Origin of the sequence: Nocardia sp. NPDC004604 (assembly GCF_040609795.1) — a bacterium.
Lineage (GTDB): Bacteria > Actinomycetota > Actinomycetes > Mycobacteriales > Mycobacteriaceae > Nocardia.
Window position 1 is genome coordinate 1 of the sequence record NZ_JBEXLC010000040.1, and the last position, 57,671, is coordinate 57,671.

Annotated in this window: 51 protein-coding genes and 4 pseudogenes (1 of these 55 running past the window's edge); 26 read left to right on the forward strand and 29 right to left on the reverse strand. The window is 65.5% G+C overall.

The features are described 5' to 3' along the window. Window positions 1-215: 215 nt before the first annotated feature. Window positions 216-827 (reverse strand): dihydrofolate reductase family protein, encoded by a 612-nt coding sequence (locus ABZW16_RS16555; RefSeq protein ID WP_354956632.1) that lies wholly within the window; start codon window positions 825-827, stop codon window positions 216-218. Window positions 828-1,116: 289 nt separating this feature from the next. Beyond that, a complete protein-coding gene (locus ABZW16_RS16560; RefSeq protein ID WP_354956634.1) occupies window positions 1,117-1,431 on the reverse strand; it encodes a hypothetical protein in 315 nt (104 codons plus the stop codon). A gap of 734 nt (window positions 1,432-2,165) precedes the next feature. Here ABZW16_RS16560 and ABZW16_RS16565 point away from each other — a divergent pair. Continuing rightward, entirely contained in the window at window positions 2,166-3,116 is a 951-nt protein-coding gene (locus tag ABZW16_RS16565; protein ID WP_354956636.1) for a hypothetical protein, read from the forward strand. A gap of 258 nt (window positions 3,117-3,374) precedes the next feature. On the opposite strand, the gene ABZW16_RS16570 is transcribed toward ABZW16_RS16565, so the two are convergent. After that, the gene (locus ABZW16_RS16570; RefSeq protein ID WP_354956737.1) at window positions 3,375-3,602 is read right to left on the reverse strand and encodes a hypothetical protein; all 228 of its coding nucleotides are present in this window, start codon (window positions 3,600-3,602) and stop codon (window positions 3,375-3,377) included. Here ABZW16_RS16570 and ABZW16_RS16575 point away from each other — a divergent pair. Further along, window positions 3,555-3,659, forward strand: a pseudogene (locus ABZW16_RS16575) (hypothetical protein); the annotation flags it as partial. The gene ABZW16_RS16570 and the pseudogene ABZW16_RS16575 overlap by 48 nt on opposite strands. Window positions 3,660-3,676: 17 nt before the next feature. Then, window positions 3,677-4,192 (forward strand): annotated as a pseudogene (locus ABZW16_RS16580) (recombinase family protein); the annotation flags it as partial. 199 nt (window positions 4,193-4,391) lie between these two features. Here ABZW16_RS16580 and ABZW16_RS16585 read toward each other — a convergent pair. After that, a complete protein-coding gene (locus ABZW16_RS16585; protein ID WP_354956638.1) occupies window positions 4,392-5,321 on the reverse strand; it encodes an NADP-dependent oxidoreductase in 930 nt (309 codons plus the stop codon). 168 nt (window positions 5,322-5,489) lie between these two features. Between ABZW16_RS16585 and ABZW16_RS16590 the strand changes: the two genes are divergently transcribed. Beyond that, the gene (locus tag ABZW16_RS16590; RefSeq protein WP_354956640.1) at window positions 5,490-6,068 is read left to right on the forward strand and encodes a TetR/AcrR family transcriptional regulator; all 579 of its coding nucleotides are present in this window, start codon (window positions 5,490-5,492) and stop codon (window positions 6,066-6,068) included. A gap of 184 nt (window positions 6,069-6,252) precedes the next feature. On the opposite strand, the gene ABZW16_RS16595 is transcribed toward ABZW16_RS16590, so the two are convergent. Then, window positions 6,253-7,260 carry an acyl-CoA desaturase gene (locus ABZW16_RS16595; protein ID WP_354956642.1) on the reverse strand — a complete coding sequence of 336 codons (1,008 nt, stop codon included), beginning with the start codon at window positions 7,258-7,260 and terminating at the stop codon, window positions 6,253-6,255. A gap of 179 nt (window positions 7,261-7,439) precedes the next feature. Between ABZW16_RS16595 and ABZW16_RS16600 the strand changes: the two genes are divergently transcribed. Both ABZW16_RS16600 and ABZW16_RS16605 read left to right on the forward strand, forming a co-directional pair. Next, a complete protein-coding gene (locus tag ABZW16_RS16600) occupies window positions 7,440-8,102 on the forward strand; it encodes a DUF4158 domain-containing protein (protein ID WP_354956726.1) in 663 nt (220 codons plus the stop codon). After that, window positions 8,102-8,589, forward strand: a pseudogene (locus ABZW16_RS16605) (Tn3 family transposase). The gene ABZW16_RS16600 and the pseudogene ABZW16_RS16605 overlap by 1 nt, the downstream one beginning before the upstream one ends. Window positions 8,590-8,684: 95 nt before the next feature. Here ABZW16_RS16605 and ABZW16_RS16610 read toward each other — a convergent pair. Then, entirely contained in the window at window positions 8,685-9,587 is a 903-nt protein-coding gene (locus tag ABZW16_RS16610; RefSeq protein WP_354956644.1) for a LysR family transcriptional regulator, read from the reverse strand. A gap of 188 nt (window positions 9,588-9,775) precedes the next feature. Here ABZW16_RS16610 and ABZW16_RS16615 point away from each other — a divergent pair, with 188 nt between their 5' ends. The 4 genes from ABZW16_RS16615 to ABZW16_RS16630 all read left to right on the forward strand — a co-directional run bounded on the left by ABZW16_RS16615 (window position 9,776) and on the right by ABZW16_RS16630 (window position 13,573). Then, window positions 9,776-10,069, forward strand: a complete 294-nt coding sequence (locus ABZW16_RS16615; protein WP_354956646.1) for a DUF1330 domain-containing protein — start codon at window positions 9,776-9,778, stop codon at window positions 10,067-10,069. Between the two features lie 702 nt (window positions 10,070-10,771). Continuing rightward, window positions 10,772-11,407, forward strand: coding sequence for a 1,4-alpha-glucan branching protein (locus ABZW16_RS16620; RefSeq protein WP_354956648.1), 636 nt, complete (start codon window positions 10,772-10,774; stop codon window positions 11,405-11,407). An 88-nt stretch (window positions 11,408-11,495) separates the two neighbouring features. Beyond that, complete coding sequence (locus tag ABZW16_RS16625; protein WP_354956650.1) at window positions 11,496-12,092, forward strand: DUF308 domain-containing protein; 597 nt, start codon at window positions 11,496-11,498, stop codon at window positions 12,090-12,092. A gap of 62 nt (window positions 12,093-12,154) precedes the next feature. Then, window positions 12,155-13,573: a S8 family serine peptidase gene (locus ABZW16_RS16630; RefSeq protein WP_354956652.1), complete on the forward strand. Its 1,419-nt coding sequence runs from the start codon at window positions 12,155-12,157 to the stop codon at window positions 13,571-13,573. 270 nt (window positions 13,574-13,843) lie between these two features. On the opposite strand, the gene ABZW16_RS16635 is transcribed toward ABZW16_RS16630, so the two are convergent. Next, entirely contained in the window at window positions 13,844-14,530 is a 687-nt protein-coding gene (locus ABZW16_RS16635; RefSeq protein WP_354956655.1) for an AraC family transcriptional regulator, read from the reverse strand. Between the two features lie 177 nt (window positions 14,531-14,707). Here ABZW16_RS16635 and ABZW16_RS16640 point away from each other — a divergent pair, with 177 nt between their 5' ends. The 5 genes from ABZW16_RS16640 (at window position 14,708) to ABZW16_RS16660 (ending at window position 20,532) form a co-directional block, all read left to right on the forward strand. Beyond that, on the forward strand, window positions 14,708-15,709 hold the full coding sequence (locus tag ABZW16_RS16640) for a zinc-binding dehydrogenase (RefSeq protein WP_354956657.1): 1,002 nt from the start codon (window positions 14,708-14,710) through the stop codon (window positions 15,707-15,709). 457 nt (window positions 15,710-16,166) lie between these two features. Continuing rightward, window positions 16,167-17,573 (forward strand): three-helix bundle dimerization domain-containing protein, encoded by a 1,407-nt coding sequence (locus ABZW16_RS16645; protein ID WP_354956659.1) that lies wholly within the window; start codon window positions 16,167-16,169, stop codon window positions 17,571-17,573. Window positions 17,574-17,801: 228 nt separating this feature from the next. Beyond that, window positions 17,802-18,569: a hypothetical protein gene (locus ABZW16_RS16650; protein ID WP_354956661.1), complete on the forward strand. Its 768-nt coding sequence runs from the start codon at window positions 17,802-17,804 to the stop codon at window positions 18,567-18,569. 101 nt (window positions 18,570-18,670) lie between these two features. Then, window positions 18,671-19,879, forward strand: a complete 1,209-nt coding sequence (locus ABZW16_RS16655) for a DUF418 domain-containing protein (RefSeq protein ID WP_354956663.1) — start codon at window positions 18,671-18,673, stop codon at window positions 19,877-19,879. Between the two features lie 134 nt (window positions 19,880-20,013). After that, entirely contained in the window at window positions 20,014-20,532 is a 519-nt protein-coding gene (locus tag ABZW16_RS16660; protein WP_354956665.1) for a GNAT family N-acetyltransferase, read from the forward strand. Between the two features lie 169 nt (window positions 20,533-20,701). Here ABZW16_RS16660 and ABZW16_RS16665 read toward each other — a convergent pair whose 3' ends face one another. Both ABZW16_RS16665 and ABZW16_RS16670 read right to left on the reverse strand, forming a co-directional pair. Beyond that, window positions 20,702-21,544 (reverse strand): alpha/beta hydrolase, encoded by an 843-nt coding sequence (locus ABZW16_RS16665; RefSeq protein ID WP_354956667.1) that lies wholly within the window; start codon window positions 21,542-21,544, stop codon window positions 20,702-20,704. Next, window positions 21,541-22,134 carry a WHG domain-containing protein gene (locus ABZW16_RS16670; RefSeq protein WP_354956669.1) on the reverse strand — a complete coding sequence of 198 codons (594 nt, stop codon included), beginning with the start codon at window positions 22,132-22,134 and terminating at the stop codon, window positions 21,541-21,543. The genes ABZW16_RS16665 and ABZW16_RS16670 overlap by 4 nt, the downstream gene beginning before the upstream one ends. Window positions 22,135-22,441: 307 nt before the next feature. On the opposite strand from ABZW16_RS16670, the gene ABZW16_RS16675 reads away from it, so the two are divergent. The 3 genes from ABZW16_RS16675 to ileS all read left to right on the forward strand — a co-directional run bounded on the left by ABZW16_RS16675 (window position 22,442) and on the right by ileS (window position 27,771). Then, a complete protein-coding gene (locus tag ABZW16_RS16675; RefSeq protein ID WP_354956671.1) occupies window positions 22,442-23,272 on the forward strand; it encodes an alpha/beta hydrolase in 831 nt (276 codons plus the stop codon). Between the two features lie 99 nt (window positions 23,273-23,371). Beyond that, window positions 23,372-24,316 (forward strand): serine/threonine-protein kinase, encoded by a 945-nt coding sequence (locus ABZW16_RS16680; RefSeq protein WP_354956673.1) that lies wholly within the window; start codon window positions 23,372-23,374, stop codon window positions 24,314-24,316. Window positions 24,317-24,624: 308 nt separating this feature from the next. Beyond that, entirely contained in the window at window positions 24,625-27,771 is a 3,147-nt protein-coding gene (gene ileS / locus ABZW16_RS16685) for an isoleucine--tRNA ligase (protein WP_354956675.1), read from the forward strand. Between the two features lie 94 nt (window positions 27,772-27,865). Here the strand turns inward: ileS and nuoN are convergent, their stop codons facing one another. The 16 genes and pseudogenes from nuoN to ABZW16_RS16765 form a co-directional block, all read right to left on the reverse strand. Further along, complete coding sequence (nuoN, locus tag ABZW16_RS16690) at window positions 27,866-29,476, reverse strand: NADH-quinone oxidoreductase subunit NuoN (protein ID WP_354956677.1); 1,611 nt, start codon at window positions 29,474-29,476, stop codon at window positions 27,866-27,868. Further along, on the reverse strand, window positions 29,473-31,101 hold the full coding sequence (locus tag ABZW16_RS16695; protein WP_354956679.1) for an NADH-quinone oxidoreductase subunit M: 1,629 nt from the start codon (window positions 31,099-31,101) through the stop codon (window positions 29,473-29,475). The genes nuoN and ABZW16_RS16695 overlap by 4 nt, the downstream gene beginning before the upstream one ends. Continuing rightward, window positions 31,098-31,220 carry a hypothetical protein gene (locus tag ABZW16_RS16700; RefSeq protein WP_354956681.1) on the reverse strand — a complete coding sequence of 41 codons (123 nt, stop codon included), beginning with the start codon at window positions 31,218-31,220 and terminating at the stop codon, window positions 31,098-31,100. The genes ABZW16_RS16695 and ABZW16_RS16700 overlap by 4 nt, the downstream gene beginning before the upstream one ends. Then, window positions 31,217-33,103: an NADH-quinone oxidoreductase subunit L gene (gene nuoL / locus ABZW16_RS16705; RefSeq protein WP_354956683.1), complete on the reverse strand. Its 1,887-nt coding sequence runs from the start codon at window positions 33,101-33,103 to the stop codon at window positions 31,217-31,219. The genes ABZW16_RS16700 and nuoL overlap by 4 nt, the downstream gene beginning before the upstream one ends. Window position 33,104: 1 nt before the next feature. Beyond that, window positions 33,105-33,404, reverse strand: coding sequence for an NADH-quinone oxidoreductase subunit NuoK (gene nuoK, locus ABZW16_RS16710; protein WP_062982135.1), 300 nt, complete (start codon window positions 33,402-33,404; stop codon window positions 33,105-33,107). Beyond that, window positions 33,401-34,279: an NADH-quinone oxidoreductase subunit J gene (locus ABZW16_RS16715; protein WP_354956728.1), complete on the reverse strand. Its 879-nt coding sequence runs from the start codon at window positions 34,277-34,279 to the stop codon at window positions 33,401-33,403. The genes nuoK and ABZW16_RS16715 overlap by 4 nt, the downstream gene beginning before the upstream one ends. Window positions 34,280-34,284: 5 nt before the next feature. Next, entirely contained in the window at window positions 34,285-34,860 is a 576-nt protein-coding gene (nuoI, locus tag ABZW16_RS16720) for an NADH-quinone oxidoreductase subunit NuoI (protein WP_354956730.1), read from the reverse strand. Between the two features lie 66 nt (window positions 34,861-34,926). After that, window positions 34,927-36,117: pseudogene (nuoH, locus tag ABZW16_RS16725) on the reverse strand (NADH-quinone oxidoreductase subunit NuoH); the annotation flags it as partial. Continuing rightward, window positions 36,110-38,638 carry an NADH-quinone oxidoreductase subunit G gene (locus tag ABZW16_RS16730; RefSeq protein WP_354956685.1) on the reverse strand — a complete coding sequence of 843 codons (2,529 nt, stop codon included), beginning with the start codon at window positions 38,636-38,638 and terminating at the stop codon, window positions 36,110-36,112. The pseudogene nuoH and the gene ABZW16_RS16730, both read right to left, overlap by 8 nt. Further along, window positions 38,635-39,948, reverse strand: coding sequence for an NADH-quinone oxidoreductase subunit NuoF (nuoF, locus tag ABZW16_RS16735; RefSeq protein WP_354956687.1), 1,314 nt, complete (start codon window positions 39,946-39,948; stop codon window positions 38,635-38,637). The genes ABZW16_RS16730 and nuoF overlap by 4 nt, the downstream gene beginning before the upstream one ends. Further along, window positions 39,948-40,655: an NADH-quinone oxidoreductase subunit NuoE gene (nuoE, locus tag ABZW16_RS16740; RefSeq protein WP_354956689.1), complete on the reverse strand. Its 708-nt coding sequence runs from the start codon at window positions 40,653-40,655 to the stop codon at window positions 39,948-39,950. The genes nuoF and nuoE overlap by 1 nt, the downstream gene beginning before the upstream one ends. Beyond that, a complete protein-coding gene (gene nuoD, locus ABZW16_RS16745) occupies window positions 40,652-41,941 on the reverse strand; it encodes an NADH dehydrogenase (quinone) subunit D (RefSeq protein WP_354956732.1) in 1,290 nt (429 codons plus the stop codon). The genes nuoE and nuoD overlap by 4 nt, the downstream gene beginning before the upstream one ends. Window positions 41,942-42,009: 68 nt before the next feature. Beyond that, entirely contained in the window at window positions 42,010-42,780 is a 771-nt protein-coding gene (locus ABZW16_RS16750) for an NADH-quinone oxidoreductase subunit C (protein ID WP_354956691.1), read from the reverse strand. Further along, window positions 42,777-43,331, reverse strand: coding sequence for an NADH-quinone oxidoreductase subunit B family protein (locus tag ABZW16_RS16755; protein WP_354956693.1), 555 nt, complete (start codon window positions 43,329-43,331; stop codon window positions 42,777-42,779). Before ABZW16_RS16755 ends, ABZW16_RS16750 begins: the two co-directional genes overlap by 4 nt. 77 nt (window positions 43,332-43,408) lie before the next feature. Next, the gene (locus tag ABZW16_RS16760) at window positions 43,409-43,789 is read right to left on the reverse strand and encodes an NADH-quinone oxidoreductase subunit A (RefSeq protein WP_354956695.1); all 381 of its coding nucleotides are present in this window, start codon (window positions 43,787-43,789) and stop codon (window positions 43,409-43,411) included. 403 nt (window positions 43,790-44,192) lie between these two features. Further along, window positions 44,193-44,528, reverse strand: a complete 336-nt coding sequence (locus tag ABZW16_RS16765) for a hypothetical protein (protein WP_354956734.1) — start codon at window positions 44,526-44,528, stop codon at window positions 44,193-44,195. A gap of 192 nt (window positions 44,529-44,720) precedes the next feature. On the opposite strand from ABZW16_RS16765, the gene ABZW16_RS16770 reads away from it, so the two are divergent. Genes ABZW16_RS16770 through ABZW16_RS16780 form a run of 3 tightly spaced genes read left to right on the forward strand, consistent with a single transcriptional unit; the run spans window position 44,721 to window position 47,993 of the window. Further along, window positions 44,721-46,262 (forward strand): hypothetical protein, encoded by a 1,542-nt coding sequence (locus tag ABZW16_RS16770; RefSeq protein ID WP_354956697.1) that lies wholly within the window; start codon window positions 44,721-44,723, stop codon window positions 46,260-46,262. A gap of 4 nt (window positions 46,263-46,266) precedes the next feature. After that, on the forward strand, window positions 46,267-46,710 hold the full coding sequence (locus ABZW16_RS16775) for a hypothetical protein (protein ID WP_354956699.1): 444 nt from the start codon (window positions 46,267-46,269) through the stop codon (window positions 46,708-46,710). Continuing rightward, window positions 46,707-47,993 carry an FHA domain-containing protein gene (locus ABZW16_RS16780; RefSeq protein ID WP_354956701.1) on the forward strand — a complete coding sequence of 429 codons (1,287 nt, stop codon included), beginning with the start codon at window positions 46,707-46,709 and terminating at the stop codon, window positions 47,991-47,993. Before ABZW16_RS16775 ends, ABZW16_RS16780 begins: the two co-directional genes overlap by 4 nt. A gap of 8 nt (window positions 47,994-48,001) precedes the next feature. On the opposite strand, the gene ABZW16_RS16785 is transcribed toward ABZW16_RS16780, so the two are convergent. From ABZW16_RS16785 to ABZW16_RS16800, 4 genes are all read right to left on the reverse strand, one after another. Next, on the reverse strand, window positions 48,002-48,859 hold the full coding sequence (locus ABZW16_RS16785) for an SAM-dependent methyltransferase (protein ID WP_354956703.1): 858 nt from the start codon (window positions 48,857-48,859) through the stop codon (window positions 48,002-48,004). A 362-nt stretch (window positions 48,860-49,221) separates the two neighbouring features. After that, complete coding sequence (locus tag ABZW16_RS16790) at window positions 49,222-50,385, reverse strand: cytochrome P450 (RefSeq protein WP_354956705.1); 1,164 nt, start codon at window positions 50,383-50,385, stop codon at window positions 49,222-49,224. A 253-nt stretch (window positions 50,386-50,638) separates the two neighbouring features. Beyond that, on the reverse strand, window positions 50,639-51,811 hold the full coding sequence (locus ABZW16_RS16795; RefSeq protein WP_354956707.1) for an aminoglycoside phosphotransferase family protein: 1,173 nt from the start codon (window positions 51,809-51,811) through the stop codon (window positions 50,639-50,641). A gap of 193 nt (window positions 51,812-52,004) precedes the next feature. Then, complete coding sequence (locus tag ABZW16_RS16800) at window positions 52,005-52,871, reverse strand: LysR family transcriptional regulator (protein ID WP_354956736.1); 867 nt, start codon at window positions 52,869-52,871, stop codon at window positions 52,005-52,007. A gap of 126 nt (window positions 52,872-52,997) precedes the next feature. On the opposite strand from ABZW16_RS16800, the gene ABZW16_RS16805 reads away from it, so the two are divergent. The 5 genes in view from ABZW16_RS16805 to ABZW16_RS16825 are tightly spaced (at most 41 nt apart) and all read left to right on the forward strand, a layout consistent with a single transcriptional unit that may run on beyond the window. Continuing rightward, window positions 52,998-54,440 (forward strand): form I ribulose bisphosphate carboxylase large subunit, encoded by a 1,443-nt coding sequence (locus ABZW16_RS16805; protein WP_354956709.1) that lies wholly within the window; start codon window positions 52,998-53,000, stop codon window positions 54,438-54,440. Between the two features lie 16 nt (window positions 54,441-54,456). After that, complete coding sequence (locus ABZW16_RS16810) at window positions 54,457-54,879, forward strand: ribulose bisphosphate carboxylase small subunit (protein WP_354956711.1); 423 nt, start codon at window positions 54,457-54,459, stop codon at window positions 54,877-54,879. Further along, window positions 54,869-55,969, forward strand: coding sequence for an AAA family ATPase (locus ABZW16_RS16815; protein ID WP_354956713.1), 1,101 nt, complete (start codon window positions 54,869-54,871; stop codon window positions 55,967-55,969). Before ABZW16_RS16810 ends, ABZW16_RS16815 begins: the two co-directional genes overlap by 11 nt. Before the next feature lie 15 nt (window positions 55,970-55,984). Continuing rightward, entirely contained in the window at window positions 55,985-57,049 is a 1,065-nt protein-coding gene (locus tag ABZW16_RS16820) for a class 1 fructose-bisphosphatase (protein ID WP_354956715.1), read from the forward strand. A gap of 41 nt (window positions 57,050-57,090) precedes the next feature. Continuing rightward, a protein-coding gene (locus ABZW16_RS16825) for a phosphoribulokinase (RefSeq protein WP_354956717.1) crosses the window boundary here: on the forward strand, window positions 57,091-57,671 show its 5' portion. The gene runs 298 nt beyond the window's last position; only the first 581 of its 879 coding nucleotides appear in the window; its start codon is at window positions 57,091-57,093; the stop codon falls past the right edge of the window.

Below are 57,671 nucleotides of genomic sequence, written 5' to 3' on the forward strand. Positions count from 1 at the left end.
GTCGGGCACCAGCAGCGTCGAGTAGCCGCTGTCGGCGATGCGGCGCACGCGATCTCGCCACGTCGGCAGGTCGGTCCTGAGCGGGGCAACGACCCCGAATCGAAATGGCTTCGGCGTGCCGGGATTGCTCTTGTCATCGATCACGGAAACCAGGTACTGCATCTGAAGATCCTCTTCTGTGGTGTCAAGACAGCGTGGTTCGGTGGTCAGGGACTTCAAGCCGTTGGCGCATACTGCGGGCGCCCGGCCGGCCGGTATACCTGGATCGTCACGCCCTTCGAGTCGACTCGCGACTCGACCAGGTCGAGCGCAAGATCCGGGCCGGTCTCCGGGAACAGTCTCGCGCCCTGGCCGAGGATCACCGGGATCACGATCAGAGTCATCTCGTCGACCAGATCGTTCTCCAGCAGCCACCGGGTCAGGACGCCACTGCCGTGCACCTGCAGCTCGCCCCCGGGCTTGGCCTTCAGCTCAATGATGGCCGCCGCGAGGTCACCGCGGAGAACGGTCGTGTCTTCCCAACCCGGCGCGGTGAGCGTGGTCGAGGCAACGTACTTGGGGGCCTCGTTCAAGGCCACGCCGATGGGATGTGCGCGCATCTGGTCGATTGATCCCCAGGAGCCGGCGAACAGCTCGTAGGTGTGCCGGCCGAACAGGAACGCCTCTGCGCGCTGGTAGGTCTGCGTGATGAACGTCCTGGTCTCGTCGTCGCCCTTCCTCCGGGCCCATCCACCGCGCTCGAATCCGTTCCTGCGGTCATCCGGCGCGGCGCCGTTTCCCTGCATCACTCCATCGATGGTGACCTGAGTCATGGTCGTCAGCTTCATGATCGCGGTTCCTTTGCCTTGGCGGCGCCCCTTGTGGGCAGCCTCACCCCTGCTACGAACACCACCGCCCCAACCCGACACCGCCTCCCGGATTTCTTTGAAGAATTTTCGGGACGCCGGTCGTCAGCAATCCGGCAGCACGACAGTGTCGTGGCAACCGCGCTCCACTTCCTCGAGCGCGCCCAGTGCGGACAAGCTCGTGGACCAGATCGATCGCGGAGATCCTGACCAGTGGTGGCCGGCGTCGAACGCGGGGTGAAAGCCGAGCTTAGGGGCGGTAAGGATCGCGTCATCTACCGCTATGGACCAGTGGTAGCTGATGGCGGCGGACCCTGTCCCAGTATTGGTTGCGTGTCTGCTTGTGCCGACCGCAGTGCGCCATAACCCATCTCCTGAGCGGATCGCCATCGCGGTTCCAGGCGATCGAGCGTGCGAACATTCTGGGCTGCCCGAGTCGGTGGGCGACGTGGTCGTAGAACTGGGTCAGGTCGAAATTGAGCTCGACCATGGCGACGTAGCGCCGCCAGTCCAGATCGCAGAGCGCTTCAGCGAGGCAGACCGCTTCGGGCAGCACGAGCAGGCCCAGATCGCTGTGCTCCGGCATCCGAGCGGTCGCTCGCCCCGGCGAGTGTTGAGCATTCTGCATTCAGGGCCGGGGCAACCTCGGCATTCATGCAACGCGGATGCCGATACCCGCCAGCCACCGCTGATTGGCCACCAGCGCACCGTCGAGGCGATCCCACACCGCATACCGCCAACCCACCTCGGTGCAGGCACGACCGGTGGCATCGAACGCTCCCGATCCTTGTCCGCGATCAGCTCGAGCGGGCTCGAATCCAACACCAGCACAGCCTCGAAACCCCCAACGCTCCACGCTAGATGGCCAAGCTCACGCCCCACCGTGACATCGTCCCCGCCTCGGGGGACGGCACGTCGACCTCCGCAAGTTTTTCATGAGTTCCGTTTGAGATACGTTGCGTTTGCGCATACCAAACGTAAACGAAACCAGGGCATCGAGCTCATGGCGATTCCACGGAGGCTGACCGCCGATAATGTTCACTTATCGGAGGTTAGAACGAGGTGATCGGTATAGGGAAGTTCTTGAGACGGCACGGGTTTCGTTTCGTGTGAATACGTTGGAATTGACGAAACCAACGCTACTATTCTGTGGTGTCCAATGTTTGTAGCTACCCGGGGTGTGCTCGACCGATTACACGCGGGGGAGGGCCCGGGCGACCCTCGGAATACTGTGATCATCCAGACCACACGCGGTGGCGAGCGTGGCGAGAACGTCAACGGCAGCAACAGGAATCGGAAGCACCCCCGAGTTCTGTCACTGTGACGCAGCAGGGGCCGGCGACGGTGGCTCGGTTGCGTGCCGACGAGCTGCTCACCCAATTCCGTGGGCTGGCAGATCAACTCGGCAATACGCTGACCGCGGCGGTGGCCGAGCTATCCACCCTTGCCGATCCATCGATCGCTGAGGCGCAGGTACAGGCCGTGCAAGCGGATGCGGCGCGGCGGATCGCCGAGGCGGAGGTTGCGACGGTCACAGCCGAGCAGGCGCGTCGGGAGGCGGATGAGGCCAGGGCGGCGGCGGAATCGGCCGCCGACGATGCGGCGAGTGCGGCCGAGCATGCGGAATCCATGGTCGCCCAGGCGGATACCGCGCGGGCAGATGCGATGCGCGAGGTCGAGCGGGCGACCAAACAGGCCGCCGACGATGTATTCGCGGCGCGCAGCGCGGCCGAATCGGAGATTCGCACCATCCGCCGCGAGGCCGCCGATGATGTGGAACGCGCACGGCAGCAGGCAACCGAAGATGTGGAATCGGCGCGGCGCAAGGCGGCCGCCGAGATCGAGCAGATCCGCCGCGAATCCGCCCAGCAGATCACCGCGGCCGGTGCCGAACGCGATCTGGCGGTACAGCGTGCCGCCGATGCCGAGCGTGCCATCCAACGCGCCGAACAGGCTGCCGCCGAGCGCAATCAGGCCGTTGCGGAGGCACGCGAGGAATTGAACCGGGTGCGGGCGGAACTGGATCGAACCCGTGGTGAGCTCGCCGATGTTCGCCTCGCAGCGAGTACGGAGATCGCGGCGGTGCGTGCCGAGTCGGCGGCGGCAGTCGAGCAGGCGCGGCGCGAAGCGGCCGAACGGTTGGCCGCACTCGATGACGCCCGGGCACAGACATTGGCGCGAGCGGAACGGGCGGAACGTCAGCTGGACCATATGGTCGCCGAATCTCGCGAGAGCCGAAGGGGATCGGTGTCCGATGCGGCTCCGGGATAGCAGACCGCGATAAATCCTTCGAATTCGACGACGACGGCGGCGGCCTTCTGAAATAGCTGTCCTTAGGCCCCGAACTAAGGTCTGTGGCCCGAGCCACAAAGTGGCCGCCTATGCGGAGGTGCTGGAATTTCTCGGCCGCCGGCTACCGATGTTGGTGTTGGTGTGGCTGTCCCGTGCAAGGTTGCTCCGAACCGACCCGGAACTCCCGAAGCTGATCCCAGGGGCAAAGTAGAACGCGCGGGTAACTGCTGATCGGCCTTACGGTTTGGGCTCGTGCGTCAGGGGTGGTCGCCCGAGGAGCTGATCGAGTCGTGGACGCTGGTCGGTGACGATTGGCGGTTGGTGGGCAACAAGACTGGGGCGACTCGTCTTGGGTTCAGCCTGTTGCTGAAATTCGGCAAGGACGGCGACCTCACCGGCCCCGACCGAGAGCACGCCGAAGTCTCCATGCTCGCGCTGCACCTGCTCCAATCGGCGCTCGTCCATGTCAACACCCTGCTGCTCCAGCGGGTGCTCGAAGACCCGAGGTTCCGAGAAATGATGGGGACAACGAACGACGCGCGCTGTCGGCGCTGTTCTGGTCCAACAAGGTCTACACCGACCATGCCTCCGGAACCAAGGCCGACCGACCCCAGTGGCAGGCGTGCCTGGCCGACCTGCGCCCCGGTGACACCCTCGTCGTCTGGAAGATCGACCGGCTCGGCCGCAGCCTGCGCGACCTCATCGACATCGTCGCCGCCCTCGGGCAACGCGGGGTGGGCGTGAGGTCGCTGACCAACGGCATCGTCGACACCACCACCGCACACGGCAAGCTCGTGTTCGGCATGTTCGCCCTCATGGCCGAGTACGAGGCCGCCCTTATCGCCGAGCGCACCGCCGCTGGGCTTGTTGCCGCCCGCGCCCGAGGTCGCAAAGGCGGCCGCAAACCCAAGATGACCCCGGCCCTGGTCGACAAGGCTCAACGCATGTACGACTCGAGGTCCTTCACCATGGCTGAGATCGCCCAGTCTTGCGGCGTCACCCCCATGACCGTCTATCGCAATATCCGCGTCGACCCGCGCACCACCGCCAGCTGACCGCCCGCGCTCACGAGTGCCGACATCCGTGCAGTCGACATCGCCACTGGGAAAAGAGTGACCTGCGGTGAGGTGACCGCTGTAGCGCCGCAACTCGAGGACCCGCCCACTGCGCAGAGGCCACGCGGGCCGGACGGGCAGCCGTGCGACCGGGCTTCTGCGGCTTCCTCATGCGAGCTCACCCGTCTCACGGGCCTGGTCATGGGGTGATAACGAGCTTTCCGCCTTTGGGAGTGCGACGTGTCTCCAGTTCTGTGAGGGCATCAATGGCCTGATCGAGGGGGACGGTGCGGGCAACGGGAAAGCTGATCTTGCCCTCCACTGCCACTCGAGCGAGCGTTTCGAGGTCTTTGAAATCCCAGGGCACCATGAGTGGCTTGTATTGCCGGGTGAACACACTGCGCACGACCTTCCCTGGTGAGAGGGCCGCGTCGATCATGTGGCCGCCGGGCTTGAGCATGCTCCGTGCCACATCGAGCGGAAGCGCGTCAGCGGTATCCACGACGAAGTCGAACTTGCCTTTGAAGGGGATCGGATCGAAGTCGAATCCGACGACGGGATCGATACCGAGTGCCTCAGCGTCCGCTTGGGCGGTGTCGCGGCAACTGCCTGCCACCCAGGCGCCGCGCATCAGCGCCAGCTGAGCGGCGGTGCGGCCAACGGCGCCGAGACAGCCGGTGATGAAGACGCTCTGGCCGGCCTGCAGCTTGGCGGCTTTGAGAACGGCGCTCATGCCGGTGGCTCCGGCGGTCGCAATGGCGCCAGCCTCCTCGAAGGACACCTCAGCCGGCTTCTTCGCGGTGAACTTCTCATCCACGACAGCCCACTCGGCGAACGCGCCTGCCGGCCGCATCATCGTCCCTCCGAATACGGCATCCCCTGGTTTGAAGCGGGTGACCCCGTCACCGAGGCGCTCCACGACACCCGCGAAGTCGTGACCGAGTCCGCGTGGGAAGCGCCGGCCCGTAAGCAGCTTGAGACCACCGCTACGGACCACGAAGTCCGCCGGGTTCGCGGATGCTGCCCTCACGCGAACAAGCAGCTGCCGCTTGCCCGGCTTCGGCACCTCGACCTCGTCGAGGCGTAGCACCTCGGGGCCGCCGTATTGGCGGTACTGGATTCGCTTCATGGTTGGCACAGGGATCCTCCGGAGCAGGCAGGTCGTCGGCATGAGCAATGCGCATTCCTGATGCCGCACCACGACATCAAGGCAGAGTTCAGAACGCCGTGACAGCAGATGCTGTCATCGAACAGGCTAGCAGGTGACGACAGCATCTGCTGTCGCTATGCTTGTGGCATGGCACGATGGGAGGGCAATACGCGCGGCCGCCTGGAACGAGCGGCGCTGGACCTGTTCACCAAACAGGGGTACGACCGCACGACGGTCGCGCAGATCGCCAAGCGCGCGAACCTCACCGAGCGTTCCTTCTACCGCTGGTTCACAGACAAGCGCGAGGTGCTGTTCGGCGGCAGTGAAGAACTCGAGGAGCGTTTCCTTGCCGTGATCGAAGTCGCTCCCGAAGGCACCGATCCGCTGACCACGCTGATGGCCGCGTTCAGCACGGCACCGGAGGTGATCCGCCCGCGCGAGTTCCTACGGGAGCGATCGGCGGTGATCGCCGCCAATCCGCCACTGCAGGAGCGCGAACTGATCAAGCTCGCAACCTTGTCGCAGGCCCTGACCGCCGCACTGGAGAACCGCGGCCACGACTCTCAGACAGCGCGGCTGGCCACCGATGCCGGCATGGCAATTCTCCGCCTGGCCGGCGAACGGTGGATGGCCGACGAGAACGCCGACCACGCCCGACTGCTGTCGGACTGCGCCGCAGACTTGCTTGCTGTTCTCACCGCAGACGGGGCCCCCACCCAGCCCTGAGCTGAGACCCGCACGGTGCGGGGGCGGCCGTCCGGATCCGGTGCACGGTCGCCGCCATCCGTTCTCGCCTTTCTCGCCTGCCCCGGATAACAGGCCCGCATCGTGTAGCGCCGCAGCGGGATCGCCTGGACATCAGCCGATCCGACCTACTTTGCCCCTGGGGTCAACTTCGGGAGTTCTGAGCCTATTCGACCGGCTGAGGTGTCGTCCGGGTCTGGCGCCCGACGTCGTTGAGGTGGCTCAGCGCTTGGACGTAGGACTCGACAAGGCTCGTCTCGCAGTAGGGCACGCCGATCTCGTCGCAGAATTGGGCGACCATCGGCTGGGCTCGCCGCAGGTTGGCGCGGGGCATCGACGGGAACAGGTGGTGCTCGACCTGATAGTTGAGGCCGCCCAGGACGGTATCGATGAGAAAGCCGCCGCGAACATTACGTGAGGTGAGCACCTGTCTGCGCAGGAAGTCGGTGTTGTCGCCTTCGGGCAGAACTTCCATCCCCTTGTGGTTGGGGGCGAACGTGCAGCCCATGTACAACCCGAACAGACCCTGCTGAACAACGATGAACGCCAACGCTTTACCCGGCGACAGGACCAGGAACACCGCGGAGAGGTACCCGACACCGTGCGCGGCGAGCAGTGCACCCTCCCAGACGCGATTCGGGATCGGCCAGCGAAATACCGCCCGGACGCTCGCGTAGTGCAAGCTGCCGCCTTCGAGCAACAACATTGGGAAGAACAGCCAGGCCTGGTAGCGGAAGATCAGCCGACGGATACCCGTGCCGGCCTGTGCGCGTTCGCTGGAATGGGCCAGGATTCCCATGACGTCGGGATCCGCACCCTCGGTGTTGGGGTGGGCATGGTGCCTGTTGTGATTGCTGGTCCACCAGCCGATGCTCAGCCCGATACCGAGATTGCCGACGATCATGCCGTACAGGTAGTTGGCTCGCCGGGAAGCGAAGATCTGCTTGTGCCCGGCGTCATGTCCCAGGAAAGCGATCTGCGCGAAAACCGCGGCCAGGAACACCCCAACACCCAGCTGCCACCACGAATCTCCGACGACGAAGAACCCCACCCACCCGGCAACGAACGCCCCTGCGGTAATCGCACTTTTCCACCCGTAGTACCGCAACTGGCGGTCCAACAGATCCGCCTCCCGGATCCGACGCAACAAGACCGAGTACTCACTACCACGCACCGGGACAACATCAGACGCTACTACCACGGAACCAGCTTGCCGCATGGAGACCACGTCCATGTGAACAGGCCTGCGGATCGGTGATACATCTACATGACAACCACGCCGACAGCAGCATCCGCTGTCCCTCGGCGACCCGGAAACGACCTCGCTGGAGCGGTGTGCCGCTGGCCACCGCGATGGTGTTTGTACGGCCCCGGAATCCTGAAGCTGTCAGGAAGTGCAAATGGTCGACCGAGGATCTGATCGGGTCGTGGACGCTGGTCGGTAGCGACTGGCAGCTGGTGGGGAACAAGTCCGGGGCCACACGGCTGGGCTTCGGGGTTTTTCTGAAATTCCTCGAGCTGGAGGCTCGGTTCCCGCGTGGTCCGGAAGAGGTCCCGGCCGCGGTGGTGTCCTATGTGGCCGAGCAGCTGAAGGTCGATCCTGCCGAGTTCGGCGCGTATCCGTGGTCGGGCCGTTCTGCGAAGTATCACCGCGAACGGGTCCGGGCGGCGTTCGGTTTCCGCGAGTTCAGCGTCGGTGACGAGGACAAGCTCACCGGCTGGCTGGCCGCCGAGGTGTGCCCGGTGGAGTTGCGCGATGAGCAGCTGCGCCAGGCGCTGCTGGTGCGGTGCCGCGCCGAGCGGATCGAGCCGCCGACGTCGGGACGGATCGACCGGCTGATCGGCTCGGCGCGGTCGACGTTCGAGAAACGGTTCTGTGAACGCACCGTGGCATGGTTGAGTGAGCTGTCGATCGACCGGTTGAACAACCTCGTTGCGGTCGGTGCCGCACCGCTCGCACCGGCACTTCCTGTGCCAGTGATTCGAAGAAGTTCGGGTCGTGGGAGTCGAACCTGATGACCCAGTACCACCAGCGCTACGGCGGGTACGGGGTGATGATCTACTGGCACGTCGAGCGCCGCAACGTGTGTATCTACTCCCAGCTCAAATCCTGCTCCTCCAGCGAGGTGGCGGCGATGATCGAGGGGTTGCTGCGGCACTGCACCGACGCGGAGATCGAAGCGAATTACGTTGATACGCACGGCGCTTCGGTGGTCGGGTTCGCCTTCACCGAACTGCTGGGGTTCAAGCTGCTGCCCCGGTTGAAGAACATCGGCTCGATCCGCATGTACCGGCCCGACGACACCGCCGTGTACGGACAGCTGGTCCCGTTCTGACCCGACCGATCAGGTGGGAGTTGATCGCGCAGCAGTACGACCAGATGGTCAAATACGCCACCGCGCTGCGCCTGGGCACCGCCGAATCGGAGTCGATCCTGCGGCGGTTCACCCGCGGCGGCCCGAAACATCCCACCTACCAGGCGGGCAGTTCCGCCTCGACATGAGCACCCGCCTGGACCTGACCCGCGAACGAGTCGCCGGGTAGTGGGCTTCCGGTAGTAACCACCGCAGGCGTCCGTCTCGCGTGACCTGCCGCGCGTCAGTCCGGCAGCCAGTGCAGCTCGTGTGCCAGGGTTTTAGCGACGGTACGGATGCGGCGGTGTAGTGGCGACTGCACGCGCGGGAGGACCAGGTGGATCGTCAGGCTGGGCGCGCCCCGCAGCGGTCGCCACGTCAGACCGGCCGGTTGTGTCGTGACCGCGGCTTCACCGGCCGGGGCGAGGGTGACCCCGTCGCGCAGGTCGCGCTGAGACATGTCGAAAGAGACTGCGGGCGTGAGGAATCGGGGGTCTGGCCGGGTGTCGCGGAACAGTGCGGACAGCTGATCGTGGATCACGGGGTTGGCCGCACGGTCGGGGAGTCGCAGCGGATACCCGGCCGCGTCGGCGATCTCGATCTCCGGGTGTTCGGCCAGCGGATGATGCTGTGCCAATTGGACCCCGACGCGCGCACGCCGCAGCAGGAACCGGCGCACGCCACGGCCCGGCTGTTCACCGCGGGTGATCCCCGCGTCGAGGCGGCCGTCGGCGACCGCGGGGGAGATCTCCGGTGTCGCCATCGGGACCGCGCCGACCTCGAGTCCCGGACTGCTGCGAATGAGCCTGTCCACCAGGGCCGGTGCCGTCTCGGCCCCCGCGCTGAGGCTGTATCCGATGCGCAGCGTGCCCAGCTCACCGGCCCCCGCATTCCGGGCGGTGTCCCATGCCCGGTCCAGCGCCGCCAGCGCAGGCGGCGCGGACTCCGCCAAAGCCGCACCGGCCGTGGTCAATACGACGCTACGCGTGTTACGAACCAGCAGGCTCGTACCGAGTTCCGCCTCCAACCGGCGCATCCGGGCACTGAGCGCAGGCTGCGCGATACCGATCCGAGCGGCCGCACGGGTGAAGTTCAACTCCTGCGCCAGCACCAGAAAGTACCGCAGGCTCACCGTATCCGGCGCCACATGCCCTCCCTGTCGATTGATAACGATCCGTTCTGAGCCTATCCCGTATTGATCTTTCCCTCGACCGCACATCAAGCCCTAACCTGCGCATATGACGATTCAACTGACCGCAGTACCCGTCGCCGGGAACGATCGATCTAAGTGTCAATTCGAAGTCGGACGTGTCCGGCCGAACACAGGAGGTTTCCATGGCTAAGGGCTACTGGGTCAGTGTCTACCCCGCCATTTCCGACCCTGAGAGGCTGACTGCCTACAACAAGCTGGCCGGTCCGGCTGTCCAGGCTGGGGGCGGGCGCGTCCTGTCCCGTGGCGGTCGAGTCGTCGCCCACGAGGCCGGAATCACGCAACGCGTCGTTCTGATCGAGTTCGACAGCTTTGAACAGGCCGTCGCGGCATACGAGAGCGAGGCATACCAGAAGGCGCTGGTGGCCCTCCCCGACGGCGTCGAGCGCGACTTCCGCATCATCGAAGGCATCGACTGACCGGCGGGCCCAGCCATCGCTGAGCATCCGTCACCTGGTATGCAGACGGTGCTGAACGACGACTCACGAGACGAGTTCGAAGCCATGCCCCGCGTCCCAGTTCGTCGTCGACGTCCTCGACGGCCTGATCCCTGTCGGGCGGATCGAAGAAGCGACGCGACGTCCGGGCCAGCTGGACTGTCTCGCTGACCTCGTCGACGAAACTCACCCTCGCCCGAAGCGAACCGCGAACCGCTTCTCACACGACAGATCGGTCCAGCGAACACAAGGCTTCGATGACCAGGGGCGCATCCTGCATCCATCTGCCGTGTGCCCCGTCGGGGCTACTCAGAGTACTGATATACAGTTTGAAGAACCGCAGGTCAAGACCTCTTTCGAGGGGTTTCGATCTGCGGTTCTTCTGTTGTTGAAGTGGCCCAGGGGCGCGCCTGGCTGCGCCAGGATGGCGCACTGGAGCCGGCTGCCCTGCTTCGGGGATCAGGTGGTCATGCCACAGATCTACCGCGAAGGCCCGTTCCTCGTGAGCCCGCAGGTAGCACAGGTTCTGTGCATCGTGATGGCTTTCGTGCAACTGCATCGGTAGCGGCCGGGGCCCCGGCGGGCAGCACCTGCCGCACCCGCGGCGGCAAGACCGCGGCGAAGTACCACACCGCGCGGTTCATCCTCGTAGCGCTGCCCCGCCGCCGAAGGTTAGTGTGCCCCATGGCTGTAATCCACCGCACGACAATGTCTCCCACCAAACTCGAGCTGCTCACCGCCTGGCTGCCGACCCGGCCCTGGTATCGAGACAGCGACCGCACACCGGAGCTGACCAAGGCCGGTGGCTTCCGGCTCGACGATCCGACGGGTGCGGTCGGCATCGAATTCATGCTGGTGACCGATGGTGCGGGGCCGGAAGCCCGCACCTACCACCTGCCGCTGACATACCGTGGCGCGCCACTCGACGGTGCCGACGAAGCCCTTATCGGCACCTCGATACACGGCATACTCGGACAGCGTTGGATCTATGACGGAACCCGGGATCCGGTGGCGGTCGCCCAGATTGTCGCGCTGCTGACCGGGCGAGCGCGGCCGCAGGCGCAGAGCGAGAGCGACACTCCGGACCCATCGGTCATCGTCACGGTCGGCGAACTCGCCGACACCGCAAGCGAACTCGTCTCGACCACCGATGGGCCCTCATACACCGATATCGCCGTGCAGGGCGGTGCGATCGCGGTGCTTCGCCACGTCCTGAACACCGCTGACGCCCCTGACGCAGCCAATGCCCGAGTGAGCGTGCCGTGGCAACTCGGCGACGGTTCCACCGCCCGCGCTGTAGTTCTCGCGATGGGAGCATGAGCCGGGAATCCGGTGGAAAATTATCGGAGTTCCGCGAGTCGAAAGCAAACATTCGGCTATCCGCATTCTCGAGTCATACCATGGTGCTATGCCCGAAAACGAGAGTGCGGGTCCTGGGGGTGAGCCTGTCGGCGGGGCGCGGCAGGCGGTGTTGTTCGCAGGCATCGGCTCGGTGGCCCTCGGGGGGCTCATCGCCGTGTGGCCGCACAAGACCGAAGCTACCGCGCAACTGCTGTTCGGCCTCTATCTGCTGTGGGGCGGCGCGTTACAGCTCATCATCGCCATGGGTTCGCGATTCGCGACCGCGCTGCGGATCTTCGTATTCTTCAGCGGCGTTGCCTCCGTCGCCCTGGCAGTATTGTCGTTGCGCAGCGCGAATTCGGTGGTGCTGCTCGCAGTGTTGATCGGCCTGGGCTGGGCCATCCGCGGCATCGCGCAGGCCACCGTAGCGGTCTGGTCCGATGGGTTACCAGAAAGTGGCTGGCAAGAGGTGTTCGGGCTGCTGACCATGATGGTCGGGATGGTCGTGATCGTCTTGCCCTTCGATTCACTCGAGGTACTGGCCTTGGCGGTCGGTGGCTGCGCGATCGTGATCGGCGCACTGGAAATCCTCACCGGCGCCCGCCGCCGTGGCGATGTTGTCCCGGTCCCGGACACCGTGCCCATTCCGGTAATCCCGAACTGAGTTGGCACACACTCGAATTGGTGCGGTGGCACGAAGATCGGGTGGCGGGTTAACTGTCGGGCATGGCACCCACAGCGAGTGGTTCGGAATTGATCGTTGTCACCCGCGGTGCGCGGGCGGGTATCGACCAGAATGCGGTGCGCGAGAGTCTCGCGGCGCAATCCCGGTTGGTCGAGTTGCTGCCCGAAGGCGGTGCGCCGGTGCGGATCTTCGGGCCCGCCAATCGGCTGCCGCAGCGGATCGCGGACACCGATCAGGAGCCGATCGGTGCGGAATATCTGAACTACTTCGCGGTGCGCGGCGTCGCGGCCGAACTCGAGGCGGTCGCGGATCGGCTGCGTGCCGATGACACGGTCGAGGCGGCCTACATCAAACCGCCCGCCGAGCCGCCGATCGCACCACCGGTGGTGCTGGCCGATATCGCGGCCCGAAGACTCGAGGACGCACCGCCGGTCACGCCGAATTACGAAGTCCGGCAGGGATATCTGGAGGCCGCACCGCAGGGGGTGAACGCCCGCTGGGCTTGGACCCAACCCGGTGGTCGCGGCGCGGGCGTGCGCATCGTGGATGTGGAGGGCGCGTGGCGGTTCAGCCACGAGGACCTGCTGGCGAACCAGGGCGGGGTGATCGGCAACGCGCCGTCGGCGGATCTGGGCTGGCGCAATCACGGCACCGCGGTGGCCGGTGAGATCAGCGGTGACGTGAACACTTTCGGCATTACGGGCATTGCCGCCGATGCCGCCATCCGCGCGGTCTCGGTCTTCGACGCGGGTTCCGCGGCCGCCATCCGCACCGCCGCCGACGCGCTCGGCGCGGGCGACATCATCCTGCTCGAACTGCACCGGCCCGGACCTCGCTACAACTACCAGAACCGTTCGGACCAGGCGGGATACATCGCGATCGAATGGTGGCCCGACGACTGGGCCGCGATCCGCTACGCCATCGGACGGGGTGTCATCGTGGTCGGGGCCGCGGGCAACGGCGCCGAAGACCTCGACAGCGCACTCTATGAAACCCGACCCGCCGACTTCCCGTCCTCCTGGCGCAACCCGTTCCGTGGCGGCGCGGCCGATTCCGGTGCGATCCTGGTCGGCGCGGGTTCCCCGCCACCGGGATTCCACGGCCGCGACCACGGACCCGCGCGTTCACGGCTCGCCTTCTCCAACTACGGATCCCGCGTCGACGCCCAGGGCTGGGGCCTGGAGGTGACCACCACCGGATACGGTGATCTGCAGGGCGGTGCAGACGAAGACTATTGGTACACAGACACTTTCAGCGGAACCTCGAGCGCGTCCCCGATCGTCGTCGGCTCGGTTGCCAGCTACCAGGGGCTGGCGGCCGCAGGCACCGGTCGCAAGACTCCGGCCGAAGTACGGGCCCGGTTGCGTGCCACCGGCTCACCGCAAGCAGACGCACCGGGACGGCCCGCGACACAGCGGATCGGGAATCTGCCCGATATCCAGGCCCTGATCGCACCGTGAATTCGGGCTGGGGGCCTACCGGCTACCGGCCGTTGCGGGTCCCCGGCGCCCTGTTCCGACCCGACCGAGCAGGGTCTGGTCGAGCACTGAACGAATGCGATCTGGCAGTGCAGGGTCTTCTCGGCGCCGCCGGGCCGGGCCGGCTGGTGGTGCCACGCATGACTGCCGATGAGGTTCGAAAGGGTTGCCGGACTGGTGAGTTCGCGTATTCGACTGCCGCGGGTCGTCTTTCGGTCAGGGTGAGCAGTGGCGAACGACGCACTGCCCAGGTCATGGGGTGGTCCGGCGATAGTGACCGGTGCGGTAGCGGCCCGGGGTGGTGCCGATGATGTTGGTGAAGGCGGCGATGAAGCTGCTGGGGTTCGCCCATCCGCAGGCATGGGCGGCGTGGGTCGCGTCGTGGCCGTCGGCGAGAAGAACGAGTGCGTGATAGATGCGTAGCTGTGTGCGCCATTCATAGAAGGTCATGCCGAGTTCGTTGTGGAACAGTCGGCTGAGAGTGCGGGCGCTGGCTCCGATCGTCTGCCCGAGTTCGGCCAATGACGTGTTGTCTGCGGGGTTCTGGTACAGCAACTGCGCAATGGCTTGCAACCTGTCATCGCGTGGTTCCGGCAGTTGCAGTGGCTGCTCGTGTGCTTCGTGGAGTTCATCGACAAGGACTCGGCGAAGGCGAGCGAGCGCGGCGCGGTCTTGGTCGCGTGCGGCGCGGTCGTAGTTGCGTGGGCCCGTGAGGGTCAGCAGGATTTCGCGGGCGAGGTCGGAGGTCATGAACACGGCAGGATGGTCTGGTACGAGCCGGGCCAGGGATGCCGGTAAGAAGACGATCCGCATATCGGTCTGGCCGTGCGCACGGTGGTAGTGCATGAATCCGGCGGGAGTCCATGCGACCCGGTTGGCCGGAACGATCGATGTGCCGCGTTCGGTGTGCACCGACAGGACACCACGGGCCGCGTACACCAGGTGTCCACGTGGATGGGAATGCGCCGAACTTGTTCCCCCCGACGGCCATAGATGAACCCCTCCGGAAGGCCATAGTTGGGATGTCCCACCGGGCTGGGGAAGTTGGCGGCCAACGGGCATAAGTTGGCATTCTATCGGTGGTCGGCCACACCGCCTCCGGGCGACAGTGAATGCATGCGCGAAAACGTGTCTACGACAATGCGAGCGGCGGTCTGTGTCCGGGCGGGTGGCCCGGACGTGCTGGAGATCCGCGAGGTGCCGGTGCCAGCGGTTCGGGAGGGCTGGAGCCTGGTGCAGGTGAAGGCCGCGGGCCTGAACCGGTCGGAGCTGAGGACTCGTCAGGGGCATTCCCCGAACGTGCGGTTCCCGCGTGTGCTCGGGATCGAATGCGTGGGAATCGTGGCAGTATCAACCGATCCCACGATCCCTGATGGGACGACCGTTGCGGCGGTGATGGGTGAGATGGGACGGGAGTTCGACGGCGGTTACGCCGAGTATGCGCTGTTGCCGAACTCGCTGCTGATGCCGGTCAGCAGCACGCTGCCCTGGGACGCCTTGGCCGCACTGCCCGAGACGTACTTGACCGCGCGGGGCTCGCTGGACGCGTTGGGGATCGTGCCAAAGGCCGTGGGCCGGTTGCTGATTCGCGGCGGGACCTCGTCTGTGGGGATGGCGGCTGCGTCGATCGCGTCCAGCTACGGTGTCGAGATCGCTGCCACCACTCGGCAGCAGGACAGGTCCGACGCCTTGACCGCGGTCGGCGTCGACCACGTGCTCGTCGATGCCGGTGGACCGCTGACCGCGAGCATGCACTCGGTCTGGCCCGAGGGACCGGACTACGTGCTGGATCTCGTCGGGGCGTGCACGGCGGTGGACTCGCTGCGCCTGGTCCGTCGTGGCGGAACGGTGTGCGTGGCGGGCTCGCTCAGCGGATGGCTGATTCCGGACTTCGAACCGATAGCGATGATCCCGTCCGGAACCAAGTTCACGGCCTTCCACAGCCACAACCTCGAGGGCAGCGCAGGCACTACCGTGTTGCAGCGAATCGTCCACGAGGTCGAGGCAGGCGTCTATCGACCCAACGTCGACCATGTCTTCGGCCTGGACGACATCGTTGCGGCTCACCGGTACATGGAGAGCAACAGAGCCACCGGGAAGCTTGTCGTGGTGCCCTAGCCGCTCATGTTCATGCTCTGCCATCTCATGCACCAGAGAACCGAGACAGGCATGAACAGCTACCCGCTGGCCGCTGGCCGTGCACGTCCGTTGTTGCTGCCACGGCAGGGCGGTCCCAGGGTGTGGTGGAAACATGCGGACAACGCTGGGTGGCGAAAGGTGAATAGCCCGTTGAACTTTCGGCGCTAGTTCGGGTCGGAGTTCTGATCGGTTCGGGGTCGGTGCCGCCCTGGTACGAGCGGGCCATCGCCCGGTGATTTCGCGCTGACCTGCGCAGAGGCGGTGGGTGGCGGTCCGTGGCAGATCTCCACTGGCACAGTCGAAATGGGATTCCCTCGCCAGTGATGGGGGTGGCGCTGGTGTCGGGGTGGCGGAGAATTTGGGTAGGGTTCGGCGGCGCGGGCAGGGGTGAGTGCCGTCGTGACCGGAAAACCGAAGGGACGCCGAGGAGACTGTGGTGGGTGTCGTTACTGTCCGCGAAGAGCAGGCCATCCAGCGGTTGACCGATCGCCTGGTCGACGACTATCCGCCCGATCAGGTCGAGACCGTGGTGGGTACGGCGCGGCAGCGCTTCGAGGGGCATCCGGTGCGGGAATTCGTGCCGATTCTCATCGAGCGGATCGCCCGCAGGGAATTGGCGGCGGCCGTGGCGGGCGAAAGCGCATCCGCAGCGGAGCCTGGAACGGAACCTGTTGCTGTTCAGGGAGATTCGGGGACGCAGGCGCAGGGGATCCGCGCGATCGTGGCCTCGGGTGCGGGCAAGCTCGTCGCCGATAAACGGCTGCTGGCACTCGCCGCCGCCATCGTGGTCCTGGTCCTCGCACTTGTCGTCGGATTCGCCGGGCGGCAGCCCGACGCACCGGCCGCGGCCGGTGCGGCAGCGCCCGGGGTGACCACGGTGCACGGGGTGGTCGGTTCGGAGAAGATGGCGTTCTTCGAGGATCCGCGCGTCGTGGAGGCGCTGGCCCGCAAGGGTGTCAAGGTGGCGGTCGATCCGGCGGGATCGCGGCAGATCGCGACCTCGGTCGACCTCGGGAAGTACGACTTCGCCTTCCCGTCCAGTGCGCCAGCCGCCGATCGGATCCAGCGGGCACGCAATATCAGCACCAAGTACACGCCGTTCTCCTCGCCCATGGCGATCGCGACCTTCCAGCCGATCGCCGACCTGCTGACCGCGGCCGGTGTGCTGCGTCCGGGGCCGGTGCCGACCTTCGATATGGCCCGCTATCTCGAACTCGTGCGCACCGACACAGAGTGGGACAAGCTTCCCGGCAACACCGTGTACCCGGTGCACAAGAACATCCTGGTTTCCACCACCGATCCGCGCACCTCCAACTCCGCGGCCATGTACCTGGCCATTGCCAGCCACGTCGCCAACGACAACACCATCGTGCAGGGTCCGGCCGCTGAGCAGGCCGTGTTGCCCACGGTTTCGCGACTGTTCGTGCGGCAGGGGTACACCGAGAACTCCACCGAGGGCCCGTTCCGCGAATACCTCTCGGCGGGCATGGGTCCGACGCCGATGGTCTGGATCTACGAGGCGCAGTTCGTCGAGGCGACCGTGCGCGGGCAGATCAAGCCGGGCATGGTGCTGACCTACCCGTCCCCGACCGTGCTCTCCCAGCACACCCTGGTGCCGCTGACCGCATCCGGCGACCGCATCGGCCGCCTGCTCGCCACCGACCCGGACCTGCAGCGTTTGGCCGCCGAGCACGGCTTCCGCACCAGCGATCCCACTCAGTTCGCCAAGGTCACCGCCGACAACCACGTCGCGGTGGCCGCCGATCTGATCGACATGATCGACACCCCCACCAACGACACCCTCGAGCACCTGCTCGACGGCGTCACCAAGACCTACAACTAGTCCTGGTCTGTATGCCCTTTGCCAGGGCATTTACCGGCGACCGATATGTCCAGATCATGACCGATTGCCCAGTCGGGGTAATCGGGGGATCGTGGAGAACGAAGGCGACATATCGGATCCGGGAGGTCGAGTAGCGGGGGGCGGGGGATTCGAGTAGCCGGACACTCGTGGCAGTGGGGCGCGCTCGAGCCAGGCTGGGGGTCGGGGATGGAGGAAAGGAGCCTCCTCATGAGTGGGATGTTCACCAAGACGGCCGTGCATGCGGGTCCATGCCGGTCGGCGCCCACGGTGGGTACACACGGGATGGTGGTGTTCGGGACCGGCACCGACTGTTACCTCTCGCATCGGCCGATGATTTTCGCGCCATACGACTTTCAGGTGCTGCTCGATGTCGAACTGGATGAACGCGGCCGCCGGGCGCTCGGCGCCGATCGACGCGCCGGATTTGTCGGCTGCCACGCCTTCGCCCCGGCGGGGCTGTCGCTGGCCGACCTCGGTCCGGACGCGCAACATCCGCGAACTGAGTTCCGGGGCAACCTGATTCGCGGACATCTGGATCGCCGCGGCACGGTGATCGCGCGCGATGTCGACGTGACGGTGCGCAACGTCGTATCCTTCGCCCAGCTCGATCCGCATCCATTGCGCACTGCCGAGCTGCTGACGCATCTGTGCTTCGGGCGGTCGGGCAAGATGTATCTGGCGCACCGGATCGTGCGGCGTCCGAGTTTCGATCAGATCGTCGCGGTCCGGCTCATCCCCGGCACCGTCACCGATCTGCTCGGACTCCCGCTGCCCGATGATGTCAGCGAATTGGAGTTCGAGCGGGCACAGCCGATCATTCTGGGGCAGCGCGATTTCACTGGCCAGCGGTTGCGGGTCGGGGAGGTAGCGGTGGCGGCATTCCACAGGACGGCCTCGGTGGGTGGCGAGCGCGGCTTCCTGGTCGAGATCGCCGTCGAGCGGCAGATCTATCTGGAGGTCGCCGACCTGGCGTGATGTCAATACGCCGGAGGTAGCGGTTCGGGGTGGATCGGATCAGGGTGGGAATCGGCCGATGGGAGGACGACCGGTTCGGTGTGGTCGCTTACCTTCGGATCATGTCCGAATCGGTGCTGTCCGCTCCGGCATCCGGTCGACGGATCGCCGAGCTCGACATCCTGCGGGGATTCGCGCTGTTCGGGATCCTCATCGTGAATGTCAATTTCGCCACGCTGATCTGGTCGTTCGCCGGGACCGACGACGATCCGCGACTCGGCTTCGACGGCACGGCCGACCATATGGTGAACGCGGTGGTGGAGGCGCTGTTCGAGGGCCGGTTCTATCTACTGTTCGCGTTTCTGTTCGGGTATTCGTTCACCCTGCAGATCGCGGCGGCGCAGCGGGCCGGGGTCTCGGCGAATCCGCGGTTGCTGCGTCGATGTGCCGCGCTGATGGTGATCGGGCTGGCGCATGTATTTTTGCTGTGGATCGGGGACATTCTGACGCTGTACGCGTTCCTGTGCCTGATTTTGATTCTGCTGCGGTGGGTGCGGCCGCGGCGCGCGGTGATCGGCGGGGCGGTGCTGTACGGCGTGTGGTCGGTATGGTCGTTTCTGCCGAATTCCGGCGATGTCATTGCGCTTGCTGATCTGCTCGACGTGGTGGCGTTGCGGGAGGGATATACCGGCAGCTTCGGTGACACCTTCGCGATGCAGTTGTCCCAGGCGCCGAGATGGATGGTCCTGATCTGGTTCACTCAGGGCGTTCCGGCGCTCGGATTGTTCCTGATCGGGATGGCGGCAGGTAAACGCAAATTGTTCACCGATCGGGAAACACTGCGCCGCTGGGCACCTCGGGTGTTGGTGGGCGGACTTGCGGTTGGGCTGCCGGTCTCGGCGGTGACCTTCGCGAATGTGATGGATTGGCTCGAGCCGCCGTCGTACTGGGCCGGGATCCAGGAATTGGTGAACCCTTTGATGACCTTCGCGTATATCGCCGGGATCATCATGCTGACCGAATCGGCGCGCACCGCACGGTATCTCGCGCTGCTCGCCCCGGCCGGGCGGATGGCGGCATCGAACTACATTCTGCAGTCGGTGGTGTTGATGGTGATCTACACCGGCTACGGGTTAGCGCTGGCCGATGATGTGCCACCGGCGGGCGTTATCGGGATTGCGCTGGTGACCTATGCGGTGCAGATCGTGCTCAGCGACCGGTGGTTGCGTGGGCATGCGTATGGGCCGGTGGAGTGGGTTTTGCGGGCCGCGACGTATTTGTCGGTTCCGGCCTGGCGTCGGCCGGAATATGCTCCGGCGCAGCGAGATTGAGTATCGCTGAACGACGGCTGGATCCGACACCTGCCTTGTCCTCGGACACGGTCGACACCGGCCGGGATAATGCGGTGGACGGCCCTCGAGGTGGATGTTTATGGTGGTGCGCGCGCCGATCGAGGGAGAAGTCTATGTCTGCTGTTCGGCCACGTGTTCGTGTCGTGCACCTGAATGGTCCGGCATTCCGGGCGCTCGCGGCAGGGGATCTCGCAACGGCGAACAAGGTGAGTCCGGTATCGCTGACAACGTATTTCGTGGATCCGGTTTCGCGGCGGACATGGCAGCGGCGCAGCGAGCAGGCGTTGCGTGATCCGGCCAGTGCGGGTTGGGTCACCGGTGTGATCTGGGATGTGCCCGAGCAACTGGCTGTTGGCATGGCCGGGTTCCACGCGCCGCCCGACTCATCGGGAATGGTAGAGATCGGATACGCCGTTGATCCGGCTCTGCGCCGGCGCGGTTATGCCCGTGCGGCCTTGGAGTGCTTGCTACAGCGTGCCGCGTGGGAACCGGGGGTCCGAATGGTTCGCGTCAGCATCAGCCCCGACAACCTTGCGTCTTCCCGGCTGGCATCGCAATACGGCTTCGTTCAGGTCGGGGAGCAATGGGACGACGAGGATGGCCTCGAAATCATCTATGAGGTCGCCGCATAAAAGCTTTCGAGTCGCTTTGGCTCACCGACACCTTGCGTCCTACCGGTTGAGGGACGCCGTGCAGCGGCGCCCCTCAACTTGAACCACCCTTCAAACACAGCTAGGTCGAATGGTGTTGCCGCCCAACCGATCACGACCGGCCAAAAGCGACGACACAGAAGGGCTGGGTTCAGCGTTCGACGGCGCTGGCCGTCAGCGTTTCGAGCAGGGTGCGGGCGAATTCGGTTGGGGTTTCGCGGACTCCGCTGTGGCCGCCCGGAAATTCGACGAGCGGGTGCTGCAATTCGCTCGCAATGGTTTCGGCGGTGCGGTACGGGAGTTGGCCACGGGTTTCGCGGCCCGCGGCCAGTGCGAGGCGATCCCGGACGACGGCGAGTGCGGCCATATCGGGGCGGTAGGCGGTGACCTGGCGCAGTTCGTGGGCGAACATCACCGCAGTGTTGGCCATGAGACGGCCGAGCATTTCGGCGGTGCGGGCCGGGACCTCCGCCGGATCGGGCAGCGGCTTGGACCTGACACCGACGGCCTGCACGAAGCGCGCGCCAGCGGCGGCGGGGCCCTGCTCGTTGCAGAGTTCGATCACCTCCTCGACCATCGCCCGGTGCGCGTCTGCATCGGGGAGGATCGCGAAGCACGGCGGCTCATGAGCGACCACCAACCGCAGTCGGTCGGGATGGCGGGCGAGCAGGTCCAGTGCCACGACCGCACCACCGCTGATACCGGTGACATAGGCGTATTCGCCTGCGGGCGTGAGGTGTTCGAGCAGGCGATGGGCATCGTCGCTGAATACCTCCATCCGCTGGTCCACGGGTTCGGGATCGTCCAGGACGCTGCGGGAGTAACCGCGCGGATCGGCGGCGACCACGGTGAAGTGCTCGGCGAGGGTATCGGCGACCGGATCGAAGATTCCGGCATCGCCGCCGCTGCCGGGCAGCAGGAGCAGCACCGGGCCGCTGCCCCGCACCTCGTAATACAGGGTGGCGCCCGGCACGGCCAATGTTTCTGTTCTCACTGGGTTTTCGCTTTCTCGTCGGTCGACGGCCAATGGGTGAGAGTGAGGTGCAAAGCGTCGATAATGCGGTCCCAGGAGGCGGTGGCCGGCCGGGAGTGGCCGAACCCGCCGCTCGCCTCCAGGGCGGTGAATCCGTGAAATGTGCTGCGCAACAGGCGAACCGCATCGGTGATATCGGGTTCGCCGAGACCATAGGCGCGCAGCATCCCATAGGTCAGATCGATCGCGCGCCGCCCACCGGCCCATCCGGCGGCCACGCTCGGATCCATCGGCATCTGCGTGGCGGCATAACGGCCCGGATGTGCCAATGCGTAGCCCCGCCACTCGTCGGCGAATGCGGCGAGGGCATCGCGTCCGGCGCGTCCGGCCACCGCCGCGGCGATTCGGCCGGTCTTCTCGTCGGCGGCCAGCATGGCCACCCGATTGCGTAAATCCTCGAGATTCCTGATGTGGGAGTAGAGGCTCGCGTCCTTCACACCGAACTTCCGGGCCAGCGCCGCCACGGTGATGTTGTCGAACCCGACCTCGTCGGCCAGTTCGGCCGCTGCCTGCGTGATCCGCTCGGCAGTGAGTCCGGCACGTGGTGACATAGCCCCTCTCTCTCAAACTAGGATAATTAGGTTATAACCTAAGGTGCCTAGCTTTGGCAATCGTCTACCCATGCGGCGCCCCCCGCTCAACTCGAGCTGGGGCGGAGCGGCCGCCGGAGTTCGGATGCAGCGTTGCGTCGCAGGGGGAGTGCGGCGTCTCGCCGGAGTTGCTGTACAGCGCAGGGGGAGTGCACACGGTGGGTGACACGAGGGTTGCGCGAGAAAGTTGGTGGTTGACCGATTAGTTCGGTGCGGCGGGGCGGTCCACATTCACGAACAACCGTCACTACTGCTCGAGGAGACCTTGATGAACCCGACTTCGACCGCCGCCGCACATACCCTCGACGTGCCCGGGGCGCAGCTGCATTACGAGGTGCGCGGTGAGGGACCGCTGGTCGTGCTGGTCGGCGCACCGATGGACGCGGCGGCCTTCGCTCCGCTGGCCGAGCTGCTGGCTGCCGACCACACCGTCCTCACCACCGACCCGCGCGGGCACCAGGACAGTGTGCTCGACGATCCGGAGCAGGACTCGACTCCGCAGCTGCGCGCCGACGACGTCGCCCGGCTCATTGCCAACCTCGGCATCGGTCCCGCGGTGGTCTTCGGATCCAGCGGCGGCGCCGCGAGTGCGCTAGCACTGGCCGAATCCCGGCCCGACCTGGTCACCACCGTGATCGCCCACGAGCCCCCGCTCGGCGAACTGCTCGACGACCGCGACCGAGTGCGTGCCAACACCGAGGACATGATCGCCACCTACCGCACCGGCGATGTGGTCGGCGCCTGGCGCAAGTTCATGGCCAACGCCAACATCCAGATGCCGGAACCGGTGCTGCAGCAGATGTTCGGCGGCGAGCGCGAACCACGTCAACTCGCCAGCGAGCGCTACTGGTTCGGCCACGAACTCCACGGCACCGTTACCTGGGCGCCGAACAGCGCTGTGCTGCAATCGACTCCGGCTCGCATCATCATCGGTATCGGCGCCGATTCGACCGATCAGCTCTGCGACCGCACGTCCCGCGCCCTCGGCACGGCCATCGGCGTCACGCCGACCATATTCCCGGGCGGACACACCGGATTCGTCGAGGATGCAGCCGCATTCGCCGCTCGGCTCCGTGAGGTGCTCGCGGCAACTTCGTAGGCCAGCTCCGCATCGGGTGCACTCACCGACGGGGCATCTCTTCCCAGCAGCGGTGGGTTGCGCCGTCGATGCCGGATATCGGCGAACTATGGTGAGGCCGTGGTACTCGAGCCGAATGACCAGTTTGCTGGATTTGTTGTGCAGGCCCGGCTCGGCCATGGTGGTAGCAGCGATGTGTATCTGGCCGAGGATCTGGAACAGTCGCGACCGGTATCTCTGAAGGTGCTGGGGCCGGAGGACAGCCGGTCGCCCGAGGCGCGTGCGCGATTCGTGCACGAGTTCGACATTCTGTCGGTACTGCGACATCCCAATATTGTGCGGATGTACACACACGGCGAAACCGACGGCAGGCTGTGGTCGGCGCACGAATACGTCGCGGGCTCGACCGGGTCGGCACTGGTGCGGATGCCGCATCGACGTCCGGACCTGCCGCGGGTGCTGCGCATGCTGACCGATGTCGCGGCGGGACTGGATTTCGTGCACGCCAACGATGTGGTCCATCTCGACGTCAAACCGGCGAATGTGCTGGTCGGTGCGGATGATGCCGCGACGGTAAAACTTTCGGATTTCGATCAGGCCCGCTGGCTGCACCGGCCCGAACCACCGCTGGCCACCAATGGTTTCGTCGTCGTCTCGGTGCCGTTCGCCGCGCCGGAACTGCTGCGGGCGGGTGCGGTGTGCCCAGCGACGGACCAGTACGCACTGGTCTGCTCCGCCATCGAACTGCTCACCGGCCGCCCGCCGTTCCCCCGCGGGAATCTCATGGCCACCGCGGAGGCCCAACTGCACGACCCGCCCCCCGAAATTTCCGCGCGCCAACACTGGATCCCGCCCGAGGTCGACGCGATCCTGCACCGGTCGCTCGAAAAGGACCCCGGTGCCCGCTACACCTCGTGCACCGAACCGATCCGGTTGCTCACCGAGGCGTTACGGGGCGTCGATCCGCCCACCCCTCTACTCGACCGCCTCAATACGGCATTCACCCGATCGCACCTGAGCGCCAGATTCAGACGAAAGGACCCTGCGAAATCCGGTCCGCGATAGGCGAATGTCCTGCGCGCCGACCTGTTCGAAGGTCATGAGCCCGAAAAGATCTCGCGCGCGGCCGACAATGCTTGTTACAGTCGCGGCAGCAGCATTGATCCGGCCATCACCGGGGAGCTTCCGGAAGAACGGGGTCCGCCCCTAGTAGAACCGGACGTCGGCCGCACGTCACAGCGGCGAACGAAGAGGCATCGGTATCGACTGGTGCAAGCGGGGTGGTACCGCGGAGTTCCCTGGCGCCAGGGTGTTTCGTCCCCGCATGAGCAGGCTGTTCTCATGCGGGTTGATGAAACGAGGGATCTGGTTCCATGACGGACGAGGTTGTGGTGTCGCCGTTCGCCGCGTTGCCGACGCGGGTGAACCTGCCGGAGGTCGATGCCAGGATCATCGACTGGTGGTGCGCCAAAGATGTGTTCCGCCGCAGCACCGAACGCACCCGTGAGGCCGCTGGCTGGGTCTTCTACGAGGGCCCGCCGACGGCGAACGGCTCCCCGGGCACCCACCACGTCGAGGCCCGGGTCTTCAAGGACATCTTTCCGCGGTATCGCACGATGAAGGGGTACTCGGTGCCGCGGCAGGCCGGATGGGACTGTCACGGGCTGCCGGTCGAGCTGGCCGTGGAAAAGGAACTCGCGCTGTCGGGCAAACCCGATATCGAGAAAATCGGCATCGACGTGTTCAACGCACGCTGCCGGGAGTCGGTGCTGCGGCACGTCGATGAATTCGAACAGCTCACCCGCCGGATGGGGTACTGGATCGACCTGGATCACCCCTACACCACCATGTCTCCGGAATATGTGGACAGCGTGTGGTGGTCACTGCAGAAGATCCACGGTGACGGCCGACTGGTCGAGGACTTCCGGGTGACTCCGTATTGTCCGCGCTGTGGTACTGCGCTCTCGGATCACGAGGTCGCCCAAGGCTACGAGACCGTCACCGATCCCTCGGTGTACGTGCGGTTTCCGCTGACCGAGCCGCTGGCCGGATACGACGATGTGCACCTGCTGATCTGGACCACGACTCCGTGGACGCTGGTCGCCAACACCGCCGTCGCCGTGCACCCGGACGTCACCTACGTGCTGGCCCGCACCCCCGCCGGTCTGTTCGTGGTGGCCGAATTGCTGATGGCGGCGGTGCTCGGGGACCACGCCGAGCCGCTGTCCCGGTTCACCGGCCGTGAGCTGGCCGGGCTGCGCTATCGACGGCCGTTTGATCTGGTCGAGATCCCCGATGCGCACCGAGTGGTGGTGGCCGACTACGTGACCACCACCGACGGTACCGGGCTGGTACACCAGGCTCCCGCGTTCGGTGCCGACGACCTGGCGGTATGCCGGGCCAATGACCTGCCGGTGGTCAACCCGATCGCCCCCGACGGGAAGTTCCTCGATACCGTCGCGCTGGTCGGGGGACTGTTCTTCAAAGCCGCCGACCAATTCCTCGTCGACGACCTCACCAAGCGCGGACTGCTACTCGATTACCAGCGGTATGAGCACTCCTACCCGCACTGCTGGCGGTGTCACACGCCGCTGATGTACTACGCACAGCCGTCGTGGTACATCCGCACCACCAGCGTCCGGAGCGCGATGCAACGGGAGAACGAACGCACCACCTGGTTCCCCGACCACATCAAGGATGGGCGTTTCGGCGACTGGCTGACCAACAATATCGACTGGGCCGTATCGCGCTCCCGCTATTGGGGAACCCCACTGCCGTTGTGGCGCTGCGACTCCGGGCATATCACCGCGATCGGATCCCGCGCCGAACTCGGTCGACTCGCCGGACGTGATCTATCGGATCTGGATCCGCACCGGCCCTACATCGACGCCGTCACCTTCCCCTGTCCCGACTGCGCCCGGACCGCGACGCGGGTGCCGGAAGTAATCGACGCCTGGTACGACTCCGGCGCGATGCCATTCGCCTCCCTCGGCTACCCGTACACTCCCGGCAGTGTCGAAGCGTTCGCGAAACGCTTTCCCGCGCAATACATCTGCGAGGCGATCGACCAGACCCGCGGCTGGTTCTACACTCTCATGGCCATCGGTACCCTGGTCTTCGACCGCTCCCCATACGAAAACGTGGTGTGCCTTGGGCACATCATGGCCGAAGACGGCCGCAAGATGAGCAAGCACCTGGGCAATATCCTCGCCCCGATCCCGCTGATGGACACCCACGGGGCCGACGCGCTGCGCTGGTTCATGGCCTGCTCCGGCTCCCCATGGTCACCACGCCGCGTCGGCGCGGGCCCGCTCGAGGACATCACCCGGCGCGTGCTGCTGACCTACTGGAACACCGCGGCCTTCTTCACCCTTTACGCCAGCCACACCGACTGGCGACCCGAAACCGCCCGCCCGACAACCGATCGCGCCATCCTCGACCGCTGGATACTCGGCGAACTGCACACCCTCACCAGCGCGGTCGACGAAAAACTCGACGGCTACGACACCGCTGGCGCGGGTCGGCTGCTGGCCGGATTCATCGACGATCTGTCCAACTGGTACGTGCGCCGCAGCCGCTCCCGCTTCTGGGACGGCGAGCAGGATGCGCTGTCGACTCTCTACGAATGCCTGGAGGTACTGACCCGCCTGCTCGCGCCGATCATGCCGTTCATCACCGAGGAGATCTGGCAAACGGTTATCCGCCCCGGCGACCCCGCCGCCGTCGAATCCGTGCACCTCACCGACTGGCCGCTCGCCGACAGCACACTGGTCGACGCCACCCTGTCCGAACAGGTCGCGATCGCTCGCGCTGCGGTCGAGGGCGGGCGCGCCGCCCGCAAAACCAGCGGCATCCGCATCCGGCAGCCGTTGGCTCGGGCATTTCTCGGCCTGCCACCACATGTTCAGCTCCCGCCGGAGCTGATCGAAGTCATCGCCGATGAACTGAACGTCAGAACGATCGATGAGCTCGATACGACCGGTTCCCTGACCGATATCGCGGTGAAACCGAACTTCCGTGCCCTCGGCCAACGCTATGGCAAACAAACCCCCGCCGTCGCCGACGCCATCCGGGCCGCCGAGGCCTCGAACCTGGTCGCGCAACTACGCGAACACGGCACGGCCACCATCGATGACAACGGCGAACCACTCGAGATCACCAGCGACGACGTGTCGATCACCGAAACCCCGCGCAGTGGCTGGATCGTCGAAACCCAGCGCGGAACCACCATTGCCCTCGACACCCACATCACCCCCGAACTCGCTGTGGAGGGCATCGCCCGCGATGTCATCCGCGTCGCCCAGCAAGCCCGCCGCGACGCCGGTCTGGACATCTCCGACCGAATCGCACTGACCATCGCAGCCCCCGACGATGTACTGGACGCGGTGAAGCACCATCGAGAGTTCATCGGCCGCGAAACTCTGGCCAACGACATCATTCTGGTCACCAACCTCACGGACGGTTACCGCGGTACCGCGGGTTCGGCAGAACTCACCGTTCACCTCACCCGAACGAGCTGAGGTTCGCTCACGGCAGCGCAGGGTGAGGGTGTCTGGAGAACCAGAACACCGCCGGACCCTCAAAGGGTGCGGCGGTGTTCTGGTCGGGATGGACTCAGCGGACGAAAGTCGCTGCGCGGTCGGCCAAATCGAGGAGCATCTGGGGGAGGATGCCCAGCAGGACCGTGGCACCCGCGGTGAAGGCAACCACCGTGGTGGTCAGGAATGGGGCGGCGACCGTGGGGGCGTCGGCGGGTGGGTCGGTGAAGAACATCAGGACGATGACGCGAATGTAGAAGAAGGCGGCGATGGCACTGGAAATGACGCCGATGATCACCAGGTAGGTGGCATCACCGGAGGCCGCGGCTTGGAAGACGGCGAACTTCGCGACGAAACCGCCGGTCAGCGGCAGACCGGCGAAGGAGAGCAGGAAGAGCGCGAAAACCGTTGCCAGCCAGGGGGATCGGTGACCGAGACCGGCCCATTGTGACATGGCGGTGGCTTCATCGCCCGTGGTGTCGCGGACCAGGCTGACGACCGCGAAGGCGCCGAGCGTGCCGAGACCGTAGGCCAGCAGATAGAACAGGATGGCCGAGGTACCCGCCTCGTTCGCCGCGACCAGGCCGATGAGGATGAAACCGGCGTGCGCGACCGAGGAGTAGGCGAGCATGCGCTTGACGTCGGTCTGGGTAATGGCCATGACCGCACCGATGACCATGGTCGCGATGGCGACCGCGGCGAGAACCGGCCGCCAGTCGTCGCGCAGACCGGGGACGGCGATCTGCAGGATTCGCAGCAACGCGCCGACGGCGGCGATCTTGGTCGCAGCGGCCATGAATCCGGTGACCGCACTCGGCGCGCCCTGGTACACGTCGGGCACCCAGGACTGGAACGGCACCGCGCCGATCTTGAACAACAAGCCGACCGCCAGCATCGCCACACCGAGCAGCGCCAGGGTGGTGTTCTGTGGGTGCTGCTTTATCGCCTCGGCGATACCACCGAGCTTGACCGTGCCCGCCTGCCCGTACAGCAGCGCAACCCCATAGAGGAAGAACGCGGACGAAAACGCCCCGAGCAGAAAGTATTTCAGCGCCGCCTCTTGGGAGAGCAGTCGCTTGCGCCGCGCCAGCCCGCACAGCAGATACAGCGGCAGCGACAGCACCTCCAACGCGACGAACATGGTGAGCAGATCATTCGACGCCGGGAACAGCAGCAGTCCGCCGATCGCGAGCATGGCCAGCGGAAACACCTCGGTGGTCGCGATACCCGCACGGACCGCGGCCATTTCGCTCGCACTGCCCGGAACCGCGGAGGCCTGCGGGGTGAACGCGTCCACTCCGCTACCAACAGTGGCCGCGGCCAGACTCCAGGTCCCTGGTCCCGAGCGGCCCTGCGGCCGGGGCTCCGCACCGCGCTCGGCCATGAACAGCAGCGCCAAAATCGACACCACCAGAATCGTGCCCTGCAGGTACAGGGTCACGCCATCGATCGCGACCGCACCGACCATCGCGGTCGCCTCGGTCCCCGACAACCGCACCACCGCCACCAGCGCCGCAACCAATCCGGCCAGCCCCAGGGGCACTTGGATGGCGTAGCGGTGGCGACGCGGCGCGAACGCCTCCACGAGCACCCCGATCACCGCGGCGCCGAAGACGATCAGCATCGGCGACAGCTTGGCGTATTCGATGCTCGGCGCGGGCACACTGGCCGCGAGCAGCACTGTCATTTGTGGGCACCTCCGTGATCGGCCCCGGCGGGTCCTGCTTCTGGGATCGCGGGCGTCTTCGGTGCGGGATCGTGGACGCCGATGGTGGTGAGCGTCTGGCCCACCGCGGGATTGATGAAGTCCAGCACCGGTTTCGGATAGACGCCGAGGAACAGCAGCGCGGCGATCAATGGCACCACCACGGCCAACTCGCGCGGGACCAGATCGTAGAGCCGCTCGTTGCCCTCCTTGACCGGACCGGTCATCATCCGCTGGTACATCCACAGCACATACAGCGCGGCCAGTACCAGCGCCGCGGTCGCGACCACCGCCGCGAACCCGTAGCGGGTGAAGGTGCCCAACAGCACAAGGAATTCGCTGATGAACGGCGCGAGACCGGGCAGCGACAGCGTGGCGAGACCGGCGATCATGAAGGTGCCCGCGAGCACCGGCGCCACCTTCTGCACCCCGCCGTAGGCGGCGATCACACGAGTTCCCCTGCGCGACACCAGGAATCCCGCGATCAGGAACAGCGCGGCCGTCGAGATGCCGTGGTTGACCATATACAGCGTGGCACCGGTCTGGCCCTGACGGGTCATCGCGAAGATGCCGAGGATGATGAAGCCGAAGTGCGAGATCGAGGTGTAGGCGATCAGGCGCATCACATCGGTCTGCCCGATGGCCAGCAGCGCACCGTAGATGATGCCGATCACCGCGAGCGTAACGACGAGGGGCGCATAGGTTCCCGAAGCATCCGGGAACAGCAACAGGCAGTACCGCAGCATGCCGAAGGTGCCGACCTTGTCCACCACCGCCATCATCAGCACCGCACTCGATGGCGTCGCCGCGACCGCCGCATCCGGCAGCCAGGTGTGCAGCGGCCACAGCGGTGCCTTGACCGCGAAGGCGAACATGAATCCGAGGAACAGCGCGTTGAGCACTGCCGGACCCGCACCGAGCTGTCCGGCATTGGCCGCCGCGACGACCGTGCGGAAGTCGAAGGTGCCCGACGATCCGGACCCGAGCCCCTGCCGCGCGGTGAGCACATACAACCCGATCACTGCCGCCAACATGATCAGGCCGCCGAACAGGTTGTACAGCAGGAACTTCACCGCCGCCCGCGAACGCTGTTGGCGATGTGCGAGATCCGCACTGCGCGGCCCGAATCCGCCGATGAGGAAGTACATCGGGATGAGCATCGCCTCGAAGAATACGTAGAACAGCAGAATGTCCAGCGAGACGAACGAAATCAGCACCATCGCCTCGACGAGCAGCGTCAGCGCGACGTAGGTGTGCGACACCCGGCGTCCGCTACCGACCTCACGTTCGTCGTTCCAACCGGCGAGGATCAGCAGGGGCACCAGCGCCCCGGTGAGCAGGATCAGCACCAAGGCGATCCCGTCCAACCCGAGCGTATAGCCCGCGCCGAAGGCCGGAATCCACTCATGGGACTCGACGAACTGATACTGCGCCCCACCGGGTTCGAAGCGCACCGCCAGTACGATGCCGAGCACCAGCACCGCCAACGCGACACCGAACGCCAGACCGCGGGCCAGAGTGCGCCGGGATGCGGGCAGCATCAGCACCGCCACCGCGCCGACAATCGGCAGCACCCACAGCGTGGTCAACCAGGGAAAGTCACTCACCAGAGCCTCACTGCCAGCAGGGCCGCGGCCACCGGGGCCGCGCCGGTGAACATGGATACATCGGGTACGAGCACCGCCGCTGCCGGACGCAACCGCGCGATCAACCGGGGATAACTCACCAGAGCCTCACCGCCAAAAGTGCTGCCGCGACCATGGCCGCGCCGGTGAACATGGACAGGGCGTAGGAGCGTACGAATCCGGACTGCACCCGCCGGATCCGCGCGGACAGTCTGCCGATCAGCGCGGCGGTTCCGTTGACGATGCCGTCGATGCCGCGATTGTCGAGGAAGACCAGCGCCTGGGTCAGATACGCACCCGAGCGCATGAATACGCGTTCATTGAACGCATCGCCGTAGAGGTCATTGCGAGCCGCGATGGTCAGCGCCGATACCGCTTCCGGTGCGGTCTCGGGCACTTCGCGCTGGGCGTACTGGTAGTAAGCGAAGCCGATACCGACCGCGACCACCAGCAGGGCCAGCGTGGTCACCACGCCCGCGGGCACGACCTCCTCGCCGTGATGTGCCCCGACAACGGGTTCGAGCCAGTTCTGCAGTGAGGACCCGAGGACGAAAACCCCACCCGCGGCGACCGATCCGATGGCGAGCAGAATCATCGGCCCGGTCATCACCGCCGGTGACTCGTGCGGATGGGTATCAGCCTTCCAGCGGCGTTCGCCGAAGAAGGTCAGGATCATCACCCGCGTCATATAGAACGCGGTCAGCCCCGCACCGACCAGGGTCACCGTCCCCAAGGCGAAACCGCTTGCGCCGCCCTGGTTGAACGCCGCCTCGATGATCCGATCCTTGGAGAAGAATCCGGCGAACGGCGGCACTCCGATAATCGCCAGATAGCCGAGCCCGAAGGTGATGTAGGTGATCGGCAGCAGTTTGCGCAGGCCGCCGTAGCGGCGCATATCGGTCTCGTCGTCCATCGCATGCATCACCGATCCGGCCCCGAGGAACAGCCCGGCCTTGAAGAAGCCGTGGGTGAGCAGATGCATGATGGCGACGGCGTATCCGGCCGGGCCCAGACCGGCGGCCAGCACCATATAACCGATCTGGCTCATGGTGGACGCTGCGAGCGCCTTCTTGATGTCGTCCTTCGCGCAACCGACGATCGCGCCGAACAGCAGCGTCACCGCACCGACCAACACCACCCCGAGCCGCGCATTGGGGGCCAGATCGAAGATCGGCCCGGAGCGCGCGATCAGGTACACACCGGCGGTCACCATCGTGGCCGCGTGGATGAGCGCGGACACCGGGGTCGGACCCTCCATTGCGTCCCCGAGCCAGGACTGCAGCGGCACCTGCGCGGACTTACCGCAGGCGGCGAGTAGCAGCAGCAGCCCGATAGCGGTGAGCGTGCCCTCGCTCGTCTTCGGCGCGGTCGCGAATACCGCGCCGAAGTCGATCGAGCCGAAGGTCGCGAACATGGTGAACATCGCAAGGGCCAGGCCCATATCACCGACCCGGTTGACCACGAACGCCTTCTTGGCCGCGGTCGCCGCGGTCGGCTTGTGGTACCAGAATCCGATCAGCAGGTAGGACGCCAGGCCGACGCCCTCCCAGCCGAGGTAGAGCACCAGGTAGTTGTTCGCCAGCACCAGCAGCAGCATGGCCGCGAGGAACAGATTCAGGTAGGCGAAGAAGCGCCGCCGTCCCGGATCATGGCCCATATAACCGACGGAGTAGATGTGGATCAGCGATCCGACTCCGGTGATCAGCAGTGCGAAACACACTGACAGCTGGTCCAATTGGAGGCTGAAGTCCACCTGCAGTCCGTCGACCGGAACCCAGCTGAACAGATCGTTGTGGATCGCGCGGGCGGCGTCATCGCGGCCGCGCATATCGATGAACGCCACGACGGCGAAGCCGAACGAGGCCAGCGCGGTGGCGCAGCCGAGCAGATGCCCCCACTTGTCGCTGTAGCGTCCGAGCAGCAGCAGTACGACGGCACCGGCCAGCGGCAGTGCGGGCAGCACCCAGAGCGTTGCGGTATCCACGTCAGAACTTCAGCAGGTTGGCGTCGTCGACCGAGGTCGAACGGCGGGTGCGGAAGATGGTCATGATGATGGCGAGCCCGACCACGACTTCGGCCGCGGCCACCACCATGGTGAAGAACGCGAACACCTGGCCGTCCAGATTCGAGTGCAGCCGGGCGAAGGTGACGAAGGCGAGGTTCACCGCATTGAGCATCAGCTCGATGCACATGAACACCACAATGGCATTGCGCCGCAGCAGCACACCGGCCGCGCCGATGGTGAACAGCAGGGCGGACAGGAACAGGTAGTTCTCAGGATTCACCGCTTGCCTTCCTCGTCAGCCTGCGTCGAATCGTCGACGTCCGTGGGATTTTCGGGTTCGTAGGAGGCTTCGACAGCGAATGTCGGAGTGGCGCCGACCGAGATGACGGCGGCCTCTTCGAGCGCCCTGGTGCGGCGGTGCCGCAGGATCGTGCTGACCGACAACTCCTCGAACGAACCGTCCGGCAGCCGCGCCGGAATATCGACCGCGTTGTGCCGGGCGTACACGCCGGGCGTCGGCAGCGGGGTGGCCCGATCCGAGGGGCGGGTGGGGTCGTAGGCACTGCGGAACCGGCGTCGCGAGAGTTCCTTCTGATCCAGACGCGGCCCGAAGTTCTCCCGGTGCGCGAGGATCATCGCGCCGATGGTCGCGGTGATGAGCAATGCGCCGGTGAGTTCGAAGGCCCACACGTACCGGACGAATATCAGCTCGGCGAGCTGCGCGATCACCTCCTGATACGCGAAACCCTTTGCCGGATAGGTGATTCGGGAGTTGCGAATGCCGTTCGCGATACCGCTGATCAGCAGCATCCCGAAGCCGAGGCCGACGGTGCTCGCAGCGAGGCGCTGTCCGCGCAGCGTTTCCCCGAGCGATTCCGGGGAGTCGACGCCGACCAGCATGAGCACGAACAGGAACAGCATCATGACCGCGCCGGTATAGACGACGATCTGCACGACACCGAGGAACAGCGCGTCCTGTGCCATGTAGAAGGTGGCGAGCACGATCATCGTCGCTGCCAGGCAGATTGCCGAATGGACTGCCTTGCCCGCGAACACCATGCCGAGCGCCCCGATCACCGCGAGTGGGCCGAGGATCCAGAATTGGACGGCCTCACCGGTAGAGGTGTGGGTCAGCGGTTCGGCGGCCAGTATCATTTCGGTCACCGTGCGCCTCCTTCCGCGCCCGCGGCGGCAGGCTCCCTGGTGGTGCCGGAATCCGGTGTATCCGAACCGCTTTCACCGCCCGGGATATCGCCGCGGTAGTAGTCACCTTCCGTCGCACCGGGATACATCGCATGCGGCGGTGCGGTCATCCCTGGCTGCAGCGGGGCGAGGAGCCGATCCTTCTCGTAGATCAGATCGGCGCGGTTGTCATCGGTCATCTCGTAGTCGTTGGTCATGGTCAGCGCCCTGGTCGGGCATGCCTCGATGCACAATCCGCAGCCGATGCAGCGCAGATAGTTGATCTGGTAGACCTGCCCGTAGCGTTCACCGGGCGAAAAGCGGGCGGTCTCGGTGTTATCCGCGCCCTCGACATAGATCGCATCGGCGGGGCAGGCCCACGCGCACAACTCGCAGCCGATGCACTTCTCCAGACCATCGGGATAGCGATTGAGCTGATGGCGGCCGTGATAGCGCGGCGCGGTCGGCACCTTCTGTTCCGGATAGGACTCGGTATTGGGCTTCTTGAACATGGTGAGCAGGGTGACCGCGAATCCCGCCAGCGGCTCGAACAGACCGGGCTTCGGTTCCGGACGCCGCGTCGCGGGATCCGGAAGTGGTGGCGTCGGGAAGCCGAGGAAGACCGTGCCCGCTGTGCCCGACTCCTGTCGGCTGGGTTCCTCGGCCGTCGGCGGCACCCCCTGCCTGCGTCCGGCCTGCAGGAACATCAGCACCATCAGTCCGGAGATGATCAGGCCGCCGATCACCAGGAACGGCGTCTGGACTTTATAGCCCTCGTTCTGCAGCACCCGGGCGGTGGCGACCAGCATCACCCACAGCAGCGAGGTCGGAATCAGCAGCTTCCAGCCGAGATTCATGAACTGGTCGTAGCGCAAGCGGGGCAGTGTGCCGCGCAACCAGATGAAGACGAACAGGAACGTCCACATCTTGGCCGTGAACCACAGCACCGGCCACCAACCGGAATTAGCACCGTCCCACAGATTGATCGGGAACGGCGCATGCCAGCCGCCGAGGAACAGCGTGGTGGCGAGCGCGGAAACCGTTGCCATATTGATGTATTCGGCCATCATGAACATGGCGAATTTGAGCGAGGAGTACTCGGTGTGGAAGCCGCCGACCAGTTCGCCCTCGGCCTCGGGCAGGTCGAACGGGGCGCGGTTGGTCTCGCCGACCATCGATACGCAGTAGATCAGGAACGACGGCAGCAGCAGGAAGACATACCAGGTGCCCTCCTGCGCCTTGACGATGCCGGAGGTGGACATGGTGCCGCCGAGCAGGAATACCGTCGCGAAGCACAGCGCCATCGCGATCTCATAGGAGATCACCTGCGCGGTCGAACGCAACCCGCCCAGCAGCGGATACGTCGAACCGGACGACCAGCCCGCCAGCACGATCCCGTACACGCCGATCGAGGTGATGGCGAGGATATAGAGCACCGCCACCGGCAGATCGGTGAGCTGCAACGCGGTCCGATGACCGAGGATCGAGACCTCCGGCCCCAACGGGATGACCGCGAACGCCATGAATGCGGGCACCACCGAAATCACCGGCGCCAGAATGAAAATCGGCTTATCGACGATCGCCGGAACGATATCTTCCTTCAACGCCATCTTCACGCCGTCGGCGACGGCCTGCAGGGTGCCTTTGGGACCGACCCGGTTCGGGCCGACGCGCATCTGCATCCACGCCACGATCTTGCGTTCCAGGTACACCGCCATCATCGGCGTGAGCAGCAGGAAGGCGAAGATCGCCAGGGATTTCCCGATGACAAGCCACAGCGGGTCGTGGCCGAAAAGAGAGAGATCACTCATGGCGGTGTTCCTTCATCCTCTCGTCGGCGCGATGCAGCTGCACCACACCGCCCGGCTGGGTGGCGAGCTGTTCGTTGACCGAGCAGCCCGGCGAGTTCAACGGCAGCCATGCCACGCGATCGGGCAGATCGGTGATCAGCAGCGGCAGCGTGATGGCGCCGCGCTCGGTGGCGATGACGATCTGGTCATCGTCGGCCGCACCGATTTCGGCGGCGGTTGCGGAGGACAGGCGCACCACCGGCGGGCGCGCAACGCCCGCCAGATTCGGCTCGCCGTCCTGCATGCGCCCCTGATCCAGCAGCATTCGCCAGCTGGACAGGATGGCGGTGCCCGGAGTCGTCTGGGGAACCGGATGCGGCAGATGGGCGCGCGCGGCGACCGGCGGGCCGTCCCAGGCGCCGAGTTCGGCGAGTTCGGCGCGCGCGGCCGCGGTATCGGGGAGCCCGAGCGCCACCTTCATCTCGTCCGCGATCGCCTGCAGTACCCGTTGATCCGACAGCGGTGCGGCTTCGCGGCGCACCATCGAATCACCGAGTGCGGCATCGAATTGCCGCGGCCTGCCCTCCCACGTGCGGAACGTGCCGGACTTCTGCATTGCCGAGGCCACCGGGAAGACGACATCGGCGCGCTCGGTGACGGCACTGCGCCGCAACTCCAGGCTGACCACGAACCGGGCGGCATCGATCGCATCGAGCGCGGCCTGCGAATCCGGCAGATCGGCAATATCGACCCCGCCGATGACCAGCGCGCCCAAAGTCGGGGCGGCCTCCAGGATGGCGGCGGTATCGCGACCGACGGTGACCGGCAGGTCCGGGACATTCCAGATCGCGCGAACCTGTTGGCGCGCACGCGGATCCACCACCGGGCGGCCACCGGGCAGCAGTCCGGGCAAGGCGCCCGCCTCGATCGCACCGCGCTCACCGGCACGCCGCGGCACCCAGGCCAGCGCGGCACCGGTGTCGTCGGCGAGGCGGACCGCTGCCGACAACGCACCCGGAATTCCGGCCATCCGCTCACCGACCAGGACCACCGCGCCGGGCTGACGCAGCAGCTGCGCGGCGGTCGCCGAAGCGGCGGAATCCATTGCGATCTCACCGGTGCGCAGGGCATCGAGCAGCTGGGGTTCGGTACCGGGCACGGCCTGCAGCAGGGTGCCCGACATCCGGTCCAGTCCGCGCGAAGAGTAGGCGGCGAGCGAGAAGATCGGCATGCCGCGCTTGCGTGCGGCCTTGCGCAGCCGCAGATAGATGATCGGCGACTCCTCTTCCGGCTCGAGTCCGGCGAGCAGCACGACCGGCGCATTCTCCAGCGCGTCGTAGTCGACGGTGACGCCCTGTCCGGCTACCCGGGCCGCCAGGAAGTCCGCCTCCTCGACCGAATGCACCCGGGCGCGGAAGTCGATGTCATTGGTGCCGAGGGCGATTCGAGCGAATTTGGCGTAGGCGTAGGCGTCTTCCTCGGTGACGCGACCGCCGACCAGGACGCCCGCATTGCCGACGGCCGATGCCAGCCCCTCGACAGCCGCGGCCAGCGCCTCGGACCAGGATGCGGGCGCGAGCTTGCCGTCCCAGCCGCGTACCAGCGGTGTGGTCAGCCGGTCGCGTTCGGTCGCGTAGGTGAATGCCCAGCGGCCCTTATCGCAGTTCCACTCCTCGTTGACCTGCGGATCGTCACCGGCCAAGCGGCGCAGCACCTTTCCCCGCCGGTGGTCGGTGCGCTGCGCGCAACCCGATGCGCAGTGCTCACAGACGCTCGGGCTGGAGACCAGGTCGAATGGGCGGGCCCGGAACCGGTAGCTGGTGCCGGTGAGCGCGCCGACCGGGCAGATCTGCACGGTATTGCCGGAGAAGTAGGAGTCGAACGGTTCGGCCTGTGCGGTGCCGACCTGCTCGAGTGCGCCGCGGTCCATCAGTTCGATGAACGGATCGCCGGCGACCTGCTGGGAGAAGCGGGTGCAGCGGGCGCAGAGTACACAGCGTTCCCGGTCCAGCAGCACCGCGGTCGAGAGCGGAATCGGCTTGGGGTAGGTGCGCTTCACACCGTCGAATCGGGTCTCGGGCCGACCGCTGGACATCGCTTGGTTCTGCAGCGGGCATTCGCCGCCCTTATCGCAGACCGGGCAGTCGAGGGGATGGTTGATGAGCAGCAGCTCCATCACCCCCTCCTGCGCCTTATCCGCGGCGGGTGAGGTCAGCTGTGTGCGCACGACCATGCCGTCGGCGACGGCCATCGTGCAGGAGGCGACCGGCTTGCGCTGCCCCTCGACCTCGACCAGACACTGACGGCATGCGCCGACCGGGTCGAGTAGCGGATGGTCGCAGAAGCGCGGGATCTGGATGCCGATCAGTTCGGCGGCCCGGATCAGCAGGGTGCCCGGGGGGACACTGACCTCGGTGTCGTCGATGGTGACAGTGACCAGATCGGCCGGAACCAGCTCACTGGTATTGGTATTCACTGTGGCAGGCCCACCCGTCGCCCGACCGCCACCCCTCGCGGAATCGCTACGCGATGCTGTACTCATTGCACTCCTTCGGCCCAGGCGGTGGATCGCGCGGGATCGAACGGGCAGCCGTCGAGCCGCAGATGGTCGAGGTATTCCTGGCGGAAGTACTTCAGCGAGGAGATGATCGGGCTGGCCGCGCCGTCGCCGAGTGCGCAGAACGACTTGCCGTTGATGGTGTCGCTGATATCGAGGAGCTTCTCGATATCCGATGTGGTGCCCCGGCCCGCCTCGATGCGGGTAAGTAGTTGGACGAGCCAGTACGTGCCCTCGCGACAGGGGGTGCATTTGCCGCAGGATTCGTGGGCGTAGAACTCGGTCCAGCGCAGTACCGCGCGCACGACGCAGGTGGTGTCGTCGAAGATCTGTAGTGCCTTGGTGCCCAACATGGATCCGGCGCCCGCGACACCCTCGTAGTCCAGCGGCACGTCGAGATGTTCGTCGGTGAACAGCGGTGTCGACGAACCGCCCGGCGTCCAGAACTTCACCTGATGTCCGGCCCGCACGCCACCGGCATAGCCGAGCAGTTCGCGCAGCGTAATGCCCAGTGGCGCTTCGTATTGGCCCGGCCGGGCGACATGACCCGACAGCGAGTACAGCGTGAAGCCCGGGGACTTCTCACTGCCCATAGACCGGAACCAGGTGGTGCCGTTGAGGACGATCGGCGGCACGCTGGCAATGGATTCCACATTGTTGACCACGGTCGGGCACGCGTACAGGCCCGCGACGGCCGGGAACGGCGGCCGCAGCCGGGGCTGGCCGCGCCGACCCTCGAGCGAATCCAGCAGTGCAGTTTCCTCACCGCAGATATAGGCACCGGCTCCGGCGTGCACGATCAGTTCCAGGTCGTAGCCCGAGCCGAGAATGTTCTTGCCGAGGAATCCGGCCGCATACGCCTGTGCGACCGCGGCCTGCAGCCGCCGAAGCACCGGAACCACCTCGCCGCGCACATAGATGAACGCGTGTGCCGCCCGGATCGCATAGGCCGCGATGATCACGCCCTCGATGAGGGTGTGCGGGGTGGCCAACATGAGCGGAATGTCCTTGCAGGTACCAGGTTCCGACTCGTCGGCATTGACCACCAGGTAGTGCGGTTTGGCTACCCCGTCCGGTCCCGCCCCCTGCGGGATGAAGCTCCACTTCATGCCGGTCGGGAACCCCGCGCCGCCGCGTCCGCGCAGGCCCGCGTCCTTCACTGTCTGGATGATCTGATCGGGTTGCATGCGCAGGGCTTTGCGCAGCGCCTGATAGCCGTCGTGGCGCCGGTAGTGCTCGATGGTCCACGACTGTGGGTCATCCCAGTACCGGGTGAGTACGGGAGTCAGTGTCATCACACATCCTCCGAATTCGGTTCCGGCGCTTGCATATTCTGTTCCCGCGCGACCCGCAGCCCGGCCAGCGTCGCCTCGCCCGCCGCGCCGTCGAGGACGCCAGGGCGCTCGTCCGGGAATCCGGCCAGAATGCGCGCGGTCTGCTTGAAGGTGCACAGCGGGGCGCCGCGCGTCGGCGTCACCTGCTCGCCCCTGCGCAGCGAATCCACCAGCGCGGCAGCCGATTCCGGGGTTTGGTTGTCGAAGAACTCCCAGTTGACCATGACCACCGGCGCGAAATCGCATGCGGCATTGCACTCGATGTGCTCGAGCGTGATCGCCCCGTCCGGGGTGGTCTCGCCGTGCCCGATACCGAGGCGCTGCCGCAGGGCATCGAGGATGGCGTCGCCCCCCATCACCGCACACAGGGTGTTCGTGCAGACACCGACGTGGTAGTCGCCGGTGGGGGTGCGCCGGTACATCGAGTAGAAGGTGGCCACCGCGGTGACCTCCGCACCGGTCAAGCCGAGCTGGTCGGCGCAGAATTCGATCCCGGTGCCGGTGACGCAGCCCTCCTCGGCCTGCACCAGATGCAGCAGCGGCAACAGCGCGGAGCGCGGCTCCGGATAGCGGGCGATGATCTCTTTCGCATCGATCTCGAGCCGTTCGCGCACATACGGTGCGAACGGCTGCGGCCGGGTGGAAAGCTTCAGCAAGATCTCGGTCATCGGTCTACTCCGCCCATGACCGGGTCGATGCTGGCGACGGAGGCGATGACGTCGGCGACCATCCCGCCCTCGCACATCGCCGCCACCGCTTGTAGATTCGTGAACGAGGGGTCGCGATAGTGCACGCGATACGGGCGGGTGCCGCCCTCGCTGACCATGTGCACGCCGAGTTCGCCGCGCGGCGATTCGACGGCCACATACACCTGACCCGCGGGAACCCGGATGCCCTCGGTGACGAGTTTGAAGTGGTGGATGAGTCCCTCCATGGATGTGCCCATGATCCGGCCGATGTGCTTGGGGGAGTTGCCGAGTCCGTCCGGGCCCAGCTGCAGATCGGCGGGCCAGGCGATCTTCTTGTCGTCCACCATCACCGGGCCGGGCCGCAGTTTGTCCAGGCACTGCTCGACGATCTTGAGCGACTCCTTCATCTCCGCCACCCGAATCCAGTAGCGGCCGTAGCAGTCACAGCCGGTGGTGGTGGGAACGTCGAATTCGTAGTTCTCGTAACCGCAGTACGGAGCGGCCTTGCGCAGATCGTGCGGCAGACCGGTGGAGCGCAGTACCGGGCCGGTGATGCCGAGCGCCATGCAGCCGGTGAGATCGAGGTAGCCGATGTTCTGGGTGCGCGCCTTCCAGATCGGGTTCTGGGTGAGCAGATGGTCCATATCGCGCAGTCGCTTGGGCAAAAGAGTAAGCAGTTCACGGACTTTGGTGACGCCGTCATCGGGCAGGTCCTGGGCCAGGCCGCCGGGGCGGATGTACGCGTGGTTCATGCGCAGGCCGGTGATGGTCTCGAAGACGTCCAGGATCAGTTCGCGTTCCCGGAAACCGAACAGCATCGGAGTGAGTGCACCCAATTCCATGGCGCCGGTCGCCAGCGCCACCAGATGTGAAGAGATCCGGTTGAGTTCCATGAGCATGACGCGAACGATGGTGGCGCGCTGGGGAATCTGATCCTCGATATCGAGCAGTCGCTCGACGCCCAGGCAGTAGGCCGTCTCGTTGAAGAAGGGCGAGAGATAGTCCATCCGTGTCACGAAGGTGGTGCCCTGCGCCCAGTTGCGGAATTCGAGATTCTTCTCGATGCCGGTGTGCAGGTAGCCGATGCCGCAGCGGGCCTCGGTGACCGTTTCGCCCTCGATCTCGAGAATGAGCCGGAGCACGCCGTGTGTGGACGGATGCTGTGGGCCCATATTGACAACAATGCGTTCTTCGCCCGCGCCGTCGAGGGTTTCGGTGACTGCGTCCCAGTCCTGGCCGGCCACCGTCACCACGGTCGGTTCCATCTTCGGCTTGCCAGCGGGGTCGGGCCCGGTGTCGTTGTTGACGCCGGGCCGGGTGTCGATGTCGTTCATTACTTGTACGCCCTCCGCTCGTCGGGCGGCGGAATGCGCGCGCCCTTGTACTCGACCGGGATCCCGCCGAGCGGGTAGTCCTTGCGCTGGGGGTGGCCACGCCAGTCGTCGGGCATCGCGATGCGTGTCAGCGAGGGGTGGCCGTCGAAGAGGATGCCGAAGAAGTCGTAGGTTTCCCGCTCATGCCAGTCGGTGGTCGGATACACGCTGAACAGCGACGGGATATGCGGGTCGGCGTCCGGTGCGGACACCTCGATGCGCAGGCGCCGGTTGTGCGTGATCGACATGAGGTGACACACCGCATGCAATTCGCGGCCCGTGTCCTCGGGATAGTGCACGCCGTTCACGCCGAGGCACAGCTCGAAACGCAGGGCGGCGGTATCACGCAATGCCATAGCGACGGTGACGAGGTGTTCGCGGCGCACGTGCAGGGTGAGTTCGCCGCGAAAGACGATCACCTTCTCGATGGCGCTCTCCCAGCGGGTATCGACCGCGCCGAGGGCGGCATGGAGTTCGCCGACGATCTCGTCGAAATAGCCGCCGTAGGGCGCGGGGGTGCTGCCCGGCAGTGTCACCGGGCGGACCAGACGGCCGTACCCGGAGGTGTCGCCGGTCCCGCTGACGCCGAACATGCCGCGTCGCACACCGATCACTTCGGCCGGTGGCGAATCCGGTTCCGGCGGTGTGCCTTCCGGACCGGCGGTGGCCGCGGCATCGATGAACTCGTGCGGTGTCCTGGTCTCGGTGTTGTCGGGGGTATCGAAGGTCATCGCAGCAGACCCTCCATCCGGATGGTCGGCGTGGACGCCAGCGCGGCCGCTTCGGCGGCGCGGATGGCCTCTTCGCGATTGACGCCGAGCGGCATCTCCTGAATCTTCGCGTGCAGGGTCAGGATGGCGTTCAACAGCATTTCCGGGCGGGGCGGGCACCCGGGCAGGTAGATGTCGACCGGCACCACGTGGTCCACGCCCTGCACGATGGCGTAGTTGTTGAACATGCCGCCCGAGGACGCGCAAACGCCCATGGCCAGCACCCATTTCGGTTCGGTCATCTGGTCGTAGACCTGACGCAGTACCGGTGCCATCTTCTGGCTGACCCGACCCGCGACGATCATCAGATCGGCCTGCCGCGGTGAGGCGCGGAACGCCTCCATGCCGAAGCGGGCGATATCGAAACGCCCGGCACCGGTGGCCATCATCTCGATGGCGCAGCAGGCCAGACCAAAGGTGGCGGGCCACAGTGAGCCCTTGCGCAGGTATCCGGCGAAATCTTCGACCGTGCTCAGCAGGAAGCCGCTGGGCAGTTTTTCCTCGAGACCCATGTTCGACTAACTCTCACTTCCACTGTGCGTATGTCGCTGGCGGCGTATTGCTCGGTATGCCATGGCCATACGGGCGATCAGTCCCAGCTGAGACCGCCGCGCCGCCATTCGTAGGCGTAGGCCACGGAGACGTTGAAGATGAACAGCGCCATCGCGGCGAGACCGAAGAGACCGAGCGCATCGAAGTGGACGGCCCACGGGTAGAGGAACACGATCTCGATGTCGAAAATGATGAACAGCATGGCGGTGAGGTAGTACTTCACCGGAAAGCGTTGTCCGGTAACATTTCCCGGCCCACCCGCGACGGCGTGCGGTGTCGGTTCGATGCCGCACTCGTAGGCCTCCTGTTTGGCCCGGTTGTATCGTTTCGGGCCGACGAGGGCCGAGAGGATGATGGAGAAAACCGCGAACGCGGCGGCGACCGCGCCGAGGACCAGAGTGGGCATCTCGATATTCACGACTGCACTTCCCCTCCTTGCGAGCTATAGCTGGCGGTTGGGCGTCATATCCCCCGAAGGCGCCGGGATTGTGCTGGTCGGCGTCGGAATGACGGCAGCTTCCGAGGCGGGCTGACGTCGTTGTCCGCCTCGGTCAGACTCGCCTCATGGCCTACTCGCACCGCGCGGGTCTGTCATATCGAGGCTCGCGCCCATGTGAGCTACGGCACAGCCTACAACTGACGCGACGGGTCGACCGTGCATTCGAATGGGGAGTTTGATCGAAAACGGGACTGCTATTTATGACTGAATCGGCGGTAATCCGGTCCGCGGGATCGCTGGGCGCCCCGTCACGTGACATTCAAGTGCCCGCGTCCGAGGACGCGGGCGCGATGTGGCTATTGGGCTGACCGGCGAAATTCGGTCAGGCCGCGGTGCGATTGCGCAGCAGCGCGACAACGGCCTCGGTCAGCCGGATCGGATCGATCGGATGCGACACCGCGGCCTCGGCGCGTGACCAGTTCGCGAGCCAGGCGTCGTCGGGGCGACCGGTCAGCACCAGAACCGGTGGGCACTGGTCGATCTCGTCCTTGAGCTGTTTGGCGATACCGAGTCCGCCCGCCGGGGCGGATTCCCCGTCCAGGATGGCCAGGTCGATACCGCCCGCGTCCATCTGCTCGATGACCACGGGGGCGGTCGCCACCTCGAGGTATTCGAAGGCGGGTAGTTCGGGGTGCGGATGTCTGCCCAGTGCCAGCATCACTTGGCGCCGGGTATCGGCGTCGTTGCTGTAGACGAGAACCCGCAGCGGGGTGGAACGAATCGCGTCGGCCACGCAGGGATGGTACGTCCGCGAGGGGGCGCGGCGTGGCAGGTTGGCGCAGATCGGTGGTGCGCGTCGGGTAAGGCAATCGAAAGCCATTGCTAAGTTCCGGCCGGTAGCATCCCGAAAATGCGGGGAGATATCACCCGGGAACTCGTCGAAACCGACGTGTGGACCGATGAGATGGTGGGCCGGGCGGGGATTCCGGTGGTGGACGTTCCGTTCGTGACGATCGGCAGTGGCATCGGGTCCTTCGTCACCTATGACACCCTGCGGATCTACGGTGTCGCGGTGGCGTCGATTGCGGTGCTCGGACCGCAGGAGGTGCCATGGTCGTCGTATGAGTATCTGACGCGGGTGTCGCAGATTCCGCGCGGGGAGCGGTTGCGCAGTGATTCGGCGTCGACGCCGGACAATATCTGGGGGTTTCCGTCCTATGCGGTGCGTGAGGCGTTGGCGGAGAAAACGATCCGGCCCCTGTGGAATGTGTTCACCGAGCCGATCTTCGCCAATTACTACACGCCGAGGGCGGGGCAGGCGTTCGCTTCGATGGAGCGCGAGTTCCATCGGATCGGGTATGCGGGATCGTTGCACAAAGGGCAGGTACGCATGGTGCGCAAGCGGTACGGCGGTGGATATTTCACCATCCTCACCCCACCCGCCGGTGCGACACCGACCAAGCGGATCGCGTTCCGCAGTACGTATGTCCATGTGGCCGTTGGGTATCCGGGGCTGAAGTTGCTGCCCGATCTGCAGGAATATCGGGAGAAGTATCGCGATCCGACGCGGGTGGTCAATGCCTACGAACCGCATGAGCACGTCTACCAGGCCCTGCAGCGCAGGCCGTGCACGGTGATGATTCGCGGTAGCGGGATCGTGGCCAGTCGGGTGTTGCAGCGGATCATCGACGATCGCGACCAGCTTCAACTCAATACACGGATTCTGCATCTCTTCCGCCACTATGTGGGTAAGACGCAGGGCTCGAACCTCTTCAACCGCCGCAGGTCCGGTGACGGCTGGTCCTATCAGGGATTCAACTATCCGAAGTCGGTGTGGGGCGGGCAGCTCAAGGCGAAAATGCGCACGCTGCAAGGTGAACGGCGCGCGCGGGCCTACCAGGAGATGGGCGGCACCAGCACCCCCATCCGCGACGGTTGGCAGGAGCAATTGCGGCGCGGTCGCAAGCAGGGCTGGTACCAGGTGCTGGCGGGCACGGCGCGCGATCTGCGGCCCGCGCCCGGGCGGGATGGGGTGATCACGACCATCGTGCCGGATCCGAGCGCGCCGCTGCCGTTTCCGCCACCGACCCAGCCCTTCGATACCGCCGCGGACTACATCATCGACTGCACCGGGTTGGAGGCCGATGTGCGCGAACATCGCTTGCTGGCGGATCTGCTGGATCACGCTGGGGCCGGGCGCAATCCGGTGGGGCGGATGGATGTGGCGACCACCTTCGAATTGATCGGCACGCGAAGCGGCAGCGGACGCATCTATGCATCGGGTAGCGCGACGCTGGGTGGTCCGTTTCCTGGGGTGGATACCTTCCTCGGCTTGCAGATCGCGGCGCAGGAGATCGCGGACGATCTTGCGGCGCTGGGCTTCTGCCAACGCATGGGACCGCTGCGCTCGTCACGGCAATGGTGGTTGTGGGCGACGAACAAGAAGATCTGAACAAATGCTGCTCACCTTGAACGGGCGAATCCAGACCCGGATACTCGCACTCGGCATCCTCGGATTCCTTGTCGCGGTGATCATTACCCCGGTTTTGCCGACCGGATCCCTGTCCCTGGGTCAGGCGTATCGCGTGACGTTGTCGGTGCTGCTCACGACCGTGCTTGTGGGTGTGCTGTGGGAGCTGCTCTACCATTTCCTACAGCAGTTCCGATGGGAGAAGGACTGGCCGACACTGTTCGGCTTCTGGACGATCGTCAACGAGGCGGCGCTGATGTGGGTTCTCGTAGACCACACGACCATTGTGCTCCCGCGAGCGCTGCACCCATCGCTGACGGCATTCCTCATCCAGTTCACCGTCACCTGGATCGTGTTCTGGCTCATTGTCAACGGGCCGATGCGGTTGGTGTTCCACAGGTGGCGGTTCCGGGGTGGTCGATTCCTATGAACGATCCGCAGCTCGAGGTGCTGCCGGGTGGTACGCATCTGATCGCGAATGCCGATGGGGTGGTCGTTGTGGTCGCCCACCGCGCCGATATCGCCGCGAGTTCCGAATCGCCCGCGGGTCGGACGATGACGGCGCTGCTCGGACTGGCGCGGGAGGCCGGTGCCGAGGAGAAACCACGCACCGGACGCATATTCGCACGCCTTGCCACCACGTGGTTGATGAATCTGGACAACGAGGATCAGGTGGAGTTCGGGGTGATCACCCCGAGTGCGGACGGGGTGGCCCTGTTTCTGCACGGCGGGGTGACGGCGGTGCTGGAGAGTTCGGATCGCGCGGAGGTGCTACACGGCAGGGACGCCGGATTCACCGTGGATCGGGTGGTGATTCCGGCACCCGATATCGGGGTGGGGTTGTTCGTGGACGAGGACGGGCCGAGCACGCTACCGGGGCGCGGTATCGCGGGGCTCGAAGCGGGCACCGTGCCAGGGGCCGGGGCGGTGCTATGGTTCGGCGCGCCTGCGGCGGATCGTGCACCGGCTGCACGGAAGTCAGGTGTAGCTGCTTCTCGTCCGGTGGAATCCGACGATGTGGACCGCGGGGTGGGGGACTCGCCGAATCCGTCATCGAGTGTCCCGGTGGGACAACCGGTTGGGCTTCGCAAGAGTGCTGAGGTGGATGACGGCGCGCGCCCGAGTGCGGAGTCCCGGCGCGATCCGGAGTTCGACACCGATACATTGGTGCCGAATGTGCCGATTCCAGTGCCGGTTCGTACCCGCGGGGTGGTACCGGTGGTGATGCCCGATGACGGCGGGGTTGTTGTTCGGGGGTTCATGTGTTCGCGACAGCATCTGAATGATCCGCGGGTGTCGTTCTGCGCGGTGTGCGGGATTCGGATGGATCAGTTGACCTGTGTGTTGACCGAGGGGATTCGCCCGCCGCTCGGGTTGCTCATGCTCGATGACGGAACGTCGTTCGTACTCGACAATGACATCGTTCTCGGGCGGGAACCCGAGCATGCGGCGGCGGCGGGGCGCGGTGCGCGACCGATTCGGTTGCCGGACCGGTCGGGCGGAATGTCGCGGGCGCATGTGGAGATTCGGCTGGTCGAATGGGAGGTGACCGCGATCGACCAGGGGTCGGCCAACGGTACCTACATCAGGATGCCCGGGCATCAGGAGTGGATCCGGGCGATGCCGAACCACCCGACCACCCTGGTCGCGGGCTGCCAGATCCTGCTCGGCGGTCGCGTCCTGACCTTCGACTCCCAGCACAGCCAGTTCTGAGCCGTGCGCTAGCCGCGCTGGTAGCGAACAATTCCCGACCAGGGATTGCGGCCCGGTTTGCGTGGGTTGGGCTGGGGGAGGTAGGTGAAGGGACGCAGGTACCACGGGGCGCGGTGGAACTTGCGGGCGCGCACGAGCAGATGTTCGACCTCGCGAGGCTGCCAGCCGAGCTTCTCGAAGTAGGCGATGCCATTGCTCGGTTCGAATTTCAGCGGCGCGTTCACGAACATCGAACTGGCGCGTATGCGCCTCATCGCCATGGTGATGTCCATGACCCACCAGCTGATCTCCGGCCGGGTGAGGGCGGTGGCCATGGTCCGGACCGTTTCCTCGTCGAGATACATGAGCAAGCCTTCGGTGAGCACCAAAGCCTTTGTGGCGGGGGAGTTTTCGGGTCCCAGCGGGCCGAGTGCCGCGTCCAGGAACTGCGCCAGCGCGGACGGATCGGCGAGGTCGACGCCGCGGCGGATCAGGGTGCAGTGCGGCTTCTCGTCCGCGAGAGCAGCTTGCTTCTCGGTGGTCAGTGCGGGTAGATCGGCCTCCACCCAGACGAAATCGGCGGGCAGGTCCAGGCGATAGGGGCGGGTGTCCAGTCCGGCGGCGAGATTGAGCACCCGGTCACAGCCCTCGCCGATGGCGGTCGCGATCAGGTCATCGATGAGTTTGGTCCGGGTGACCACGGCCCACCCGCCGCGCAGCATGCGGGGCGCGGCCGCGACGATGGCATGGCCGCGCTCCCCGGCCAGCCGTTGCGCGAGTGGATCACGGAACAGTGCGTCCGCACGCGCCGTCTCGGTGGCCCGGTAGGCGGCCACCCACCGCGCGGTATCGGAAACATTGGTGATCAACCCTTCCCCACCGGTCATGCGCGCCAGTCTGGCACAGCCGCGCGCCCTCGTCGGGCATGGTCAGGCGTGGCGATGCCCTCCGATAGAACCTGGACGGAAATCGCGCTGTCTGGGAATACGAATTTCACGGGCTCGTAACAGGGAAACATGCTGTTGAGCCGGTATTTGGGCGACAATCATCGCAACGGCGAATTTCGGCTGACAGCCTGCGCGATCAGTCGATCGCCAGTCGGGTGGAGTCCGGGTGTTGTGCCCCCCGGACTCCACCGCCCACCCCTTCCCACTGCCTAAAGCGGGCTCGATCGATCGGTACGAGCGGTGGGCTCGCTCGTAGTAGGCGTACCCCTACATCGGCCGATGTAGGGGTACGGCCGCACCCACTAGCCTCTGGCTGTGTGCGGGTCGGGTGGGCGTACGGGTTCGATGTTCGCGTTCAACGGAGAGGCGGGCGGAAAGGTGACCGGCAGTTCCGTCAGTGCCCGGTGGAAGGGCCCCGGCCGCCAGATCGGCGTGCCGTCCCGTTTGTCGAGACGGATTTCGGGCAGGGCATCGAGGAGTTGGTCGATGGCATCCTGAGCGATCAAATAGGCAAGGGATTGCGCGGGGCAGGCGTGTGGGCCGATGCCCCAAGCCAGGTGGGAGCGGTTACCTGTCAGGTCATCGGTGCGGATGGCAGGGTCGTTGTTGCAGGCAGCCATGCTGATGACGACCGGCTGATTGGCGGGCAGCCACACGCCGTCGACGAGGATCGGCTGGCGAGGGTAGGTGATCAGTAGGTTCGCCAGCGGCGGGTCATCGAACAACACCTCATCCAAGGCCTCCCGCGAGGACAGATTCCCGCCCAGGACACTGTCACCGAAACGATCGTCGGTGAGGATCAGCAGGAGGGTATTGACGATGAGGTTCAGTTCGAACTCGATGCCCGTGCCGTAGACCTGCGACACATGATGCGAGACCTCCACGTCATCCAGAGCGGCCGGATGCTGTTGCAGGACCGAGGTGATGTCGTTTCCGGGCTCCGTTCGTTTGAGGGTCACCAGATTCATCAGTGCCGCGCCGAGCATCTGGCTGCCCTTTTCGGCATCGACCCCCTCGAGCAGCGCGGCCGTGCCGGCGGCCACCTGCTGCCCGATCTCCGGTGGGCAGCCGAGCATGGAATTGACGACTTCGAACACCAGCGGGTACACGTACTGGCTGATCAGCTCCGCGCGGCCCGCCTGGCAGAAGCTGTTGATCAGGGGGGTCGCGATACTCTCCACGATGTCGTGCATGGCGTAGAGGTCGACGGCGTCGATGCTCGCGGTGATCGCCTGCCGATAACGCACGAAGTCCGTCCCGGTGCTTCTGCTGGCCATGGGACGCCACTCCAGCAGCGGAAGGATCGGACAGTCGGCGGGGACCGTCGTCTGCCAGGCGCGCGGGTCGGCGGGGAAGTGATCGGGATCGTTGAGGATTCGCACCGCGGTGCTGTAGCCGATCACCAGCGTGGCGGGTACGCCCGGCGCCAATTCGACCGGCGCCAAAGAGCCATACTGTCTTCGCATTTCACTATATATATGGTGCGGATCGGCGGCGAACTCCGGCGAGTGCAGCGGTATTCGCGGGCCGTCGGAAGCGATCGGCGAGCCGTGGATGACCGGGCACGACTGTGGGCGCACCTGGGACTGCGGCGTACTCAACAAGAAACTCCAGACTGTTCGTATGCGATGCGCATGGACTGCCGAGGCAAGTACTACCCGGGCGACGGTCGGGTTCGGTACCTGACACTCCGCGAGTACCGAACCCCGCCCGACCGGACTAGACGCCGAGGGCTCCCAACGAATCGTGATCGTCGATCGCGGTGGTGATGCGCTTCAACAGCGTCAAACATGTTTCGGTCGATTGCATCTTGGGTTGATACGCCGCACGGCCGATCGTGAAAGCCCATGCCGCGTAGGCGAACATGGACTGCTGCCGATACAGCAGCCAGGCGTCGTCGAACGACGGCACCGCACCGCCGGCGTGTCCGAGCTCGTCCAGGTACGCCTTCAACAGTTCGCGGTCCCATGCACGACGGTCCTCGGGCTCACATCCGGAGTTGACGGCATAGGCGAAATCGTGCGCCCACCCGCCGCGCATCACCACTTGCCAGTCGACATACCCCATCCGCCCGTCGCGAGTCAGGTAGGTTTGCCCGATGTGCGGGTCGCCGTGCAACAAGGTCGCGGGAACGTCGTCGGTCGCGATGGTGATGGCCCGCTCGACACCCGCCCACAATCGTTCGCTCTGCCCGTGCAAGGCTTCGGGAACGACCTCTTCCGCCCGGCGCAGGCCTACCTCACAGCGCTTCTTCATATCGATCGCGGCGAGATAAGCGTCGAGCATGTAGGCCGGGGTGTTGAGGACCGCGATAGCCGAGTCCTCCCAGAACGTGCCGTGCAGCCGGGCGAGATTGCGGATCAGATCTTCCATCTGGTCACGGGCGATGGGAGCAGTCGGCTCGCTGAACACGGCACCGCGCGTCGCGACGATATCCTCCATGAGCGCGATCGACCGCCACGACGACGGGTCGGAGGCGCCCCAGTAGCCGATCGGGGCCTCCATGTCGAGTCGCGGCCGAAAGTCCCGGAAGAAGCGGGTCTCCCCGTCGATCATCTGTCCGCCGCCGAGCAGTATGCGCTGGCTGAAGGCTGTGGTCGTCTTCGCAAACAGTTCCGTGGGCAATCCTGCCTGAGTGCCCACGTCGTTGTAGTCGACCCGGATCGCGACCCGGGTGGAGGTGCCGCGGCTGCCGTTGGACGTGTCGAATGAGAGCACCTCGGCACCGGGAACATCGCGACATAGGACAGCCGTCAGCCACTCGGGAGCGATTTTTTCGCCGGAAACCGGGACATCGTCGATGGACCGCGCCTTCGGTCGGGTGATCTTCTCGCCCAATATATGAGTACCGACGGTGGCGGATCGCCCGAGCAACCAGAGCTTGTGATTCATGCACTTGCCTCGATTCCGGAGTACGACAATACTGTCCCGAGCAGCCGCGAGCGGCCGGGGCCCGCAGACAGTACCCCATTCTTCCGGAAGACGTTGTACAGCAATGACGTTGCCCGAGTCTCCTGCTCGTCGGCAGGCGCTGCCTGCCCGGTACCCCCCGAGCACCGTCCTGGGCGGGCATCCGCCGGTGCGGCTAACCAGCGTGGAAGGCGTGCGGGCCGACCTCGGCAGGGTCGAGGATGTGGGCGAGGAACAGTCGCGTTGTCGGGGTGGGGGTGCGGGTGGTGATGGCGTGCCAGGGTCGATCCATCGGGGTGCCGTCCACCGGGAGTACTTGCAGCAGACCGGATTCCAGGTCCTGGGCGAGGGCGTCACTATGGATGAGGGTGACGCCGAGGCCCTCGCGGGCAGCGGCGAGGACGGCGCCATGGCTACCCAGAGTAAGCGTGGGCGGGGCGATTTCGAGGCGGTCGATGAGGCTGAGTGTGGCGTCGCGGGTGCCGGATCCGCGGCCGCGCAGCAGCCAGGTGCTGTGCAGCGGATCCGGGCAGCCGGGGGCGCCGACGACGACGAGCTGACTGTGGCGGCGGGCCCGGATGACCAGTCCGGTGTCGCGGGGTGGGCGGCCAGCGATGACGAGATCGGTTTCGTGGTGGTGCAGTTCGAGGAACAGCACGTCGCGTGGGTGTACCGACAGGCTGAGTTCGATATCCGGATAGCGATTGCGAAAGGATGCGAGCAGTCGCAGCAGCACGTACTCACCCGCGGTGGCGACGACGCCGATCCGGAGCTTGCCGGTTTCGGCGCGACGAACGGCCGCGGAGGCCTCCTTCATCAGGCCGAGGATAGTGCGGCAGTATTCGGAGTAGATGCGCCCCGCCTCGGTGAGCGCGATGCCGCGTCCGGACTTCGCGATGAGCTTCGCGCCGAGCTGCTTTTCGATATGGGCAACGGCCGCGGACACCGCGGCCTCGGTGATATGCAGCTGGGTGGCCGCGCGGCGGATGCTGCCCTGTCGGGCCACGGCCAGGAATGTTTCCATCCGAGCCGCACTCACCATACCCACAATTCGACGGTATCAAACCCTATGAATCCGTTGAGTATTCCGAGAAACAATCAAATTGTTTGTCGTTAACACCCCGGTCATCCTTGAACTCATCAGGCGTTCACCCGGAGCGGAGGAATGATGACCGAGGTAACCGAACCGAACCGCTGGGATCCGGGTGTGCACTCCTACGCTTCGATGGGCTACTACGCGCCGGACTACGTCCCCAAAGATACCGACGTCCTGGCCGTCTTCCGCGTCACCCCGCAAAAGGGCGTTGACCCGATCGAGGCCGCGGCCGCCGTTGCGGGTGAATCCTCAACGGCCACTTGGACTGTCGTATGGACCGACCGACTCACGGCGCACGATCGCTACCAGGCCAAGTGCTATCACATCGATGAGGTGCCCGGCCGCCAAGGTGAGTACTTCGCCTATATCGCCTACGATCTCGACCTGTTCGAGGAGGGGTCGATCACCAACCTCACCTCCTCGATCATCGGCAATGTCTTCGGATTCAAACCGCTGCTGGCATTGCGCCTGGAAGATATGCGGATTCCGGTGGCCTACGTCAAGACCTTCCAGGGCCCGCCGCACGGCACCGTCATGGAACGCGAGTATCTGAACAAATACGGCAGGCCGCTGCTCGGTGCGACGGTGAAGCCGAAACTCGGTCTGTCCGCGCGCAATTACGGGCGGGTGATCTACGAGGCGTGCAAGGGCGGCCTGGATTTCACCAAAGACGATGAGAACATCAACTCCCAGCCGTTCATGCGCTGGCGCGACCGGTACCTGTTCGCCATGGAGGGCGTCAACCGCGCGGTGGCCGAAACCGGGGAGATCAAGGGCCACTACCTCAATGTCACCGCGGCAACGATGGAGGAGATGTACGAGCGCGCCGAGTTCGCCAAGGAACTGGGCAGCGTCGTGATCATGATGGACCTCACCGTCGGATTCACCGCCATGCAGTCGATGTCGCACTGGGCGCGGCGCAATGGTGTGCTGCTGCACCTGCATCGCGCGGGGCACTCCACCTACACCCGGCAGAAGACCCACGGTGTGAGCTTCCGGGTGCTGGCGAAGTGGTGCAGGCTGATCGGCGTCGATCATCTGCACGCGGGCACCGTGGTCGGCAAGCTGGAGGGTGATCCGGCAACGACCAGGGGTTTCTACGATACGTTGCGGGAGAACCACATTCCTACCAATCCGGGCAACGGCATCTTCTTCGATCAGGAGTGGGCGAGTCTGGGTGGGGTCATGCCCGTCGCTTCCGGCGGTATCCACGCGGGGCAGATGCACCAGCTGCTCGACCTTTTCGGCGATGACGTGGTGTTGCAGTTCGGCGGCGGCACCATCGGGCATCCGCTCGGCATCGCCGCGGGCGCGGAGGCCAATCGGGTGGCGTTGGAGGCGGTTGTCAAGGCCCGCAACGAGGGTCGCGACCTGCTGAAGGAGGGGCCGGAGGTGCTGCGCAAGGCTGCCGAGATCTGCCGCCCGCTCGATGTCGCGCTCTCGACCTGGGGCGATGTCACCTTCGACTACACCTCCACCGACGCACCGGATGCCGTGCCGACGGCCAGCCGCTGAACGAGAGGACCTTCCCATGTATCTGCGTCACGGAACCTTCTCCTACCTGCCCGAGTTCACCGATGCCGAAATCGCGGCCCAGGTACGCTACGCATTGCTCAACAATTGGCCGGTGTCCATCGAGTACACCGATGATCCGCACCCCCGCAACGCCTACTGGGAAATGTGGGGGCTGCCGCTGTTCGATCTCGACGAGCCCGACGGCGTGCTCGCCGAGATCGACGCCTGCCGCAATACTTTTCCGCGGCACTACATTCGGGTCCTCGCCTACGATGCCCGCTACGGCAGGCAGACCACCGCATTGAGCTTCCTGGTGCAGCGCCCCACCGATGAACCCGGCTTCCTGCTGACCCGTACCGAGGGCCCGGACCGGCGGCAGATCTACGGACTGCGGCCGTATGCCGCCGACGAACGGCCGGGTGCCCGCTATGGCGGCTGAACGGTCCGGCGCGGCAAGCGGTTTCCGATTGCACCGGCCCGCCGTCGACGACGGCAGGCCGGTACGGGCCGTGCCCGCGGACGCACCACTGGACGGCGAGGTGCTGGCCGAGGACGCCGTACTGGATCTGACCACCGATATCGCGGGCAACGACGTAGAGGACGTATTGAGCAGGCTCGACGCCGAACTCGTCGGATTGGCGAATGTGAAGCGGCGGGTGCGCGAGATCGCGGCGCTGCTGCTCATCGACCGGGCCCGGGAGCGGTTCGGCCTGCAAGCGTCCCGGCCCACCATGCACATGAGCTTCACCGGCGGCCCCGGCACCGGTAAGACCACCGTCGCATTGCGGATGGCGCAGATGCTGCACGCGCTCGGCTATATCCGCAAACCCAAGGTGCACACGGTGACTCGCGATGATCTGGTCGGCCAGTTCATCGGGCATACCGCACCCAAGACCAAGGAAGCCCTCGCCAAGGCGGCCGGGGGAGTGCTGTTCATCGATGAGGCGTACTACCTGTTCCGCCCGGAGAACGAACGCGATTACGGTCAGGAAGTCATCGAAATCCTGCTGCAGGAAATGGAAAGCGAACGCACCAGCCTGGTGGTGATCTTCGCGGGCTATCCGGATCGGATGGAGAAATTCTTCTCGGCCAACCCGGGACTGTCCTCGCGGGTGGCCCATCATCTGGAATTCAGCGACTACACCCACGATGAATTGGTGCGCATCGCCGAACTCATGGTGGCGCGCGACAACTTCCGCTTCGACGACACCGGATCGGCTGCCTTCGGCGAATATCTCGCTCTGCGGATGAGCAGACCTCGATTCTCCAATGCGCGCAGCGTGCGCAATGCCCTGGACCGCTGCCGGTTACGGCAGGCCAAGCGGCTGGTCGAGCTGCGGCGACCGCTCACCAAGGCCGATCTGATCACGCTGACCGACCGGGATGTCTACGGCAGCAGTGTGTTCGGCGGCGCGAACGACGAATCCGGAGGCGGTAGCTTGCGTGACCACGCAGGGTCCCGCGAGTGCCGCCGATCCGACCGAGCAGAACAGCAGCCGGATGGGCCGACCGCCAGGGCGCCCGCGTGACGAGATCGAGAACTCATGCCAGAAGGACTGAAGACCCTCACCCGATACACGATCGAGGAGGAACACCGGCATCCCGGATCGTCCGGTGAATTCTCCGCTCTGGTGAATGTCGTCGCGACCGCGACGAAGATCATCGCAAACCAGGTGACCAGGGGAGCCATTGTCGGCTCCCTCGGCGCCGCCGAACCCGACAACCTGCCGCCGACAGTGCACCGCAAGCTCGACGCCATCGCCAATGACATCATGGTGGCCGAGACCCAATGGACGGGGCATCTGTCGGCGCTGTTGTCCGAGCAGATGACCGATGTCCACCCGGTGCCCGACACGCACCGGCGCGGCAAATATCTACTTGCCTTCGATCCGTTGGACGGATCTTCCAATATCGATGTAAATCTGCCTGTCGGAACGATTTTCAGCATATTGCGGGCCTCGGATGGCGGCCCGCCGAGCGCCGATGACTTCCTGCAACCGGGGGTGCGCCAGGTCTGTGCCGGATTCACCCTGTACGGACCGGCGACCATGCTGGTACTCACCACCGGCAGCGGTGTCGACGGATTCACCCTCGATCGGGAGATCGGGGCGTTCGTGCTGACCCATCCGCGAATGCGAATTCCCGAGGACACTTCGGGTTTCGCGATCAATGCGGCCAATGAGCGCTTCTGGGAGCGGCCGGTGCGCCGGTATGTGCACGAATGCCTCGACGGGGTGGACGGGCCACGCGGGCGGGATTTCAATATGCGCTGGGTCGCATCGTTGGTCGCGGATACCTTTCACATTCTGACCCGTGGCGGGGTGTATCTGTACCCGTATGACACCCGGCGGCCGGGGCGGGTCTCGCTGCTGTACGGCGCCAATCCGATTGCCTACATCGTCGAACAGGCCGGGGGATGGGCGACCACGGGCGGCGATCGGGTGCTGGAGGTGCCGCCGGAACAGGTGCACCAGCAGGTGCCGCTGATCTTCGGTTCGCGCAATGAGGTCGAGCGGATCGAGCGCTATCACCGCGAGCCCGAGGAAGGGCCCAGCTTCGACAGCTCACTGTTCGGTTCCCGGTCGCTGTTCCGTCCGGCCGGGCGCTGAATGCCCACACATGAACATTGTCCGGCAATCGAGGAGACGCCATGTCGGTCAAGCATCCCGTCGTCGCCATCACCGGATCATCCGGTGCGGGAACGACCAGTGTCACGCGGACCTTCCAGGAGATATTCCGCCGTGAAGGCATCACTGCGGTGATCGTGGAAGGTGATTCGTTCCACCGCTACGACCGCAACGAGATGAAACTCGCGATGGCCGAGGCGGAACAGAACCACAATCGCACCTTCTCGCATTTCGGCGAGGAGGCGAATCTGCTCGAGGAGCTCGAGACACTGTTCCGCGACTATGGTGAGACCGGCGTCGGCTCGGTGCGCAAATATCTCCACGACGAGTTCGAGGCGAAACCCTATGGGCAACCCGCGGGCACGTTCACGCCTTGGGAGGACCTCGCTCCCGGTAGCGATCTGCTGTTCTACGAGGGACTGCACGGCGCCGCCGTCACCGATACGGTGAACGTCGCGCAATACGCGGATCTGCTGGTCGGGGTGGTGCCGATCGTCAATCTCGAATGGATCCAGAAGGTGATCCGCGATAAGACCGAACGTGGCTATTCCAGTGAGGCCGTAATCGATACGATCCTGCGCCGCATGCCCGACTACGTGAAATA

Bases quoted from the DNA above. Each gene is read 5' to 3' on its own strand.
- ABZW16_RS16555 (WP_354956632.1), bottom strand. From the start codon at position 827: ATGAAGCTGACGACCATGACTCAGGTCACCATCGATGGAGTGATGCAG.
- ABZW16_RS16560 (WP_354956634.1), bottom strand. From the start codon at position 1,431: ATGCCGGAGCACAGCGATCTGGGCCTGCTCGTGCTGCCCGAAGCGGTC.
- ABZW16_RS16570 (WP_354956737.1), bottom strand. From the start codon at position 3,602: ATGGACGAGCGCCGATTGGAGCAGGTGCAGCGCGAGCATGGAGACTTC.
- ABZW16_RS16585 (WP_354956638.1), bottom strand. From the start codon at position 5,321: ATGAAGCGAATCCAGTACCGCCAATACGGCGGCCCCGAGGTGCTACGC.
- ABZW16_RS16590 (WP_354956640.1), top strand. From the start codon at position 5,490: ATGGCACGATGGGAGGGCAATACGCGCGGCCGCCTGGAACGAGCGGCG.
- ABZW16_RS16600 (WP_354956726.1), top strand. From the start codon at position 7,440: ATGGTGTTTGTACGGCCCCGGAATCCTGAAGCTGTCAGGAAGTGCAAA.
- ABZW16_RS16615 (WP_354956646.1), top strand. From the start codon at position 9,776: ATGGCTAAGGGCTACTGGGTCAGTGTCTACCCCGCCATTTCCGACCCT.
- ABZW16_RS16620 (WP_354956648.1), top strand. From the start codon at position 10,772: ATGGCTGTAATCCACCGCACGACAATGTCTCCCACCAAACTCGAGCTG.
- ABZW16_RS16625 (WP_354956650.1), top strand. From the start codon at position 11,496: ATGCCCGAAAACGAGAGTGCGGGTCCTGGGGGTGAGCCTGTCGGCGGG.
- ABZW16_RS16630 (WP_354956652.1), top strand. From the start codon at position 12,155: ATGGCACCCACAGCGAGTGGTTCGGAATTGATCGTTGTCACCCGCGGT.
- ABZW16_RS16640 (WP_354956657.1), top strand. From the start codon at position 14,708: ATGCGCGAAAACGTGTCTACGACAATGCGAGCGGCGGTCTGTGTCCGG.
- ABZW16_RS16650 (WP_354956661.1), top strand. From the start codon at position 17,802: ATGAGTGGGATGTTCACCAAGACGGCCGTGCATGCGGGTCCATGCCGG.
- ABZW16_RS16655 (WP_354956663.1), top strand. From the start codon at position 18,671: ATGTCCGAATCGGTGCTGTCCGCTCCGGCATCCGGTCGACGGATCGCC.
- ABZW16_RS16660 (WP_354956665.1), top strand. From the start codon at position 20,014: ATGTCTGCTGTTCGGCCACGTGTTCGTGTCGTGCACCTGAATGGTCCG.
- ABZW16_RS16670 (WP_354956669.1), bottom strand. From the start codon at position 22,134: ATGTCACCACGTGCCGGACTCACTGCCGAGCGGATCACGCAGGCAGCG.
- ABZW16_RS16675 (WP_354956671.1), top strand. From the start codon at position 22,442: ATGAACCCGACTTCGACCGCCGCCGCACATACCCTCGACGTGCCCGGG.
- ileS (WP_354956675.1), top strand. From the start codon at position 24,625: ATGACGGACGAGGTTGTGGTGTCGCCGTTCGCCGCGTTGCCGACGCGG.
- nuoN (WP_354956677.1), bottom strand. From the start codon at position 29,476: ATGACAGTGCTGCTCGCGGCCAGTGTGCCCGCGCCGAGCATCGAATAC.
- ABZW16_RS16715 (WP_354956728.1), bottom strand. From the start codon at position 34,279: ATGATACTGGCCGCCGAACCGCTGACCCACACCTCTACCGGTGAGGCC.
- ABZW16_RS16730 (WP_354956685.1), bottom strand. From the start codon at position 38,638: ATGAGTACAGCATCGCGTAGCGATTCCGCGAGGGGTGGCGGTCGGGCG.
- nuoF (WP_354956687.1), bottom strand. From the start codon at position 39,948: ATGACACTGACTCCCGTACTCACCCGGTACTGGGATGACCCACAGTCG.
- nuoE (WP_354956689.1), bottom strand. From the start codon at position 40,655: ATGACCGAGATCTTGCTGAAGCTTTCCACCCGGCCGCAGCCGTTCGCA.
- nuoD (WP_354956732.1), bottom strand. From the start codon at position 41,941: ATGGAACCGACCGTGGTGACGGTGGCCGGCCAGGACTGGGACGCAGTC.
- ABZW16_RS16750 (WP_354956691.1), bottom strand. From the start codon at position 42,780: ATGACCTTCGATACCCCCGACAACACCGAGACCAGGACACCGCACGAG.
- ABZW16_RS16755 (WP_354956693.1), bottom strand. From the start codon at position 43,331: ATGGGTCTCGAGGAAAAACTGCCCAGCGGCTTCCTGCTGAGCACGGTC.
- ABZW16_RS16765 (WP_354956734.1), bottom strand. From the start codon at position 44,528: ATGCTGGCACTGGGCAGACATCCGCACCCCGAACTACCCGCCTTCGAA.
- ABZW16_RS16770 (WP_354956697.1), top strand. From the start codon at position 44,721: ATGCGGGGAGATATCACCCGGGAACTCGTCGAAACCGACGTGTGGACC.
- ABZW16_RS16775 (WP_354956699.1), top strand. From the start codon at position 46,267: ATGCTGCTCACCTTGAACGGGCGAATCCAGACCCGGATACTCGCACTC.
- ABZW16_RS16780 (WP_354956701.1), top strand. From the start codon at position 46,707: ATGAACGATCCGCAGCTCGAGGTGCTGCCGGGTGGTACGCATCTGATC.
- ABZW16_RS16785 (WP_354956703.1), bottom strand. From the start codon at position 48,859: ATGACCGGTGGGGAAGGGTTGATCACCAATGTTTCCGATACCGCGCGG.
- ABZW16_RS16790 (WP_354956705.1), bottom strand. From the start codon at position 50,385: ATGCGAAGACAGTATGGCTCTTTGGCGCCGGTCGAATTGGCGCCGGGC.
- ABZW16_RS16795 (WP_354956707.1), bottom strand. From the start codon at position 51,811: ATGAATCACAAGCTCTGGTTGCTCGGGCGATCCGCCACCGTCGGTACT.
- ABZW16_RS16800 (WP_354956736.1), bottom strand. From the start codon at position 52,871: ATGGTGAGTGCGGCTCGGATGGAAACATTCCTGGCCGTGGCCCGACAG.
- ABZW16_RS16805 (WP_354956709.1), top strand. From the start codon at position 52,998: ATGACCGAGGTAACCGAACCGAACCGCTGGGATCCGGGTGTGCACTCC.
- ABZW16_RS16810 (WP_354956711.1), top strand. From the start codon at position 54,457: ATGTATCTGCGTCACGGAACCTTCTCCTACCTGCCCGAGTTCACCGAT.
- ABZW16_RS16815 (WP_354956713.1), top strand. From the start codon at position 54,869: ATGGCGGCTGAACGGTCCGGCGCGGCAAGCGGTTTCCGATTGCACCGG.
- ABZW16_RS16820 (WP_354956715.1), top strand. From the start codon at position 55,985: ATGCCAGAAGGACTGAAGACCCTCACCCGATACACGATCGAGGAGGAA.